Here is a 57,671-nt window from a genome sequence, read left to right as displayed (position 1 = left end):
CAAATTCCAGCTTTTTTATGCCGTCAAACTGATCTTGTTTACGGTGCTGCTAAAACTGGTAAATGCGTAAATGTTAAAAAAGGTCAATTCATGGCTCCTAAGGACATGGAAAATGTTCTTAATAAAATGAAAGAAACAGGTAATGAAAATCTTATGCTTACCGAACGTGGTTTTAGCTTTGGTTATAACAATCTCGTAGTTGACATGAGATCCTTCCCAATTATGCGTTCTTTCGACTATCCAGTAATTTTTGATGCTACTCATAGCGTTCAATTACCAGGTGGTGCAGGGACTAAATCTAGTGGTAACCGTGAATTTGTACCAAATTTGGCACGTGCGGCTGTGGCTAGTGGTGTAGATGGGCTATTCTTTGAAGTGCACGATAATCCTGAGGAAGCATTGTCTGATGGTCCTAATATGTTGTATTTAGATCAATTCGAAGATGTGCTTCGTGATTTAGTAGCTATTGATAAAATCGTAAAAGGTTAGGGGCGGTATTTGTGACTATTTTAGAACAAGCGGCACAGGTGCTTCATGAGGAAGCTCGTGCTATTGAAGAATTAAGTTCTCGTTTGGATCACAATTTTGTAAATGCTGTAAATATGATTTTGGCTTGTAAGGGCCGTGTAGTATGTACAGGAATGGGAAAATCTGGTCATATTGGTCGTAAAATTGCGGCTACTTTGGCTAGTACAGGGACACCGGCACTTTTTATGCATCCTGGTGAAGGCGTGCATGGTGATCTTGGTATGATTACTGAAGATGATGTAGTGTTAGCCTTTTCTAATAGTGGTGAAACAGGAGAAATCATTAGTATTTTGCCGTCTCTGCGCCGCATAGGGGCTAAATTAATCTGTGTTGTAGGGAAACCAGAGTCTACATTAGCAAAAAATTCTGATATCGTATTGTTGGCAGAGGTAGAACGAGAAGCTTGTCCATTGGGTTTAGCACCTACTACAAGTACTACTGTTGCCCTAGCACTAGGTGATGCGTTAGCAGTATGTTTATTGGAACGCCATCATTTTACTCCAGAAAACTTTGCTGTATTCCATCCAGGAGGTTCCTTAGGTCGCAAATTATTGTTGACTGTAGAAAATATCATGCATGGTGGCGAGGATAATCCAACAGTATTTAAAGGGGCTACCGTTCGTGATGCACTCTTTGTAATGACAGAAAAAGGGTTAGGTGCTACAAATGTTATTGATGAAGAAGGACATTTGTTAGGCCTAGTGACTGATGGTGATGTGCGTCGTGGACTTGATTCTGGCAGCAATTTTTTAGAATGGCCCGTAGAGGATATGATGACGTCTATGCCGCGTACGATTACAAAGGATAAATTGGCCGCAGAAGCGCTTCATTTGATGGAGAAAAATCAACCTCGCCCTATCACCGTATTACCTGTGGTTGATACTAATAATGTATGTCTTGGCATTGTTCACATTACGGATTTATTGCGTAGAGGCATTGTATAATGAATATTCAATGGATTGTTCTTGATGTTGATGGAGTTTTATCAGATGGAACTCTATTTTATACATCGACTGGAGAAGAGCTCAAAGCCTTTTCTGTAAAAGATGGTTTAGGCTTGACTGCGGCTCGTAAATCAGGGATAAAGTTAGCAATTATTACGGCTCGTGTATCTCCTATGGTAGAGCATCGTGCGAAAGAGTTACACTTTGATGAACTTCTTATGGGGTATGCTAATAAAACTGAAGCATTAAGAACTCTTTGTAAAAAATATCAAATCGACTTAGATTCGGTTGCTTACATGGGGGATGATCTTAATGATTTAGGAGCTCTTCAACTCGTAGGTTTGCCGATGGCACCAAATAATGCGGTATTAGAGGTTAAATCAATAGCTAAATTTATTTCTACCGTCAATGGTGGACATGGTGCTGTTAGAGAGGCTGTAGAATATATCCTGAAGAATCAAGGTTTATGGGATTCTGTTGTTGCAGATTATGCGCGAGAGGCCCATGCTCATGGACAATAAAGGAGGTGGGCAGAATGAATAACGAATGGCAATACCATTTAGTTAAAGGCATTAGTTGGCTTGTTTGTCGACTACCATACAAGCTCATTTTGCTCATAGGCGCTTGTTTAGGTCCTGTATATGGGCTAATAGCGAAGAAGCAAAAGCTTAGAGGCATAAATAATATTAAAATTGGCATGAACATGAACGATCAAGAGGCGGAACAATTAATCAATAAGTTGTTCAAAAATCTTGGTCGCAGTGTTATGGAAGTATTATACATGCCAAACCTGACGAAATCCTTTATCAATAAACACATAGAGATGCGTGGTGTTGAACATTTAGAAAAGGCCATTGCTGAAGATAAGGGAGTTATCGTTCTTACTGGCCATGTAGGCAACTGGGAATGGATGGGGGCTGCTATGGCGGCTCATGGATATCCTTCCACTACAATTGTTAAGAAACAACCTAATGCTCAATTCACACGCCTTATGAATGAATATCGTGAGATGGTGGGGCTTGACGTATTTGCTAGTGGTGGCAACGAAATCGTTTCTGCTGCTAAGGCTTTAAAAAAGAAAAAACTTCTTGGATTCTTAGCTGACCAAGATGGATATATAAATGGTTTACCAGTTCCGTTTTTGGGACAAGATTCATCAGCTGTTATGGGACCAGCAACATTTGCAAAGAAATTTGGCTCTCCTGTAGTACCTATTTTTGCATCTCGTAAGCCTGAAGGAGGACATATCGTTCATATCTTGCCGGCATTACATTATGAGGAAACTGGCGATGAAGATGTTGATATGTATCGTCTAACTGAAGCCTGTGTACGTGTTACGGAAGAATTTATTCGTGAACATCCAGATGAGTGGCTTTGGTTCCAACATCGTTGGATGACTAAGATGGATCAAATTATTGATTACGATAAGAAGATAGCTATACGGGAGAGAGCGCATGAAAAACAATAAAAAGTTAATTGCCATTGTGGTCGCTATAGTATTAGCTCTAATCGGTCTTATTGTATTTATTATGAAAGACTCTAATGAGGCTAATTCCACTCAAAATCAAAGTGGACAACTGGTTAATTTCCAAGGTGCGGACTTGCAAGAGGAAAAGGATGGCAAGTTAGTATGGGCATTATCGGCTGAGAAGATTGAATATGACCCGCGTACAAAAGCTATCGTTCTGACCAATTTGAAAGGTCTGTTCTATCAAGATGATGTGACTACTACGATTACAGCTCCTCATGCTGTACTGACGGGTGATCGAAACTCTCTTGATATTGATCAAGGCGTTACTGCTACCAATACGGAAGGTGCAGAATTTAAAACTGAGGCCCTTCACTTTGATAATAAAACGAAAACATTGACATCTAAAACGGCTTTCACTTATAACAGCAAGGATGTAACCCTCACAGGTGACAAACTTGAGGGCAATATGTCCTTAAAAATTATTAAAGCCATTGGACATGCGAAATTAACAAAGAAGTAATTGAGAGGAAATATGATGAATAAGAAAAAACAGATTGGTATGGCTATATTAGCTGTACTCATGACCGCATCTGTTACAGTTTGGGCAGCAAATGATCCGTTGACTATCAGCGCTGATACATTGTCTTATGATGGCAATTCAGGTCGTGCAGATGCAACAGGTAATGTTGTTATTACCCAAGCGGATAAAACTATGACTGGTGCCAAGGGTTGGTACAATACAAAAACTCAAGAAGCAAATCTTGATGGTGGTGTATCTATGATTGGTTCTGATATGGCCATGTCTGCTCAAACGGTTCACAGTTACAATAATAATAAATTCACTGCTAATGGTAGCGTTCATTTACAACGTGCTGATCGCCAAATCTTTGGCGACAGTGTTGAGTATAGTACTGACTCTGAATACGGTCTTGTTACAGGCAATGCCCGTTTGATTGCTGAAGGGACAACCTTAACCGGTGATAAGGTAGAAGGATGGATGAAGGAAGTTCGTGCTGTAGCGCAAGGTAATGTTACCTTCTCTAATCCTGAACGAAACGTGTCTGGTTCTGCTGACCGAGCTACATATACACAAACGCCAAACCAAAATGATGGAGTGGTACTCTTATCGGGTTCTGCGCATGCCGTTCAAAATGGTAATGTACTGAATGCACCGGAACTGAAAATTCGTTTAGCTGATGATTCTGCTGAAACATTGGGTGGTCGTAGTACACTCATCATTGTTCCAAATCAATAAGGATTAAATATGTATATAGAAACCAAAAACTTAGTCAAAACCTTTAGCGGTCGCAATGTTGTAGACGGGGTTAGTTTACGCGTTGATAAGGGGCAAGTCGTTGGGCTCCTAGGTCCTAATGGGGCAGGGAAAACTACATCATTCTATATGATTGTTGGCATTGAACGACCTAGTTCTGGTATCATTACCGTTGATGGCAAGGATATTACGAATATTCCAATGTATAAACGAGCTGCTGAAGGTATTGGGTATCTTCCACAAGAAGCATCAATTTTTCGCTCCATGACTGTTGAGGATAATATTCGTGCTATGTTACAAACAACATCAAAGAAATCTGATGAAATTGAAGCTATAGTGGAATCCCTCATTGAAGAATTTCATATTGGTCATGTTCGAGATCGTATGGGGATGCAGCTATCTGGTGGTGAACGCCGTCGCGTAGAAATCGCTCGTTGTCTTGCGTTAGAACCGAATTTTATTCTTCTCGATGAACCTTTTGCTGGCGTCGACCCTATCGCAGTTGCTGACATTCAACAAATCATTTTGCATGTAAAAAATCGCGGTATTGGTATCTTGATTACAGATCACAATGTGCGTGAAACATTGGGGATTGTAGATAAGGCTTATATTTTAAGTAGTGGTAAAATCCTCCTAGAAGGCACCCCTGAAGAAATTGCAAACGACCCAATCGCTCGTGAGCATTACTTAGGGGATAACTTTAGATTATAGGAGGGGACTATGAGATTATTAGATAAATATATATTAAAAGCTTTTGTAGGTCCGTTCCTATTTGGGGTATTTGCTTTTACCAGTATTTTTATTGGCACAGGTACATTATTTAGAATTGCTCAATATATTACTGAATATGGGGCACCGCTAGTTCTCGTTATGAAAGCTTTTGTGTTGGCATTACCAAGCATTGTTATCTTAACATTCCCAATGTCAGTACTATTGGCTTCACTTATGACCTTTAGTCGCTTGAGCAGTACTAGTGAGATTGTTGTTATGCGTGCCGGTGGTCTTAGTTTTTTACGCTTAGCGATGCCTGTATACATTATTGCCCTTATCATCTCAATTGGGGCTGTCGCATTTAATGAATTTGTTGTACCACGTACAAATAATATGTATCAAACGATTGTGCGTGAACAGATTATGAAAAATGCATCACCTCAAACACAAAATCATATCGTTTTAAAAACAATGAATGGTAATGATTTAGGCACATTAATGTATGCTAAAAGCTACAATGCGGAGACTAAAAAATTAAGCATGATTACGGTGCAACAGTTTGGTGAAGGTGGCAAGTTACAACAAGTTGAAAATGCAGATACTGCTGTTTGGAATGGTCAATATTGGGTGATGCAAAACGGCATTATTTATGATATTTCCGCTGGTGATGGTGTAGAACGTACAATGAAGTTCAAGGAGCAATCCTTGCCAATTAAGTCTGCACCAAAGGATATTCAACAAGATCAACGTAAACCAGAAGAATTAACAATCAAAGAATTACGTCATCAAATTAAAGCATATAAGGCGGCTTATACGAATGCCAATAAACTAGAAATGGAAATGTATCAACGTTTTACAATTCCATTAGCTAGCTTTGTATTTGCTCTTGTAGGTGCTCCATTAGGTCTTCAAAAGCAACGTTCTAGCTCATCTATTAGTTTTGGTATCAGTATCTTAATCATCTTTATTTATTATGGGGTGATGACATTTGCTGGTGCATTAGGTAAAGGTGGTGCATTGCCAACCGTATTTGCTGCATTAATTCCAGATACATTAGGCATCATTGCTGGCCTATATTTGAATTGGCGTGTATCTAAGTAACCTAGTATATAAAGAAATAAATTTGATTTACGAAATAGCATATTTTCGAATCCAATAATTGTGTAATCTTATGAAAGGAGGGACTCGATGTTAGTAGGTGTTAAAATATTAGTTATTATTGCCCTTATGGGGGGACTTATTGCCTACATGGGGGATAAGTTAGGCACTAAAGTTGGTAAGCGTCGCATGTCCCTCTTTGGATTACGGCCTAAACATACGTCCATAATTGTTACTATCGTAACGGGATTGTTAGTTGCTGCTGCTACAGTAGGTGTATTAACTATTACATCTCAAAGCGTACGAACAGCGCTCTTTGGGATGGATCAGTTACGAGCAGATATGAAGCAACTTAATGATGAGGTAGCTGCTAAGACGCAAGAGCTTATTCGAGGACAAGCATTGCTTGAGCAAAATAAGCAAGAATTAGCAGAACGAATGGCTGAAATAGAGCAAATTCGTAAAGAGGTTGATGCAACTAAGGCTGAGTTGGCTAGTGCACAAGCGGCTAAAGATGCGACTGAAGCTGAGTTAGCTACACTTCAAGCTTCATATGATGAAGTATCTAAAAAATTAGCTGATTTAGAGGCTACAAGAGCCAAGATGGAAGCTCATATTAAGGATTTACAGACAACGCAGGAACAGTTGCAAAATGGCATTATTCATTTGCGTGAAGGTACAATTCTTTTCCAAGTTGATCAATTATTGGCGCAAGCTGTTGTTCGACCTGGTTTAAGTGAAGAAGATAGCAATGCAGCCATCAAAAATATTATTGATGATACAAATAAATTGGTATTACGTCGTCTTGGTATAGAAGATCAAGGTCAGGCTGTTGTATATGTAGATCGTCAGAATATTGAGGTAGCTACACAAAAGCTTAATAGTGCAAAGACTCCAATGGTGGTTCAAGTGGTTGCTGCTGGAAATATTATTGCTGGTGAACCAGCGGTAGCAGTTATCCAAGTTTACCCACAACAATTTATTTATAAAAATGGGGAAGTAATTCATTCTGCTATAATGGATGGTGGACCTAACGCTCAATCTGCTATGCTTCAATTCTTAAAGCAAGTAAATGAAAAGGCAAGAGAGAAAGGTATTATTCCAGACTCCTTATCTGGTGATATCGGAACGATACCAGGGGATGATTTGTTTACGGCTATTCGTCGTATTGCTACAATACATGGCAAGGTTCATGTAGAAGCGTATGTTGATGGTGATACATATTCATCTGGTCCTGTACATCTTAAGTTACGTATTACTCAAATGCCTGTTTTTAATGATAAGGCTAAAATGCCAGCTTATTAAATTGAATAGTATTTTGGTTTATATACTTTAAACGAAGGTCTTATGTAAATTTTTACATAAGACCTTCGTTTTGTGTTAAAATATAAATGCTGTATTAGAAATGAGGATAATAATATGACTGATACTACGTACATTTTGGCTGTAGATCCAGGCAATGAAAAAACAGGTGTAGCAATTGTGACACCTTCTGGTACTATGGTATGTCGTAAAATTATTATGACAAAACAGTTCAATGGTGAAATTGAACGTATATTAACTGAATACTATGGAATTGTTCATATGGTATGTGGAAATGGTACAAATCATAAATATTTGTATCCATCGCTTCAACAAATTGGACGAAATCATAAAATTACGACTAGCTTAATTGATGAATCGCATAGTACGGAAGAGGCTCGAAAATTATATTGGAAGTATAATCCTCCTACAGGATGGCGTAAAATTATCCCTACGTCTATGCAATTTCCACCTGAACCTGTAGATGATTTGACAGCTTTTGTTATTGGTTTACGATATACAAAACAACTAAGCCAAGCTGTTAATGACATACAAGGTGATACGATGGATGCTAGTGAGTTAGAAGAAAAAAGATTACATGCTATGGAGCAGTTGTACGGTAAAGGAGAAGTGCATGAAAAATGAAACTTTAACGCATAACTGGTCGAACTTTATTATGCGTTGCTTAATGATGATCTTAGGGGCCTTAATTTATACTATAGGCTTAGATTTATTTTTAGTACCGAATAGTATCATCGATGGCGGTGTAGTTGGTATTTCCTTGATGGCTGCAGAGCTTTCAGGAATTTCCTTTAGTATTTTCGTCGTACTCTTTAACTTGCCTTTCTTATATATTGGCTATAGAGCTAATGGCAAAAACTTTACTTTCTCTACACTATTTTCTATCGTATGGATGGCAATTTTCTCTACCTTTGCTCATGATTTTACACCTATCACAACAGATCCATTCTTAGGTTCTATCTTTGGTGGTATCATTTTAGGTATTGGGGTAGGCCTCATAATACGTAATGGTGGTTCTTTAGATGGCTCTGAAATTGTGGCGATCATCTTTGATAGACGTTCCACTTTCTCCGTTGGTGAAATCGTAATGGCCATGAATCTCATTATTCTTGGTGCCGCAGGTTTTGTATATAGTTGGAATAGTGCTATGTATTCCTTAATCGCTTATTTCATTGCTTATAAGATGATCGATATTACAATTACAGGCCTTGATGAATCTAAAGGGGTAATGATTATTACAGATGCAGAGAACTCTAAGAATCTTGCAGATGCATTAAATGCGAACCTTAATCGTGGTGTTACAATTATGTATGGTGAAGGGGGCTATTTAAAGCAACCTAAGCATGTTTTATATTCTGTAGTAACAAGACTTGAAATTATGAGGTTAAAAAATACTGTTTATGAAGTAGATCCATCGGCATTTATTACGATTCAAGATGTACATGATGTATTTGGTGGTAGATTTACAAAGAACGGTCATTAAGGGGTTAATATGAGTAATAAAATAGTAAAAGAAATATTAGATTGGATTTATGCCATTGTATTGGCATTAATTATTGCCATGGTAATTCATATTTTCTTGATTCAACCAACACGTGTTTCTGGTGAATCAATGGAGGATACACTACATAATGGTCAATACTTAATTGTAACGAAGTGGCATCATATTATGAATGAAATGCCAAATTATGGACAAATTGTAATCATTGATAGTCGTGTTAATCGCGCTCGTACGTGGGTGGATGATGTAGAAGAACCATTGATGAACTATGCATCTGTCTTTAATAAAGCTGCTCAAACAAATGATGTATGGGTTAAGCGCGTTATTGGTCGTCCAGGTGATGTATTAGAATTTAAAGATGGTCATGTATGGCGTAATGGTGAACAATTACAAGAACCATATACTAAAGATACAATAATGAATTATACACGTTCTACACCGGTTACTGTTCCAGAAGGTCATGTATTTGTGATGGGGGATAACCGAAATCATTCTAGTGATAGTCGTTTCATTGGCCCTGTTCCAGTTGATCACGTCCTAGGTTTTGTATCCTATGCAATTTAATGCTTCTAAAAGCCTCTCTATAGTAGTAATTACTATAGAGAGGCTTTTTGTATTTAAATAATGGGGTATTTATAGCTTAATATTATTAATTACATATTTTAAGAGATAATATATGATGAATGGCATTGATAAGGTTATTACTAATAGAAATTAGAGAGACAAAATAAAGGTATTAATAATAGAAAAGAGGAATATAATTATATTTTAGGTCTATATATTAGTATTAAATATTAAATAATATGATATTCATTATTTTTAATAATTGAAAGTTGTAGGTTTATTATCTAAAATACATGAATTTTAGATAAATAAAATGAAATTGCGCAAAATTTAATTTTGAAAAATGCAGTAAAAATCTATGTTTATAGGTTTATTTTTATTCATGAAAGAAATTTCATCAAATTAAGTTGTATAAAATGCTTTACAAAAAAATTTGGACGGTGATATATTCTAATCACAGTAAGGCACCACTAATAAAGAGGTGACGCTGTGATAGATAATATAGTCGAGGAAACGTGGACACTCCTAATATATCTTTCATAGTTATACCACTTATACAGTGAATGTCTTCTGATACTATAAATTCTTATTTATAAGAAAGAAGGAATTCATTATGAAAAAACAATTCGCAACAATTTTTGCAGCAACAGCAGTATTAGGTGTAACAACAGCATTCGCTGCAAACCCATTCTCCGATGTAACTCCAGATAGCTGGGCATATCAAGCAGTATCTCAATTAGCACAATCTGGTATCGTTAATGGTTACCCAGATGGTACTTTCAAAGGCCAAAACAATATCACTCGTTATGAAATGGCTCAAATGGTAGCTAAAGCAATGGCTAACCAAGATCGTGCTAATGCAGAACAACAAGCAATGATTAACCGCTTAGCAGATGAATTCTCCAACGAGTTGAACAGCTTGGGCGTACGCGTATCTCGTTTGGAAGATCGCGTAGGTAATGTAAAAGTTACTGGTGATGCTCGTATCCGTTACCAAGGTTCTGAAGATAAAGGCGTTTATAAAACAAACAGCAAATCCTTAACAGATGGCCGTGCACGTGTTCAATTCAATGGTAAAGTAAATGATAAAACTGAAGCTGTTGTTCGTGTAAAAGGTAATTACGAATTCGGTGACTCCACAAAAGGTGCTGATGCGACAATCGATCGTGCTTATGTAGATCACAAATTTGGTAATAGCGTATCTGCTAAAGGTGGTCGTTTCCAACAAACAATTGGTGGCGGTTTAATGTACGATGATACATTTGATGGTGCTCAATTGAACGTAGGTAATGATAAAGTTCAAGTACAAGGTGCTTATGGTTACATGATGGCAGGTGCTGCTGATGGTAATTCCAAATCCGATAACCCTTCCGTAGCTTATGTAGGTGTTAAAGGTAAAGTTGGTCAAGAATCCACAGTTGGTGGTTTCTACTCTAAATTGTCTAGCGGCAACTTGAACCATAATGGTTCCACAGTAAACTCTGATAGCCAAGACGTATACGGCTTCAATGCAGATTTACGTAAAGATAAAGTTTGGGTTGGTGGTGAATGGTTAAAAGCTTCCAACGTAAATGACTCCCAAGCTTGGACAGCAGGTGTTGGTTATGGTAATTACGACATCGCTAAAAAAGGTACATGGGATGTAAAAGGTCAATACTTCAACCAAAAAGCTAACGCTCCAATCGTAAGTTCCACTTGGGATCAAGCGTATGACTTAACAAATACATCTAATGGTTATAAAGGTTATATGGCTAGCGTAAACTATGCAGTACAAGATAACGTAGGCTTATCTGCAGGTTATGGTTTCAACTCTAAAGACCAAAAAGGTAATGATCTTTCCGATTTCTACCGTGCAGAATTAAACTACAAATTCTAATTCCCTCACAAACAAAAAAGACTTCTTCGGAAGTCTTTTTTTGTTGTATATAAAGAGATAATATTTTCTTTTGTATATAATAGTATATATATAGTAAAATAAATCTATATATAGTAAAAGGTAAAAATTTATTTGCTTAGTATGTATATCGATCTATTCCACAATATATTGTATGAGGTATTTATGAACCAATTATGCATAAAATAGCTATCGATTAATTAATAGATATGTTATTAATTAGTATAACTTAATAATATATGTGATAATAAATCTCATTTAGTGTAAAAAAAGATAAATTTGATATTTTTAATAAAAAAATATATATCGCATAAAAGTAGATAATAAATGCATTTTAGGGCATTTTAAATTATAAAATTTTTTATAATGAGAATGAAATTGAGAAAAAAGGGTTTACACGAAAATTTGGTTATGCTAATATCACCCTACAAGAAGTAACAAACACATGAAACGAAGAACTTCGATGTAGAATGTGGCGAGGAAACGTGGACACTCCCAGTAATTCTTATTCTGAAGAACAGAGTAGAATGTGAATGTTATGACTTGTAACCTTTTATATTTCTATTTTTCAGAAAGAAGGAATTCAACTATGAAAAAACAATTCGCAGCAATCTTCGCAGCAACAGCAGTTTTGGGTGTAACTACTGCATTCGCAGCTAACCCATTCTCCGACGTAACTCCAGATTCTTGGGCATACCAAGCAGTTTCCCAATTGGCTAACGCTGGTATCGTTAACGGTTACCCAGATGGCACTTTCAAAGGCCAAAACAACATCACTCGTTACGAAATGGCTCAAATGGTAGCTAAAGCTATGGCTAACCAAGACCGCGCTAACGCTGAACAACAAGCTATGATCAACCGTTTGGCTGATGAATTCTCCAACGAATTGAACAACTTGGGAGTTCGTGTAGCTCGTTTGGAAGACCGCGTTGGTAACGTAAAAGTTACTGGCGATACGCGTATTAAATGGGAAGACCAAGAACATGCTTCCTCCAAAACTGATGCTCGTGCTCGTATCCAATTCAATGCAAAAGTAAACGATCGTACTGACGCTGTAGTTCGTGTTAAAGGTGCGTATGAATTTGGTGATGCATCCAAATCTTCTACAGTAACAATGGACCGTGCTTATGTAAACCACAAATTTGGCGAACGCGTATCTGCTAAAGCTGGTCGTTTCGGTCAAATATTCGGTGCTGGTTTAGCTTATGATGCACAATTCGATGGTGCTCAATTCAACGCTGGTAACGATAAAATCGGCTTCCAAGCTGCTTATGGTTACTTGACTTCTAGCAATCTTATGACTGCTTCCCATACACCAGCTGGTGCGACTGCAGCAACTACAACTGTAGAAAAAGATGCTAACGCTGAAGTAGTATACTTAGGCTTAAACGGTAAATTAGGTAAACATGCTGATTTAGGTGGTTTCTATGCTCGTTTCAACGGTAGCAAAGAATTAGGTGTTTCCGAAGATAATGGTGGTTCCGATAAACTTAATAAATTCAAAAACGTTTACGGTTTCAATGCTAACACTAACTTCGACAAAGTTTGGGTTGGTGGCGAATGGGTAAAAGCTTCTAATATTGAAGACTCCACAGCTTGGACTGCAGGCGTTGGTTTTGGCGACTACAGCATTGCTAAAAAAGGTTCTTGGGGCGTTAAAGGTCAATACTTCAACGCTAAAGAAAACGCACCTGTACTCGATTCCACTTGGAACCACAAATACATCCAAAACGCTAAAGGTTGGATGGCTTCCGTTGATTATGCATTACAATCCAATGTTGGTTTGTCCGCATACTATGGCTTCGACTGGAAAACAGCTGACAGCGCTAAAACTGACAAAGCTGACTTCTACCGTGCAGAACTTAACTACAAATTCTAATTTGATAGTTAATCATATAAAAGAGACTCCTTCGGGAGTCTCTTTTTTTATGATTGTACGCCGAATAGGCATGACTAAACCCCCAGTTAAACTGGGGGTCGGTAAAAAATTCTTAGAGAAAAGGAAAGAACCTCCTAGTGGTAAAATGAAGTTGGTCTGGCAACCACAACATTTCAACATAGGAGGTTCAATGTCAATGAATGACGTAAAAAGCTTATCACATAGTAAATGGAGATGTAAATATCATATTGTTTTTGCACCAAAGTATAGAAGGCAAATAATTTATGGACGGATAAAAGCTGATGTAGGTAAAATTTTAAGAGATTTATGTAATAGAAAAATGTAGAGATTATAGAGGCAGAATGCTGTCCGGATCATATTCATATGTTAGTAACTATTCCACCACATTTAAGTGTATCAAGTTTTATGGGATATTTAAAAAGCAAAAGTAGCCTCATGATATTCGATAAACACGCAAATTTAAAATATAAGTATGGAAATAGACATTTCTGGTGTAGAGGATATTATGTGGATACAGTGGGAAGATACGAAGGAGCGATAAAAGAGTATATTCGCAATCAATTACAAGAAGATATAGCACAAGATACATTAAACTTTAAAGAATATACCGACCCGTTTACGGGTGAGCCGGTAAAATAGGCAAAATAAAAGCCCCCGAGTAGGGGGCAGCCAGTGGTAATAGAGTGGTTGTCAGATCATTCAAAGCCCTCTTTAGAGGGCCACCACTAGAGAAAGACCCTTATAGGGTCAGAGCAAACCACCCGTTCTACGGGTGGTTATGATTAATATATAGATTCCTATAATTAATTGATATAGAATACCCTTTATTATGCTATTTTGATAATTTATTGACAGTTTTGTCGTTATATATAGCATAAATTGTATGATTTATAAATACTGTTATTGGGTTGTACAAATATTTTTATATTAGTGCATTACTGCATATTCTATCTATATAAGCACTATAAATGGTATAATAAAGAGTATTAGATTTTCTTGTGAAGGAGGTAAGAATGAATCCTTCTTTTTCTCATATAAAAATGGTAGCCATCGATTGTGATGAGACGTTAGTTCGAAGTGATAATACAGTTTCTGCGTATACAGTTGATGTATTGCATCGCTTGCAGCAGAAGGGAATTGGTATAATAATTGCAACTGGACGCATGTATCAAACGGCAAAACCAATTGGATTAGCATTACAACTTGGTAATGTTCCTATGATACTGTTCTCTGGTGGTTTAATCCAGGAGTTAGAAACGGGATATAAGCTATTTGAACAAACTGTTCCTATAGATGTAGTACATCGTGTTTTTCAACTCGGCCAACAATATAGTTGGCATATACAATCGTATGTAGATGATCATTTACTATGTCATCATAAAAATTGGCAATCCGATCATTATGAACAGCAAACAGGGGCTGTAGCTGAGTTTTTAGGTGATACAATTTATACACTTTCTTCAGAACCTAATAAGCTCATTGCTATCGATACAAAGGAAGGAATCGATATAATTATTGATATCTTGACCCCATTAGTTGGTAATCAAGTTACATTAGTGCGTAGTCAACGAGATTTTCTCGAAATCACTGCACCGAATGTATCAAAAGGGCGTGCATTAGCTCGATTAGCACTAGATAATAATCTTAGCTTTGAAAATATAGTTTCCTTTGGAAATGCAGAGAACGATATTTCTATGTTAAGTGAAACGGGATATTCGGTAGCCGTTTCAAATGCAACAGAACATGTAAAATCTGTGGCTAATGAAGTATGTGGTCATCATAATGAAGATGGTGTAGCTCACTGGATAGAAAAGAATCTTTTATAATGGAGTAAAACTATGGAAGCATTTCGTTTATTAATTGTTACAGGCATGTCTGGTGCCGGCAAAACTCAGGTTCTACAAGCATTAGAGGATATGGGCTATCTATGTATTGATAATATTCCTCCTATACTGATTCCTAAGCTAAGTGAAATTTGTCGACAAGGTGGAGAACGTACAAACCGTGTAGCTTTAGTTGTAGATATTCGCGGTGGTGAATTCTTTGAAGCCCTTTCATCATCTCTTGAAACATTAAGAGAAATGAAGGTAGATTATGAAATTGTCTTTATGGATGCTACAGATGAGACGTTAATTAGACGATATAAAGAAAGTCGTCGCAGCCATCCACTGGCTCCAGATGGGATGATCACTACAGGTTTGAAAGAAGAACGTCAGATATTAAATTCTGTACGACATAAAGCAGACTTCATTATTGATACAACGAATATGAAAACTGCGAGCCTCAAAGAGTATTTAAAAACTCGATTCACTCAAGTTGACGAAGGACATGGCATGTCTATTACAGTTGTAAGCTTTGGCTTTAAATATGGATTACCATTGGATGCGGATATGGTTTGGGATGTTCGATTTTTACCAAACCCATTCTACATTCCAGATTTTCGTCATAAAACAGGTCGTGTGAAAGCTGTAAATGAATATATTCATTCTTTTGAAGTTACAGAGGAATTTAAAAAGCGTTATTTTGATACTATTGATTTTCTTGTGCCTAATTATGAACAAGAAGGGAAGTCTCAATTTATCGTTGCTGTAGGCTGTACAGGTGGTATGCATCGATCTGTGGCTATGGCAGAAGCATTATATTCTCATCTATTAGAAAACGGCTATCGCGTTTCTGTAGAACATCGAGATATGATGAAAAATAATGTAGAAGAAGATTATAATCCTCATGAAATTAAAACACTTGGTAACTAGATAGGGGTTCATATGTTGCGAAAAAGATGGTTTCGGTGGCTTATTCCGGGCCTAAATATAAAACGTTGGCTTGCCCTTTTTAGTTGTGGTGTAGGTCTTTTAATCATTGGTATTTCATTGATGTTTAACTATCAATGGCTTGCCGTTCTTGAAGATATTGTATTAGCCTTTTCTTATAATATGACGGGCTTTTACAATTATAATGTGCTCATTGCTGTAGGCGTTGTTGTACTATCGATTGGCGCTGTTTTAATGTTAATCGGTACGAGTAAGGTTATTAAAACGATTATTCGTGCTGTATTACCTAATCCTGATAGTAAGGTGTCGGATATTATTTTCCAAAATATACGCCTCGATAAAGGTCCTAAGATCGTTGTTATCGGCGGTGGTACAGGGCTATCAAATTTATTACGTGGATTAAAAATACACACCTCTAATTTGTCTGCTATTGTAACCGTAGCTGACGATGGTGGTTCCTCGGGACGCTTGCGTAAAGATTTTAAAATGATTGCTCCTGGCGATTTACGAAACTGCTTGATTGCATTAGCTGAACAAGAAGGGGTTATGGAAAATCTTTTCCGTTATCGCTTTGAAGGAGAAAATGAACTATCTGGGCATAGTTTTGGTAACCTCTTTATCACAGCACTTGCTCAAGTATATGATGGCGATGTGGAGGAAGCGCTTGAAGCGGCTAGTAAATTGTTGCGTGTACGAGGTCGTGTAATTCCGTCGTCTACTGAGTTCATTAAATTAGTAGCGGAGATGACCGATGGTACTATCGTAGAAGGTGAAAGTAATATTCCTAATTCTGGTAAACGCATTCGCCATATGTATAGTGAGCCAGCACAGCCAAAACCAGAAGGTGCTGCGTTACGTGCTATCGATGAAGCAGATGTTATCATCTTTGGACCAGGTAGCTTATATACAAGTATCATTCCGAATTTGTTAACTGATAAAATTGCATCTCATGTACGCGCTAGCAAGGCAAATAAAATTTACATTGCTAATGTTATGACTCAACCTGGTGAAACATCGGGCTATACACTTAGTGATCATGTGGAGGCTCTCATTGCACATGGTGGTGAAGGCATTGTAGATACTGTACTTGCTAACGATGGACCACTACCAATTCAAATGGTAGAACAATATAGTGCTGTAGGTTCAGAGCCTGTAGTATTAGATACTAAGAAGCTACAAGCTAAAGGAATACGTACGATTCGGGCTACATTGATAAGCCCTAAAAAGCCGGCTGTTCATGATCCTGAACGGTTAGGTAAAGTAATTATGGATATTGTGCATGCTATGCAATCAGATACTGAACCACATATCCTAGAGTATTATCTCCAACGAGATGATCATTAATGAGAAGGGATACCTATGTCATTTGCTGAAGATGTAAAAAATGAATTATGCCAATATGAATCCTCTAGTGATGCAGATTTGGCCATGAAAATTGAAGCGTCTTGCTTATTGCGCATGGGTGGATCTATCATTCTGGGGATGAAGGGTGCTGTTGGTATTAGATTGGCTACTGCAAATAATGCAGTAGCTCGTCGCTTGTTAGGCATATTAAAAAAACAATATGAATTACCTACCAATGTATTAGTACGACAAGGACTAAACTTGCGTAAGAAAAATATGTATACTTTATCTGTAGAGCCATCTATAGAAGGGCGAAAGGCGTTAGAAGATCTTGCTTTATGGCCTGTAACTGAACAAATTCCTCGTAGTTGGCTTAAATCTATGGAGGCACGACGTGCTTTTTTACGGGGTGCTTTTTTAGGCGGTGGCTCTGTTAATAAGCCACAAAGTGACTATCATCTCGAGTTTATGACGGGGAATGAGAATTTTGCAAAGGAAATTATTCATGTATTGCGGCTCTTTCACATTCATGCAGGATTGACGGAGCGTAAAGAAGAATATGTGGTATACCTTAAAGAAGGCGACGCAGTCACGAATTGCTTGCAGATTATGGGGGCTCAATCAGCACTGATGGAATTTGAAAACGTGCGCATAATGAAAACTGTGCGAAATCAAATTAATCGACAAGTAAACTGTGAGACTGCAAATTTGCAAAAGGTTGTAGATGCTGCAGTACGCCAGGTGAAGGCTATTCGAATTATCGATAGAGAAATTGGTATTGATGAGTTGCCTGAAAAGTTGCGGATTGTAGCAAGATTGAGATGGGACAATCCAGAAGCGAGTCTGAAAGAACTTGAAGAATTGATGGATGGCGAATTATCTAAGTCGGGTATTGGACATCGTTTAAAGAAAATTGAAGCATTAGCACTTACGTATGACCCTATGGGGCTTGAAGAAATATAGAGGTATTAATATATGTTTTCTTATAAATCAAAATATTGTGTAGCCGCAGCGATGGCCGCCATGGCTGCTCTTACAGGCCATGTAGAGGCTCGTGATATAGATTTACAATCAATTGGATATTTTCAGTTTTCTCCGTTGCCACCAAGCTTGGTGTCTCAAACGGATACATTGCTATTATCAGATAGCCCTGAATATGTAGGACCAGTAGGCGGTACACTTAGTGCTGGTACTATTAATGGGAATGGCCGCATTTATTTTTATCACGTAAATGAAATGGATCAGCCCCATAAGATTGCTATCGTACTAGAAAATCAAACGGCATATCCTAATACTGTTCATGTAATGAGACAGTTAAAATCTGTGGCAACGCCAGACTATTTTGCTGCTGGTCGCGATTTATCCCGCAAGGATTTAGAGCATCCTTTAGATGAAAGTCCCAATGCGAGACCATTATACTCCCTAAGCATTCCTCCCCAAGGGCGCCAATTAATCTTTACTGATTTGGAAAATACACCGGTATATCAAGATGCGTTATTTACAGGCATTGTAGATATTAAAACAGAGGCGCCAATCTTTGCCCGCGTTATGATGCTACCTATGGGCATGGATGCCGTCGATGCATCACATTGGGCTAAGAACTTACCTATTGATGAAATTCAATTGCGCGGTACATATACTGGTTCAAAGCGTAATATGGAGGTTACTACACCTTTTGATACAGCCTTAGGCGGTGCTTTTGTTGAAGTTGGTAACGACCGTGAGGATGCCTTTATCAATGGTGTAGATGAAATGCAAAATAAAGCATTTGTTCGTGACCGTGGTAACTATGGTGTTTCATACACTTTAAAAATTCCTACAAAGGGTAATGAACCGTTTAGATTGTATTTTAACCCTCTTGGTGGGCCATATTCTGGCTCCTTTACGGTAAAAGCACTTCATCAACAAGGTGCCCGTAGAGGTCAAACCGATACGCGTACCTATCATATCGGTGGTGCTGATGGGATTACTGCACTAGGGGACGGTACTATATTAGATAGCCGTCTTATGGGTAATTATAATGCAGGCGATTTGTTAACATTAAACTTCATGCCGGCAGGTGCATCTAATTTGCCAATACGATTCTTATTGATTCCTGAATCTCTTGCAAATCCGCAAAAACATCAGACTATTGCGGTCAATGTACCAAAAGATGTAAAAGATAGTTTAGGTCATCCAACGCAAAGTGGTACACAAATTCCTGTAGGTCCTATCAATGGTAAAGATACTAATAAGGGAACTGTAGATACATCTAAATCTACTATGACTCCTGCAAAACAGGCAGAAACAATTGCTCACGAAGAAACAAAAAAATTGAGTGTTAAAGCTGCGGCAGATGCTAAAAAAGAGGCACAACTCAAAAAAGCAAAAGATGCAGAAGAAGCATTAGCGCGTAAGAAGGCTGAAGAAGCTCGTATAGCAGCAGAAAAGGCCGAATTGGCGCGTAAAGCAGCAGAAGCAAAACATGCTGAAGTGGAGCGCAAACTAGCAGAGAAAGCTGAGGCGAATCGCAAAGCTGCTGAATTGAAGGCGGCTCAAGAAGCACAAGCTGCAAAAGAAAAAGCTGCATTAGAAGCTAAAAAAGCTGAAGAAATGCGCCAAGCAGAAGAAGCTAAACGACTAGAAGCTGAAAGAAAAGCTGAGCTTGATCGAAAAGTAGCTGAAGCACGTAAGGCCGAAGAAGAACGTAAAGCTGAAATGGCTCGTATTGAAGCAGCACGAAAGGCTGAAGAAGCTAGACAAGCCGCAGAAGCCAAGGCTCGATTTGAAGCACAACGGGCAGCAGAAAAGGCAGCGTTAGAGGCAAAAAAAGCTGAAGAAGAACGCTTAGCAGCTGAAGCGAAAGCGCGTTTAGAAGCACAGCGAAAAGCAGAACAAGAAGCATTAGAGGCACGCCGCGCAGAAGAAGCACGTAAAGCTGCAGAAGCGAAAGCTGCTTTAGAAGCACAACGTGCTGCTGAGCAAGCCGCTCTTGAAGCGAAGCGTCAAGAAGATGCTCGTAGAGCGGCAGAGGCTAAGGCTGCTTTGGAAGCACAACAAATGGAAGCAGCAAGAAAAGCAGAAGAGGCTCGTCGTGCGGAGGAAGCGCGTAGAGCAGAAGAAGCTCGAATTGAAGCGGAACGTAAAGCTGAGGCCGCTCGCGTAGCAGCAGAAGCAAAACGAGCAGAGGAAGCACGCAAAGCTGAAGCTGCGAGAATTGAAGCGGCGCGTAAAGCTGAACAAGCTCGTTTAGAAGCAGAAGCACGTAGAGCAGAAGAAGCTCGGAAAGCAGAAGCAGCTAGACTTGAGGCACAACGTAGAGCTGAACAGGAACGACTCGAAGCAGCGCGCCGTGCTGAAGAAGCTCGCATTGCTGCAGAGGCTAAACGTGCCGAAGAAGTGCGTAGAGCCGAAGAAGCTCGTCGCATAGAAGAAGCAAGACGTGCCGAAGAGGCTCGTAAAGCAGAGGCGGCTCGTATAGCGGCGGAAGCTCGTAAGGCAGAGCAAGAGCGACTTGCTGCAGAACGAGCTGAAGCAGAACGTCAAGCAGCCGAGGCACGACGCCTTGCTGAGGAACGATATAAAGCGCAACTAGAGGCAGAACGTAAAGCTGAAGCTGCCCGTCAACAAGCGTTGGCTCAAGCTGAAATAGAGCGTAAAGCAAAAGAGCGTGCTGAAGCTATTCAACGTGTCCGAGATCAACAAGAGAGTGCTCGTCGTCGTGCAGAACTTGCACGTCAACAACTTGAAGCCGAACGTAAGGCTGCTCAAGCATCTAAGAGGACTCCTTCCTTCAGTGAACTTGATGATATTCATGGGGATACATCAAATGTAACTATTCCAAATGCTGTATCCATTGATGAGTTGACAAAACCTAGACCGACTGCATCTCAAAATACACGTCGTCGTGAGCAACGTCAACCTCAATTGTCGCCAAATCAGCAATATGTGCAGATAGATCCTGTAGCGAATGAGCCGCAACAAGATCAAATGCCATATACTCCACAAAATGAACAGCAAAATGATGAAGAAAACCCACCAAGATTATATCCATTAGGTTAAGACCCTTAATTTCTAAAAAAAATTTTAGATTAAAGTTTAAGATATAGAAGTGGATTAATAGCTGTTTAAATATAGAGAGGACAAGCAATTTTATATGCTTGTCCTCTTTTTAAAATCCATATGAATTTTGTGTTTTACATTGACTTTCAAAGGTGGATTCAGTACAATAAATAAAGAAATGCATATATGGTACGAGAGACCATTGCATAATACAATACCTTTTAATTTAGTCCAGAGAGGCTGAGAAAGGAATATAGTTGAAGTGCCCATAGGGGCTTCTTTGTGCAAACTATTTGACCTTTTGCCCTGGGCAAAAGGTCTTTTTTGTTACGTGAGTTAGGAGGAAATCATGGGACAAGTTAGCCTAAAAGGCAAAGATTTATTGGGTTTGCAAAATGTGTCACCTGAAGAAATCAAATTGATTTTAGATGTGGCAAAGAAAATGAAGAAGATTGTTCTTTCTGATGACAAGAAGGTTCCACTTTTAAAGGGGAAATCCATTATTAACCTTTTTATGGAGCCAAGTACTCGTACCCGTAGTTCCTTTGAGTTAGCCGGCAAATACTTAGGGGCTGACGTGATCAATCTTTCTCCTAGTGGATCTTCCATGGGTAAAGGTGAAAGTTTCCGCGATACATTGTTAACTATGTCCTACATGGGCACAGATGCTATCGTAATGCGACACAGCGCAGAAGGTGCACCTTTATATGCTACGAAAGCCGTAGATCCTATTATCATTAACGCAGGCGATGGCGCTCATGAGCATCCAACACAAGCATTACTAGATATGTATTCTATCTTAGAGAAAAAGAAATCTATTGAAGGCCTAAAGGTGGTTATCCTTGGGGATATAATGCATAGTCGCGTAGCACGCTCCAACATTTATGGCCTTACAAAAATGGGGGCTGATGTACATCTAGCTGGTCCTCGTACAATGGTATATCCAGAATTTGAAAAATTAGGTGTTACCGTACACCATGATATTCGTGAAGCAGTGGCTGATGCAGATGTAGTTAACGTACTTCGCATTCAATTAGAACGCATTCATTCTGCATTGTATCCTACAAATAGAGAATATGCTCGTATCTTTGGTATTAACAATGATGTATTAAAATTAGCTAAAGATGATGTAATGGTAATGCATCCAGGTCCTATGAACCGCGGCCTTGAAATTGCACCAGATGTAGCATATTCTGATCAATCCGTAATTCAAGAACAGGTACGTAATGGCGTAGCTGTACGTATGGCTGTATTGTACTTAACTATTATCGGAGGTGACGGTAGTGAGCTTGCTTATTAAAAATGGTACGGTAGTTAATCCGGCAAAAAAACAAAACGAAGTAGCAGATGTTCTCGTAAAAGATGGTAAAATTGCAGCCATCGGTCAAAACTTGAGTGCTGAAGGTGCTGAAGTTTATGATGCAACAGGGCTTATCGTAGCACCTGGTCTTATCGATATTCACACACATTTGCGCGAACCAGGCCAAGAAGCTAAAGAAGATTTCCACTCTGGTACACAAGCGGCTGCTGCAGGTGGTTTCACACGTGTTGTCACTATGGCTAATACTAACCCAGTTGTAGATAATGCTGCACTTGTAAGAGGTTTACAAAAACAGGCTGAACTCACTGGCGTTGTGAAAGTAGAATTTATTGGCGCTGTATCAAAAGGCCTAGAAGGTAAGGAACTTGCTGAAATGGGCGATATGGCAGAAGCTGGTGTAGTAGCATTCTCCGATGATGGTCACTATGTAGAAAATGCTGCATTTATGCGTCGTGCCTTAGAATACTCCTCCATGTTTAATAAAATGGTTATCGACCATGCAGAAGATATTACATTGACTAAAAATGGCCATATGCATGAAGGTATTGTTTCTTATGAATTAGGTGTTATTGGTCGTCCTGCAGTAGCTGAAGATTTGGCTGTTGCTCGTGATATCTTGTTATCTGAAATGACAGGTGGTCATATCCATATCGCCCACGTAAGTAGTAAAAATACTGTAGATATGGTGCGCCGTGCGAAGGCTAAAGGCCTTAATGTAACATGTGAAGTTACAAGCCAACATTTATCTTTCACAGATGAATACCTACGCGAATATAACCCAGCATTCAAAATGGCTCCTCCAATTCGCTCTGAAGATCATCGCCAAGCATTATTAGAAGGCTTGAAAGATGGTACAATCGATGCGATTATTACAGACCATGCACCACATGCATATGAAGAAAAAGACCATGAATTCTGCTGTGCACCAAATGGTTTCAGTGGCCTCGAAACATCTTTGGCGGCGGTTATTACCAATGCATATGGTCCTGATAAACTAAGCATCGATCAAGTTGTGTACTATATGAGTACTCGACCAGCTGAGTTGATGCACCTTGATGCAGGTGTTCTTGAAGTTGGCAAGCCAGCAGATATTACCGTATTCTCCACGACTGAAGAATGGACAGTAGATCGAAATAAATTCTATACAAAAGGTAAAGTTAGCCCATTTGATGGTATGACTGTTACAGGTAAAGCTAAACTCACAGTCGTTGATGGCAAAATTGTTATGAAGGAGGGCGTAGTCTTATAATGAAAGGCAAGTTAGTTCTTGAAGATGGTTCCGTGTTTGAAGGTTCCTTATTAGGTGGCGCCCCAACGGTAGGCGAAGTTGTATTTAACACAGGTATGACAGGGTATCAAGAAATCTTGACTGATCCATCCTATGCGGATCAAATTATTACATTAACCTATCCTTTAATTGGTAATTATGGTACTTTAAATTCTATTACTCAAGGTCCTAAACCATATTGTAAAGGTTTTATTGTAGGTGAACTGTGTGACTTTCCATCTAACTGGCAAAATGAGGGGTTATTTAGTGAGTATCTTCGTTTGCACGGCATCCCTTGCCTTTATGATGTAGATACACGTGCTATTACACGTGTTCTTCGTAACCATGGTGTAATGAAGGGCGTACTTGTACGCTCTGATTATCCTATGGAGGATATTCAAAAATTGTTTAAACAAGACTTGCCAACAGATCAAGTTATGCGTGTAACTACAAAATGGCAAGGTATGCGTGGCGATAAAAATGCTGAATTCCACGTAGCGGTAATGGATTATGGTGTAAAGGAAAATATCCTTCGCTCTCTAGAAGCTGCAGGCTGTCGTCTTACTGTATTTCCTGCAGATGCTAAGGCTGAAGATGTGTTGGCAGCAAATCCAGATGGTATTTTTTTATCTAATGGCCCTGGAGACCCTCAAGATCTTGGCTATGCAGTAGAAGAAGTAAAGAAAATGTTTGGTAAGAAACCAATCTTTGGCATCTGTATGGGGCATCAAGTATTGGCACAAGCTTATGGTGGTACCACATTCAAATTGAAATTTGGTCACCGTGGTTCTAACCATCCTGTACAAGATTTACGTACTGGTCGGGTATATATTACATCTCAAAACCATGGTTATGCGGTAGATGATACTTCTTTGCCAGATTTCGTAGAAATTACACATCGTAGTGTAAATGATGGTACCGTAGAAGGTATGCGTCATAAAGAATTGCCAATCTTCTCCGTACAATACCATCCAGAAGCATCCCCAGGACCTACTGATAACCTATATTTATTTGACGAATTTGAAGACTTAATGAGAAAGGGAAAATAATATGACCTCAGAAGCAAAAAAAGTACTTGTAATTGGTTCTGGTCCAATTATTATCGGTCAAGCTGCAGAGTTTGATTATGCTGGTACACAAGCATGCCGTTCCCTTCGAGAAGAGGGTTATAAAGTAGTATTGGTTAACTCCAACCCTGCTACTATTATGACTGATACAGATATTGCAGACCGCGTATATGTAGAACCGATTAGTCTTGAATTCGTAACAGAAGTTATAAAAAAAGAACGCCCTTGGGGCTTGTTGGCTACATTAGGTGGTCAAGTAGGTCTTAATATGGCGGTACAATTGTCTGAAGCTGGCGTATTAGAAGAATATGGTGTAAAACTTCTTGGTACAACTCTTGAAGCCATTAAACAAGCGGAAGACCGTGAGCTTTTCAAAGAAGCGATGAAGGAAATCAACCAACCGGTTCCTGAATCCGATATCTTTAACGATCTTGAAGAAGCAGTAGCCTTTGCTAATCGTATTGGGTATCCTATTATCATCCGTCCTGCATACACATTAGGCGGTACTGGTGGAGGTATTGCCCATAATGAAGATGAAATGTATGAAATCACACGTCGTGGTTTGAAACTTTCACCAATTCACCAAATTCTAGCAGAACGTTCCGTTGCAGGCTGGAAAGAGATTGAATACGAAGTAATGCGCGATAGTGCAGATAACTGCATCATCGTATGTAATATGGAAAATATTGACCCTGTTGGTGTGCATACTGGGGATTCTATCGTTGTGGCACCAAGCCAAACCTTGAACGATATTCAATACCAAATGCTGCGTACCGCATCTGTAGAGATTATCCGTTATTTAAAAATCGAAGGCGGTTGTAACGTACAATACGCTTTGAATCCAAATAGCAACGAATATATTGTTATCGAAGTAAACCCTCGCGTATCTCGTTCCTCTGCATTGGCATCTAAAGCAACTGGGTACCCAATTGCGAAGGTAGCAGCAAAAATTGCAGTAGGCATGACATTGGATCAAATTACAAATGCTGTAACCGGTGAAACTAAAGCATGCTTTGAGCCGACTCTTGACTATGTAGTAACTAAGTTCCCACGCTGGCCTTTTGAAAAATTCAATTTGGCGGACCGCACATTGGGCACACAAATGAAAGCCACTGGCGAAGTTATGGCTATTGACCGTTCTTTGGAAGGCTCCTTACTTAAAGCAATTCGTTCCTTGGAAATTGGTTTAGACCATATTGAGCTTAAGAAAATCGCTCATGAGTCTATGGAACAATTGATCGAACGTTTACATTTAGTAGATGATGAACGTATCTATGTTGTAGCAGAAGCACTTCGCAAGGGAATCAGTGTAGAAAAAATCCACTATATTACAAAAATTGATACATTCTTTATTGAAAAAATCAAAAACATTGTTACTGTGGAAAAAGCATTGGCTGAGCAAGGTTTAACAGAGGATGTATTGCGCAAAGCAAAACGTTATTCCTTCACTGATTCTGTTATCGCTCGTTATGCTAATACAACTGTAGAAGATGTTCGTGCAAAACGTAAAGAATGGAATATTCTTCCAACATATAAATACGTAGATACATGTGCGGCTGAATTTGAATCTAAAACACCGTACTATTACAGTGCTTATGCACAAGAAGACGAAGTTAGACCACTAGGCGAAAAATCCGTAGTGGTACTTGGTTCTGGCCCGATTCGTATTGGTCAAGGCGTAGAGTTCGATTACTGCTCCGTACATTCCTCATGGGCCCTTCGTAAAGCGGGTTATCAATCTATTATGATTAATAACAACCCAGAAACAGTGTCTACTGACTTTGATATTTCTGACTCTTTATACTTTGAGCCATTGACTGTGGACGATGTAATGGAAATTATCAATAAAGAACAGCCAGCTGGCGTCATTGCTCAATTTGGTGGTCAAACGGCTATCAATTTGGCAGGCCCATTGGCAGAACGTGGCGTCAAAATCCTCGGTACATCCGTAGATAGCATCGATATGGCGGAAGACCGTGAACGCTTTGATGAATTGTTGGCGAAGCTTGGTATCCCTCGCCCAGTAGGTGCTTTGGTAACCTCTGATGAAGAAGCACAAGAAGCAGCTAAAAAGTTGAAATACCCGTTAATCGTTCGCCCTTCTTATGTATTGGGCGGTCGTGCGATGGAAATCGTATACAACGATAAAGAGCTTGATGTATACATGAAGGAAGCCGTAGTAGCATCTAAGGAGCATCCTGTTCTTATCGACCGTTACATGGTTGGTATGGAGGTAGAGGTTGACGCTATTTCTGACGGTACCGATGTATGTATCCCTGGTATTATGGAACAAATCGAACGCGCCGGTGTTCACTCTGGTGACTCCATGGCTGTTTATCCAGCTCAACATTTGAGCCAAGAATTGATTGATCAAATCGTTGATTATACACGTCGTATTGCAGTAGGCCTTAATGTTAAAGGTGTACTTAATATTCAATATATCGTGGCTGATGGTGAACTTAACGTTATCGAAGTTAACCCTCGTTCTAGCCGTACTGTACCATTCATTTCTAAGGTTACAGGTATCAATATGGTAGAATGTGCAACACGCATTGCCCTTGGTGAAAGCTTAAAAGACTTAAGCTTACCACTTGGTCTTGTACCTAATAAACCATATGTAGCTGTAAAAGCACCTGTATTCTCCTTCTCTAAAATGGGCCTTGTAGAAATCGCTCTTGGACCTGAAATGAAGTCTACTGGTGAGGTTATGGGGATTGGTCGCACATATTCTGAAGCTTTATTCAAAGCTATCAATGGTGCCAACATGCGTATCCCAGAGGATGGTACAATCCTTATGACTGTTGCAGACCGCGATAAAGAGGAAGCTAGTCAATTAGCAAAAGGCTTTATTGATTTGGGTTATCACATTGAAGCAACTGGTGGTACTGGTAAATACTTCAAGGAACATGGCGTTGACTGCAAGGTAGTTAACAAAATCTCTGAAGGCGATGATAACTGTGCTGACCACATTCGTCAAGACAAAGTCGATCTTGTACTTAATACATTGACTGCAGGTAAACGACCTGAACGCGAAGGCTTCCAATTGCGTCGTCTTGCTGTAGAAATGGGTACACCATGCTTAACAAGTCTCGATACAGCACGGGAAGTATTGCGTGTTGTGGCGAATCGTAAAGATGATGCGAACTACACTGTAGAAGCATTACAAGATTTTGAATTGGAGTAAAATCATGAGTGGCTATGTAGAACAGGGCGAAGTCGTTCGCAATGAGCAAATAGGCTCTGATGTGTGGATTATGGATGTTCACGCACCAAAACAAGCAGCAGAAGCAAAGGTAGGACAGTTTTGTAATGTTCGCGTAGCGGATTCTACGGCACCATTGTTGCGCCGCCCTATTAGCTATGCTGGATTTGATGCCCGAAAGGGTACGATTACCCTTTTGTATCGCGTCGTAGGCAAGGGGACTGAAATTATGACACGTCTCGTGCCTGGTGATACATTAGATTGTTTAGGTCCTTTGGGCGAACCGTTTGTAACATCTAATAATATGCTTCTCGTTGGCGGTGGCGTTGGTATTGCACCGATGCTATGTATCGCATCCCATTTGCAAAAAGATGAAGAAGCACAAGTTATTCTTGGTTTTAGAAATGAAAGCGAAACCTTCTGGGCTGATTTATTTAAAGATACGCCTGTTCAAGTCCACATCACTACTGATGATGGTAGCGTAGGTACAAAAGGCTTCCCTACAGCAATCATGCCTGACCTAATTAATGCTAATTCGTTTACCTCTGTTATGACTTGTGGTCCTATGCCTATGATGAAAGGCGTAGCACAAGTGGCTAAAGAACTCAATGTGCCATGCCAAGTATCTTTAGAAGAGCGCATGGGATGTGGTACGGGCGGTTGCTTAGGTTGCGCTTGTGATGGTGCCGGTGGCAAACGTTATAAAGTTTGTAAAGATGGTCCTGTATTCCCAGCTGAGGAGGTGTTCTTTTAATGCGTGAACGCGATTTAAATAACACCGTTACGCCTAATCCAAAGCTCGCCATCGATTACTGCGGGATTAAGATGAAAAATCCTATTATCGCTGCATCTGGTACCTTTGGTAATGGCCCTGAGTATGCTGGTTATTTAGACCTTAGTAATGAAGTAGGTGCTATTTCTGTAAAAGGATTAACACCTAAAGGTCGTCATGGCAATCCTGGTACTCGCATTGCAGAAACACCATCTGGCGTATTGAACTGTATTGGCCTTGAAAATCCTGGGGCTGAACATTTTGTTAAAGAAATTCTGCCGGATATTAAGAAATATGATGTACCTTTATTAGCCAATATGTCTGCGGGCACAATTGATGAGTTTACTTGGATGGCAGAGACGTTATCTGTAGATGGTATTGCAGGATTAGAAGTAAACGTATCTTGCCCAAATGTAGAATGTGAAGGCATGGCCTTTGGTGTAGATCCAAAGGTCGTTGAATCAGTAACTAAAGCGGTTCGTAAGGTAACGGATAAACCTGTTATCGTTAAGCTTTCACCAAATGTAACAGACATTGTAGAAATCGCAAAAGCCGTTGAAGCAGGCGGTGGCAATGGGGTAAGTCTAATTAATACCTTGTTGGGCATGGCTATAGATATTCACCGTCGTAAGCCTGTATTGGGTAATACTTACGGTGGATTATCAGGCCCAGCCGTAAAGCCTGTGGCTCTTCGCATGGTTCATCAAGTTTATAAAGGGGTAACTATTCCTATTATTGGTCTTGGTGGTATCATGACTGGCACAGATGCTATCGAATTTATGATGGCAGGGGCGCAAGCCGTTCAAGTTGGTACAGCTACGATGGTAGATCCAACAGCAATTTCACGTATTACCCGTGAAATGAGCGAATATGTAGAACAATATAATCTTAACAGCATCACTGATATTGTAGGTGCTGTTCATCAAGCTTAATAAAATCATATCTACGGTGAACTTAAGCAACCATAAGCATTGCCGTAATGTAAGATCTGATACAAAAAGACCTAGTACAAATTGTACTAGGTCTTTTCTTATGTATTGTATTGGCATCTATAATCAAATAGGTACCAATCATATGAGCTGTTAATGTCATAGTATGGTAATAGTATGTACAAATATGATTATACATAGGCTTTGTAAAAGTCAATAAATTGCTGTGCTACTGGGGAAAGTGCATGGCCTTTAAGTGTGATAAAAGCTTTTTTGAAATCCCCCGAGAATTCTGGCAATTTGATGCGGGCCATTTTGCGATGATTAATGAGTTCCTTAGCGTCCATTGGGACTAAAGAAACTGTACGACCAGAAGAGGCCCACTCAATAGCTGAGCTTTTTGTTGTAGTTATAGCTACCGCATTAAGTTGCTCCATATCTGTTAAGCTAGATTGCATAATCATTCGAACAGAGCCACCAGAAAGGGATAGAGGACATTTTTTTATGTCTTCCCACGTGATGGTATCATGCTCACGATCTGTCCAGAATACATCACGACGGAAAATAGCGTATAAATGCTCTTCTTGGGTAAGCAGGATATCGAATTTATCGATATCTACCATTTGAATATTGGCGATACCTAATTCGGCGCTACCGTTGATGAGTTGGGTCACTACATTTGTCATAAGTCCTTCATAAATTTCAAAATGGACAGATGGATATTTCATGGAAAAAGCTGGTAAATATTGCTGTACGATTGGCGTTGAACGAGATGCAGACGTCGCAATACGTAAAGTACCTTCAATGCGTGAATTCAATTGTTGTACAGCATTATATGTAGATTCTTCAATAGAGCAGAGTTGTTGTGCTTTTTCGTAGAAGATTTTACCAGCATCTGTTAATTGCAAGTTTGATCCTCGTTGGCCGCGTTTAATGTTGATTAATTGAGCCCCAAATTCAGCCTCTAAATATTTCAACTGCTTACTTAACGCTGGTTGTGTAATATGAAGAATCTCTGCGGCCTGTGTCATATTGCCCGTTTGAACAAGGGTAATAAAATTGTGGTAGTAAGATGTATCCATAGAATCTCCCTATTATACACATAATATGATAAATAAAAATTATAACGAACTAAGTAACGGTCATTTCACATTTAATAAAATGCTATATATACTAAATTCAACAAAGTAATAGAAAGTAAATTGAGTTTTAAAATATCTTTCTATACTTATCACAAATTTTGATATACAACAAGAGTTAAGAAAGTAGGTACTACTATGGGCGTGGTAAAAAGAACCTTAGGTCAAGCAATTCGTAATTGGGAAGCACGTAGATTAATGACGGCTCGTAATAAAATTAGCCGGAAAAAACAATTAGAACGAGTATGGCCTTATCCTATGACTAAGGAAAAACGTCGTGAACTCGGTCAAGGCATAGCCGGTTTAGTTAATAACGGCAATTAAAAGTTTGGAATCTACTAACTAGATTAGTTATCTAGTGGTAGTACCACCTCAATAGAATCTAATACAGTACAAGTAGCAGCTCCATGACTTATGTCTTGGAGCGCTTTTTGTATGCGCTCTACATCAGTAGGTGGTATTAGAATTGTAATGTCTACATATTCACCAAAGCTTGCTTCATAATGTAAATTTTCGTCCTGTAAATATCTTTCTACTGCTCCATACAGCGAATAGTCAATCTTTGCTTGTACTCGGGTTCGTGTTGTATGTAGTTCTTTAGGGGCAAGACGTAAGGTTTCCGCAACAGAGTGTGAATAGGCCCGAATCAAGCCACCAGCGCCCAATTTAATACCTCCAAAATAACGCGTTACGACGACGGCTACATTGGTAATGCCAGTCTTTTTGAGTACTTCTAGCATTGGTTTACCTGCTGTACCTGATGGTTCTCCATTATCGGAAGATCGTTGTTGTTCTTGCCATAGGCTGTACAGTTATGGCGCGCATCCCAGAATTCTTTATTGATGCGGCTTATAAAGGTTTGGGCTTCCTCTTCAGTCTTGCAAGGATATACAGTTGTTATAAACCGTGATTTTTCAACAACATATTCATGGCGAAATTCTTTTGCTAGAGAAATAAATTCCACCGTAGGGCTTATTGATTCAGACATATATTCACCTCCTTTGGAATCAAAGTTTATGTTTATTCATCATCACTTTATTATAATCTATTTATGAAGGCTATGTATAGGTAAAAGAGGTTAATTCCCTTGTAAAAATGAAATAACCCTCTATATTTGGTAGGATATTGACGTAATGAGAATTTATGTTATTATTAAATATAGATATATGAGTAGTTACTCATGAAATATGTTCAATATTGAAGTTTTAGAGTATATTAAACATTCTTAGTGAACCTGTTTATGGCTATTTTATTTACAATAAGGTATATATCATTTTTATAGACCGATGTTTAGACGTATATTTAAGTATATAGATACAAAATATAGTACGGATTTGTAATAATATAGTAAGTTGTAAGATAAGATATATGTATCTACAGAGTAGAAAGGCCTGTGAATATGAGCGTAAAAAAACAAGAATTTGATATTACAGGTATGCACTGTGCAGCCTGTGTAAAACGTGTTGAAAATGTTGTTTCTAAACTTGATGGCGTAGAATCTGTTAAGGTTAACCTCTTAACTCGAAAGGGGAGCGTTGAATATAAAGACGGGGCTGCTGTAGATTCACAACAGATAATTGATGCCATTACGAATATCGGCTTTGGTGCTGCAGAAGCAGACGAAACAAAGCAAGAAATAGAAAAGGTTAACTTAAAACCTCATATTATACGACTTATTATTGCTGCTTGTATGGCGGTACCGATGATGATTAATATGACCTTACATCGATTTGGTATTCAGGCATTGCCTGTATGGGTAGAGTTTGTTCTTGCTACTATTGCTCAGTTTGGTCCTGGTCTCATGTTCTATAAGAGCGCCTGGAGTGCAGTGAAAAATGGGGCGCTTACGATGGATGTACTCGTAGTAATGGGCACGACGGTAGCTTATCTATTCAGTATCTATAACTGGCAATTTCACCCTGAATTAGGCCCTCATGGAATATATTTTGAAACCTCTGCGTGGCTCATTACCTTTATCCTTCTTGGTAAACTCTTAGAAGAGATTGCAAAAGGCCGTACCTCCGAAGCACTTCAAAAATTGATTGCCTTACAACCTGCAACGGCTCATGTGTTGCGTGATGGAGAATTTATTGATATCCCTACATCTAAGGTGGTAGCCGGTGATATTTTACAAGTTCGTGCAGGTGAAAAGATCCCCGTTGATGGCACGATTACTGAGGGATATTCCACAGTAGATGAGGCTATGCTGACCGGTGAAAGCTTACCGGTAGAAAAACAAGTTGGTTCTGAAGTTATTGGTGCTACTATAAACCTAAGTGGTGCTTTTACCATGGAAGCCAAGCGTATCGGTTCCGATACGATGTTGTCTCAAATTATCAAGGTTGTAGAAGAGGCACAAACCTCCAAGGCTAGTATTCAACGTATTGCAGATATCGTGGCTCAATATTTTGTACCGACCGTTATTGGCCTTGCTGTTTTGACAGGTCTTGTGTGGTACTTCATTATGGGAGATTCTATTAACGTTGCTCTCATTAATGCAACAGCGGTACTGGTTATCGCATGTCCTTGTGCGCTTGGCCTTGCTACACCAACATCTATCATGGTTGGGTCTGGCCTTGGTGCGGAACACGGTGTGCTCATCAAGAGTGCAGAATATCTTGAAAAAGCGGGTAAACTCGATGCCATTGTTATGGATAAAACCGGTACCCTTACACAGGGTGTATTGGATGTGACGGCTTTCAAAAATTATAATGGTGATGAAAGTACTAATATGTCTATTATGATGGCTCTTGAAAGTGGTACATCTCATCCGATTGCAAAGGCCATGGTTTACTATGGTGAAGATCATGGCTATAAAGGTAAAGCTGTTGAACTTGAAAGTTTTGCTGATGTACCAGGTAAAGGGTTACAAGGTGCATACCAAGGCGTATCCGTACAACTTGGGCACAGTCGTTGGATGAATGAACTAGGTTATGATTTAACGGCGGTTCAAGAAGATATTTTACAATTTGAAGAACAAGGTGCTTCCGTATCTGTTCTAGCTGTAGATGGCGTTGTTAGTGCTTTGTGGGCTGTAGAAGACGAATTACGTCCAGAAACTATTGAGGTTGTAAAAGAGTTACATGCTCAAGGTATTGATGTATGGATGCTTACAGGTGATAATCGTCGAACTGCTCAATATATTGCTAAGCAAGCAGGTATTACTCATGTTATAGCTGAAGTATTGCCTCAAGACAAGGCTAGTAAGGTAAAAGAATTACAAGATAAAGGTCTTGTAGTGGGGATGGTTGGTGACGGTATCAATGATGCTCCTGCTCTCGTTACGGCAGATATTGGTTTTGCTATTGGCAGTGGTACAGATATTGCGGTAGAAGCAGCCGACATCGTCCTTGTACGAAATGATTTACATACCTTGGTACAAGCAGTACGACTCAGCCGTAAGACAATGACCAATATTAAACAAAACCTATTCTGGGCATTGATCTTTAACTGTATCGGTATTCCGTTGGCCGCAATAGGTGCACTAAATCCAATGATTGCGGGTACAGCGATGGCATTTAGCTCTGTAACAGTCGTAGGTAACTCGCTTCGTTTGAAACGAGCTAAAATTTAAGATTATATATAATTGAATACTATAAAGCACCTATACGGGAGGTATAGGTGCTTTATTATATCTACTGATAAATCTACAGACATATAGCTAAGTATATATCTTTTATATTTTGTATTAAGACGTGGAATGGATATTTAATTCCTATGATAATGGTGTTTTTAGAATGCTTATGATTTGTTATACTGAATATAGTGATTGATTTAAAAGAGAGGCTCATGATTATGAAATTAAGTACTCGAGACATTGTCTATATTGGTTTTATTGCCGCGTTATGTGCAGTGGCTACTACAATTCGCATTGAAATACCAGGTGGCGCTATGGTTCATTTAGGATCTGCTGCACTCTTTACAACATCTATACTTTTTGGTGGATTATATGGAGGCTTGGGTGCGGCAATTGGATCTGCACTATTTGATCTCTTTGGTGGTCATACACAGTACATCGTATTCTCTTTCTTTATTAAAGGAATTGCAGGACTTATCGTAGGTGGTATGACTGCAGGCTATTTGCCACCCTCTATTACAAAACCAACTGCATCCTTTGGTCGTATTTTAGTAGCCCTTATTATTGGTGCTGTTTGGACAGCTTTAGGCTACTTCCTTGCGTGGTGGTTCGTTCTTGAAAGTGCGGTCGTGGCGGCTAGTAAAATTCAATACTCTTTGATTACAAGTGCCGCAGGAATTGTGGTTGCTATTGTATTAACCCCTAAATTACAAACGATAGTGCGCAGATTGTTTACTAAAAATTAATTGCTACAATGTCTTAGCATGTTTTAGTTAGGCACTGCTAAAAAAGCTATAATAATCTGATACATTGATAAATAAACTATCATATCGATAAATACAAAAGCCTTTAGTTGCTAAATTAGTTTAGCGTCTAAAGGCTTTTTGGTTAGGTTATTATTTTATAATTAGTGATTGTATTAGCTATTAAACTATTAGAAATTACAAAGGTCGTTTAAGTTTTCTGCCATTGTAGGGTGTGTGAAGATTTGATTTTTGAAATATGTATATGGAATGTTATTATCCATAGCCATTTTAATTAAGTTGATCAATTCTTCTGCGCCTTGAGAATAGAGTGTAGCGCCTAGGATTAAGTCGTTATCCGCATCCACAACAATTTTAAAGGCGCCTTTTAAATAGTCGTTTACGTGTGCTCTAGGCATGGTAGCTACGAGCATTTCTTTCGTTTTAACCGTATATCCTTGGTTGATTGCATCTTCTTCTGTAAGACCTACACGAGAAAGTGGAGGTGTTAAGAAGGTAGTATAAGGAATATTTTTACGATCTTTTAAGGTATACTGGCTGTTACCAGTAAGTGTGCCAAATACGATACGGAAGTCATCAAGAGATATATATGTGAATTGAGGACCACCGTTTACATCACCGACTGCGTATACACCAGGGACGGAGCTTTCACAAGTATCATTAACTACAATAGCACCGCGTTCGTTAGTAGCGATGTCCGTATGTTCTAAACCGATATTAGCTGTATTGGCTTTGCGACCTGTAGCGTATAGAACAGCATCAAAAGTGTAGTTTTGATTATTAGCGGTGATAACTGGTTTGTCTCCATCATTGGATACAGATTCTAATGTTACATTATTAAGAATGGTAATGCCTTGTTCAGTTAAGTACTCAGTAGCTAGCTCTTGAACGATAGGTTCTTCGCGTTTTAAGATGCTAGATTCGATGTTGAATACAGTTACCTTAGCACCAAGTTTTGCATATAGACTTGCAAATTCAAGACCGATAGGACCGGCGCCGATAACACCTAATGTACTAGGTTGAGTAGGTAATTGTTGAATTTCTGTACTATTATAGAAACCTGTAGCCGTATCAATGCCAGAAATATTAGGTTTAATCGCTACAGCACCGGTGTTTATAACGATAGTGTCAGCAGATAATATAATCTTATCCTCGCCAGCGGTAACGGCGATTTCTTTATTGCTAATAAATGCACCATGCCCAGTATAGACATCGACATGTTCATTTGTATCTAACATACCGAAGTTTTTATTGCGTAAGCGAGATGTAACAACTTCACGTTGGTTTAATACTTGATCGTATGATAAGCCTTTTGATGCGGCAATGATCATCGTCTTAGTAGGGATACATGCGATATTAATACATGTACCACCGTACATTAGAGGATTTTCTTCAATCATGGCTACAGATTTGCCCATAGAGCCAAATTTTGCGGCTAAGGTTTTACCAGCTTTGCCGAAACCTAAGACGATAATGTCATATTGTTTGGTATTCATACAATACCTCCTATCTTTTATATTGAAAATATTAGATATTGATATTATAGCATATTATTATAGATATAAAAGTAGAAATTAGAATTAATTATCATTGATTATGAATTAAATTTGTCTAGAATGATTATGTTAAGGTAGTCAATTAGTTTATTGGTTTTTTGTTCAAGGGGATGAGATAGCTTGTATATCTGTGATTATATCAATAAATTAAGTGTGTTAAGTATTTCTACTTGACACATTTCTTTATGTACGGTAGTATATGTAAAGTAATATGACTTGACAGTGATGGAGGTGGCGAAATGGAAGAACGAGTGCTCATAAGTTTGCTCTTAGATTTCTATGGGCCATTGTTGACGGACAAGCAACGCATGTCCTTACAACTTCACCACGAAGATGATATGTCCCTTGGCGAGATTGCTGAGGAATTAGGCGTATCACGACAGGCTGTACACGATAATTTACAGCGTGCTCGACACATTTTAAATGATTACGAATCAAAATTGCACTTGGTGGCACAATATGAACAACGGGAAGGCTTGCTTTCACAGTTGAAAGCAACATTGCCTAAAGAGGTATTGGCCGAAACTAAGGTGCAACAAGTATTGGCGCAAATGGAGGGATATTATGGCATTTGATAGCTTGTCAGAAAAACTGCAAGAAGCCTTTCAATCCTTAAAGGGGAAGGGCAAAATTACAGAAGATGATGTCAATCTTGCGTTGCGTCAGGTACGTACGGCTCTATTAGAAGCGGACGTTAATTTTATGGTAGCGAAGGACTTTGTTAAGTCCATTAAGGAAAAGGCCCTCGGTGAAGAGGTGTTCGGTTCCTTGAATCCAGCTCAAACGGTTATTAAAATCGTAAATGATGAGTTAACGGCTCTCTTAGGTGGTACACAAAGTCGTATCATGATTTCTAGCAAGCCACCAACAATTATTATGCTCGTTGGTTTGCAAGGTGCTGGTAAAACCACGACAGCTGGTAAACTAGCTGTATACTTACGCAAACAAGGTAAACGTCCGATGCTTGTCGCTGCCGACGTATATCGTCCAGCTGCGATTACTCAGTTGCAAGTTGTAGGTAAGCAAATTGATATTCCAGTATTTTCGGATGAAACACCTGGTGCAAATCCAGTAGATATTGCGCGTCGTGCCGTAGAGCAAAGCACGCATATGTTGAAAGATGTTGTTATTATCGATACAGCAGGTCGTTTGGCAATTGATGAAGTCCTCATGGATGAGTTGTCCAATATCAAAGCTGCTGTTCGACCTCATGAAATTCTACTCGTTGTAGATTCTATGATCGGTCAAGATGCGGTAACAACAGCGCAAACATTTAATGAAAAATTAGGTGTTGATGGTGTTATCCTTACTAAACTCGATGGTGATGCGCGTGGTGGTGCCGCATTGTCTATCAAAGCCGTAACAGGGTTGCCAATCAAGTTCACTGGTGTGAGCGAAAAAATGGATGGTTTTGATGTATTCTATCCAGACCGCATGGCTTCTCGTATCCTAGATTTGGGCGACTTTAAAACATTGATTGAAAATGTTCAAGGTGCCATCGATGAAGAAGAAGCTCGTGAAATGGCTAAGAAAATGGCGAAAAATAATTTCACCTTGGATGATTTCTTAAAACAGATGAACCAGGTGAGAAAGTTAGGGCCATTACAAAATATTATTGGCATGTTGCCAGGCATGGGGCAAGTTAAGGATCAATTAAAAGACCTTGATTTGAATAGTAAAGAGGTGCGTCGTATTGAGGCTATCATTACATCCATGACGGCGGCAGAGCGAGAAAATCCAAGTATTCTTAATGGTTCTCGCCGCAAGCGTATTGCATTAGGTTCTGGTACACAGGTACAAGATGTAAATCGCTTGTTGAAACAATTTGAAGAAGCGCGGAAGATGATGAAGCGCATGCAAGGTTTACGTGGCGGTAAGGGCGGCTTCCCTGGAATGCCTAAATTGCCGTTTATGTAATACATGGGCAGGGGCGCTGAACTTGTCCATCCACATCAGTATAAGGAGGTGAATTTCACAATGTTAAAAATTCGTTTGACTCGTTTAGGTGCTAAAAAAGCTCCTTTCTACCGTATCGTAGTTGCTGACGCACGTGCTCCACGTGAAGGTCGTCCTGTTGACACAATTGGTCAATATGATGCTACTAAACAACCAGCTATCGTTAATGTAGACGAAGAAAAAGCTTTGGCTTGGTTAGCTAAAGGTGCTCAGCCTACTGACACTGTTCGCTCCTTGTTCAAAAAACAAGGCGTTATGCAAAAATTTGCAGACGCTAAAAAGTAATTAATAGAGAGGCATACTGTGATGATAGAATTAATTTCATTAATTGCGAAATCATTAGTGAAGCAGCCTGATGCCGTTTCTGTTACCATGGTCCAAAAGGGGAATGTGGAAGTTTATGAACTTCATGTAGCTCCAGAGGATATGGGTAAAGTCATCGGAAAGCAAGGTAGAATTGCTAAAGCGATTCGCTCTGTGGTGAAAGCGGCGGCTATTAAAGAGAACAAAAAGATATCTGTTGATATTGTTTAAAAGGGAGTATTCCAATGGAAGAAATGACATTACGTGTCCCTGTAGCAGTAAAAGCAAAAGTAACAGATGACTTGAAAGCGAAAATTGTTTCTGATCTTGAAACTCGCCTTGATATGGTGAATAAAGATTTGGAAGCAATTGAGTTTCAAGCTCAACGTATTTTGGCTGATGCAGCTAAAGTTGATGCTACAAGTCTCACTGCTATTCGTCAACAAATCGACGAAGAAAAAAATAAACGCTTGGCTTTCAAAGAAGAAGTAACAGCTAAATTGAAGGATGCTAAGGAGTTGTCTTTAGGAACTGAAATTCCTCAAGGTACATTAGAGCAAACAGTTACCGTTAAAATCGGGGATAATTTGGATGCCTTGATGGGCGCTGAAATCCTATTAGAAGACGGTAAGATCGTTGCGTTTCGTCAATAATGAAGCATAACGATTTGATCACAATAGGTGTTATCATCGCCCCGCACGGCGTGCGGGGTGATCTTCGTATTATGCCTCAAACCGATTTTCCAGAACGGTTTATGCATATGGATGCCTGTTACATCGATGGTAAAGAATACCACGTTGCATCCGCACGATTTCACAAACAATTTGTATTAGCATCTTTTAAAGAAATTCCTGATCGTAATACGGCTGAATTATTCGGTAAGAAAGAAATTCAAGTGCGCCGTGAAGATTTAGTAGAATTGCCAGAAGGTCGTTATTACATTTTTGATATCATTGGTCTCGAAGTGCAAGATACAAATGGCAATGTGCTTGGTACAGTTACTGATGTATTACAGCCTGGTGCTAATGATGTATATGTGGTCTCCAAAGATGGGGAACCAGATCAATTATTCGCAGCCATTGAAGAGGTCGTTAAAGACATCGATGTGGAAAATAAATTGATGATCGTAGATCCGCCTGAATGGATATAATCCTTTGGGCGGTTTTGTTTTATCTACATATAGGTATATTAGCGTAAAAGTTATATAATATAGCTATATATAGATAATACTAATGGGTTAATGTGAGTTAATAAGTACAGGGGACGGTTTATGCGTATTGATATTGTATCTTTATTTCCAGATTTTTTTGATGCGTTTTTTAATCATTCCATCATAAAACGAGCTATCGAGGCAAAACGTCTATCTGTAGATGTAACGAATCCTCGAGATTTTAGCCATAATAAGCATGGTCAAGTAGATGATACACCATATGGTGGTGGGGCTGGTATGCTCATGATGGCACCTCCTATTTTTGAAGCTGTAGAATCCGTTATTGCTCAATATGATAGTGATATTAATGATACTTATACCACAGATGAGATGTGTGATGAAATGAGTCTTATTGGTAATCCTAATGAAAGTATACGACGTCGTATTATCTTTATGGGACCTACAGGACAGCCTTTCACACAGGAGAAGGCTCGTGAATTGGCTAGCTATGATCAAGTGGTCCTTATTTGTGGTCACTATGAAGGTGTAGATTATCGCGTAGAGAAACATCTTGTAGATGAAACGATTTCTATTGGTGATTATGTATTGACCGGTGGTGAGTTGCCAGCTATGGTAGTTACTGATGCAGTGGCTCGCATGATACCTGGTGTATTAGGTGCGGCTAGTGGGGCACAAGAGGATTCTTTTTATGAGTCACTTTTAGAATGCCCACAATATACAAAACCACCAGAATTTAGAGGTTGGACTGTTCCAGATGTATTGCGTAGTGGTCATCATAAAAACATTGCCACTTGGCGTCAAAAAGAAGCACTTAAAAGAACTCGGTTGTTACGTCCAGATTTATTAGAGCGTCCATTAACAAAAGAAGAAATTAAGCTTTTAAAAGAGATAGTTGAGGAAGAGTCTGTAAGACATAAAGGTGAAGAATGAAACTATTCATGAACGGATAGGTTACTTTAAAGCTTAATTTCATTAAATTCCGTTTTTGAGAGGGAATAGAGCAAGACACGTATGATTTTGCCTATTCGAGCGAGGTTATTTATGGAGTTTAATTGTTATGATGTCCTTGAGGTTCAGGGCAGTCGTTATGTAATAACTGAAAAAATTAAATATAACGAGATTATTCCAAAAGCAGATCAAGAACAGGCCTATAAAGCTAAGCCGTCAATGCAAAAGTCGCCTGGTGATTATTGGCATGAATATGGCCTCGAGGATGTTGAGGGGTCTGATAATATATGGGTCACCATTGAATACAATGATAATGAATGGTGCACTGTATCTAGAACATCCTATCGCAAACGAGCACCGAAGGGCTTTACGTTACATCAAATTGGCTTAGAAAAGGTTGTGGCTGTAGATGGTGATAGTGGTGCTTCCGTAGGTGACAGGGCTGGCTATAAGGAATATCAATTGCCTTGTGAAGGCGGTGCTAGTGTATTCTTTGAAGAAAACTGGTTTAAAGGTGAGAAGATGTTCGCCGAAGGGGCACGTGTTCCTTTGAGGAATATTCGTCTCTGTAATGATACGGCAGCTAACGCTATTAGTAAAAAGAAACGGAATCAACGTTTGAAAAAACGCTTTGAAGGAGTTGCTAGTGCCATAGGGGTCGGTGCATTATTTTTTATGTGCCTTATTAGCTGGGAGGGCGATATGTCTTGGCATGACGTACGTGCTACATTCGGATTCCCATACACTGCAAAGGAGCATATGCACGATACATCCGTGTATTATACTAAGACGGATTCGGAGAATGAATATATATATACTTCCAGTTTAGATCCTGTAAGTACAGCCTTAGATTTAATCGAATCTTTAGACGGAGAGATTAGAAATGAAGGTGATGACCTACAAGAGGGGCGTGAAGTCATTGTATTCTATGATGCTAAGTCCGCCTATATTATTACAAATACGGACGGTCAAACCCGAGTTAAGGTGTGTGAGCCAGGAAAGTTGACACAAGAGGATCTAGATATTATTAATGGCACAATGCGAAAGTCCCATGTACTTGATTCCTATGCCTATATGGTTCGCCAAAAGGATAGTGGGGGACGCGATAAATTCTATAACGGATATAATCATAATGCGGCTAGTCCATATAACCGTTAACTATGAAAATAAAGGAACAATCTTAGGAGGTTTATCATGATTTATATTCCTGATGTATTATTGACGATTTTTTATGCTTGCTTTGGAATTTTCCTAATGTTAACAGCTAATACTGTTATTGATTTCTTTGTACCTGGCAAATTCAGTGAAGAAATTAAACGTGGTAACTGTGCTGTAGCATGGCTCTCAGCAGGTTCATTTATCGGAATTGGTGAGATTTTGCGAGCTGTTATTATGTCTCCTGTAGTGACTACAGCTGATACATCTTTATTGCACGGTGTTGTGGCCAGTATCGTATATGCTATTTTAGGTATTATATTGTTTGTAACCGGCTATATGTTTATTAATTTATGGCATCGAAAATATAATTTATCTGAAGAGATTATGCGTGGTAATACGGCAGCGGGTATCCTCGTATTTGGTATCTTTGTAGGTCTTGCTCTCGTTGTTAGTGGTGCTGTGCACTAAGGGAGTGTCCTATGTATAAGCCAAGTAAGAAAACTATATACATAACGAGTGCCTTTGCCGCTGTGGCGGGACTTGTTGGTGTGTCCTCATACTGGAATGACATTGCTTATGTTGTATGTGATAAAATCTATCCCAAAGCAAATGATGGGGAAGTCCGATTAAAGGATAATCAAGGTAATCGTTATTCTCTATTAAACCATGGAGATGGTAAAGAGACGGCTTTATATGACGACAATCGGTCTGTTACCTTTCACCGCGATACCAGTGGAAATTTAGTATGGGATGCTGGTTTAGCAGGGCTTTTACCTAGTATTGCAGCAGGCTACTATATGTTTTATGGATTTAATCCACCTACAGCGCGTATGGATGGACGAACCATGACATATCGTGTGGCAGCCCCATTAAAACCGTATGAAGAAACGACACCATATACGGCATCTGGTTCAAATGTGCATAGTTCTTTGGGCCGAAGGACTTATTTAGATTATGAAAAGCGTAGAAGTAGTAAAGCGTCCTCCATAGGTCAAAAGTCTGGATTTGGTAGTGCTGGAGTGCGTTCTAGTAGTTCCTAATGGAGGCCGATATTATGAAATCGTATATAGATGAACTTGATACGAATATATTGCCTTTTGTGGATTATGAGGGCTATGCTGATAGGTATCCTGCGCTTTCTGCACAATCTTTTTCAGCTGATTTTTATGATGAAATACGACATGCGTCGCGCATGTTGTTTCAGATATTTTGTAAAGCCGCCAAGGTATTTCAACAGGCACCTAATGAGTTTGCACTCAATATGGATATGCCAGAAAATTTGATTCCTTATTTACATCGTGGGAATCCATTGGGCTTACCTACATGGTTATCTCGATTTGACTTTGTCCTTGATGATAGAAGGCAATTGCGCATGGTAGAGATTAATGCGGATACACCCTGCTTTCTGATTGAAAGCTATTATGCTAATGGTGTAGCGGCACGATATTTCGATAAAGTAGATCCTAATATAGATGCTTATAATGAACTTGAGCGTTTTTTGAAACGCGTATATGAAGGAACGTCTCGTAAAAAATATAGTGTGACTAATAAACATCATAATATGATGACTGATAATGAAATAGAACCCTTTGTTTTCGGGTGCTTTCATGATTATTTAGAGGACTATGGAACTACACAGTTTCTCTTACATGCTATGAAATCAGCATGTCCAGAAGCAGATATTCGATTCTTATCCTTTTATGATATGGTCATTGATGATGATGGTATTCTGTTATCTGATGGTAGTCATGCAGCAAACCTGTATCGTTTACATCCTATGGAACTATTGATTGATGAAACTACAGCAGATGGTGAACCATTAGGTGAAATGTTTTTAGATTTATATAATGAATACCGCTTTAATCTATTTAATCCACCAGAGGCGATTATTCTGCAGAATAAATCGTTTATGTCCTTGGTATATGCCTTATACTTAACAAACCAGTTCTTTACAGGACCTGAGCGAGATATTATTAAACGCTATTTGACGCCTTCTTATTTTGAAAGTGATTTCCCAAACCTTGATGATGGGCTATATATTCAAAAAGAAATTTGGGGACGTGAAGGGCGAAATATTCAGGTTGTTCAAAAACGTGGAAATCAAGGTGAACTATACATGGAGAAATTTGTAGATAACTATGATGATATAGTTTGTCGGGACAGCCAAAAGGTTATGTATCAGGAGTTCATCAAGCAGAAACACTTTACTCATACCGTAGATAGCGGTACTAAAGAAGGCTGTTTGACATTATCTTGTTTTATGCTTGGAGATCAAGCTTCTGCAGTCGGTTGTCGTTTTTCTCCAGAAGAAATTGCCGGTACTGAAGCTTATTTTGTGCCACTCTTAGTGGAATAATTTTACGTTGTTATTTTAATTTTAGTTTTAGTATCTTAATCTGAAAGATTACTAGTCGTTTATACTGATTATCTTATCAGTTAAGTATCATTTATTTTTTTGGAGATTTTAGGCTTTGGCTAATTTATATATTGGACTTGTTCATTATCCTATTATGAATAAACATAAAGAGGTCATTACGACGGCTATTACAAATTATGATATACATGATATTGCACGAGCATCTATTACCTATGATGTGTCTAAATATTTTGTCATTCATAATATTCCAGCTCAACGTGAGTTGGTAAGTACGATTATGGAACATTGGAAATCTGGATTTGGCTCTACTTACAATCCAGATCGCAAGGATGCTTTCACCGGCGTGGAATTGGTAAACTCAATTGCGGTAGCGGTGCGAACAATTGAAGACATAGAAGGTATAAAACCTATAGTAGCTACAACAGATGCTCGCACCTATGATAATACGATTTCCTATGCACGGATGCGTGAACATCTTGAAAATGAGGGGCGCCCTGTGTTAGTATTATTTGGTACCGGTTATGGTATGACAAAAGAAACGATGGAAAGCTTTGACTATATTTTAGAACCTATATATGGCCATGGTGAATACAATCATTTATCCGTGCGTAGTGCCGTATCAATCATCTTAGATCGGCTGCGGGGCGAAGCATGGTGGGATAAATAGGAGGCGTCTATGTCAGGACATTCTAAATGGGCAAATATTAAACATAAAAAAGGTAAAACCGATGCATTAAAAGCTAAATTGGCTACAAAAATCGGTCGTGAAATTACCGTTGCAGCACGCATGGGTGGTGCAGATCCAACTGGTAATATGCGTTTGAAATTGGCTTTGCAAAAAGCTCGTGAAAATAATATCCCTAAGGATAACATTCAACGTGCTATCGACAAAGGTATCGGTGCTACGGACATGAATGCATATGAAGAAATCGTATACGAAGGTTATGGTCCTGCCGGTGTTGCCGTTACTGTTGAGGTGATGACCGATAATCGTAATCGTGCTGCTGCAGACGTGCGCCATGCATTCTCTAAACAAGGTGGTAACCTTGGTGAAAGCGGCTGTGTAGGCTGGATGTTCAAATCTAAAGGCGTTTTCGTTATCGATAAAGAAGGTCATGACGAAGATGAATTGACTTTGCTTGCTCTTGATGCGGGTGCAGAAGATCTTAAGTCTGAAGATGATGTATTTGAAATTTATACAACACCAGAGGATTTTGATGCTGTAGAAGCAGCTCTTGCTGATGCGGGTATTGAAACAGAAGTCGCTAAAATTACAATGATTCCAGATACAACGATTGAGTTGTCTGGCGATGATGCTGTAAAAATGCAGAAAATGCTTGACGTATTGGATGATCTTGATGATGTACAAAACGTATATCATAATGGTATTTTTCCGGACGATGAAGAAGAATAATAATAAAGGGGGCACTCTATGGGGTGCTCCTTTTCTATTGAAATTAAACTCGGATATTTATTAAAGTTAAGAAAATTAATATGTCTCATATATAATTCATAGGGGAATTCATGAACTTCGATGTGAAATTATGCTATAATAAAATAGATTATGTAATGGAGGTAGGCGGCAGCTTATCTCATTTTTAAACTAAGGGGGTTGGGGTGCGAATTATAGGAATTGACCCAGGCACGGCTATATGCGGATACGGCATTATTGACGTGAAGGGTAGCAAACTAACACCAGTAGCCTATGGGGCTATTACAACTCCTAAGGAATTGACTGATTCACAGCGACTGGAAATTCTATTTAATGATCTTAGTGATTTATTGGAGGAATATAGGCCTGATAAGTTCGGTGTGGAGGAATTATTTTTTAACCGTAATGTAACAACAGCCATTAAGGTAGGGCAAGCACGTGGTGTTATTTTATTGGCTGCTGAACAACAACGGATTCCTATTTATGAATATACACCATTACAAATTAAACAAGCTGTCACAGGTTATGGTAAAGCTGATAAGAATCAGGTCATTTATATGACGATGAATATTTTGGGGATTCGTGAGAAAATTAAGCCTGATGATACGGCAGATGCATTAGCTGTTGCTATCTGTACGGCTCATAGTTCTCACAATGATAGATTAAAGAGGTTGGTATAATGATAGGGTATGTGCGAGGTATCGTAACACATCTTTTTAAAGAATCGTGCTATGTTGATGTACATGGCGTAGGGTATCGCGTATATGTGCCGACCACTACGCGTCAACAGCTGACAGAGGACCATGAGGCGACGCTATTCACGTATCTTAATGTACGAGAAGATGCAATGCAACTCTACGGCTTTTGGACGGAAGAAGAATATGAGTTGTTTATACTCCTCATTTCTGTTTCTGGTATCGGGCCCAAGGTGGGGCTTGGCATCTTGTCAGGCATGACACCTGAGGCTTTCAAATTAGCGATTATCAATGGACAGGTACAGCAATTAACTAAGTTACCTGGCATTGGTAAGAAGTCTGCGGAGCGACTTGTTTTAGAGTTAAAGGATAAAATCGCTAAGATGACACATATTTCTGCGGAATCACCTGCGACTATTCAGCCTGTTGGCGTTGCTGCAAACGGTGCTGCAGGAGAAGCCATTGAAGCCCTCGTATCCTTAGGATACTTGGAACGGGATGTAGCAGATATTGTAGAGTCTTTAGATGATGGTAAGCGCGATGTATCTGAGTTGATAAAAGTCAGCTTGATTGAGCTTGGGAAAGGACGATAAGGATGAATGAAGAAGTACGCCTTGTCGGCAATGGCGAGCACGAAGAGGATATATGGCAATATAGCCTTCGACCTAAGTTCTTTAATGAGTATGTAGGGCAAGAAGAGGCTAAAGGCAATCTAAATGTGTATATTCAGGCTGCAAAGCAACGTGGTGAAGCATTGGATCACGTTTTGCTCTATGGGCCTCCAGGTCTTGGTAAGACTACATTAGCAGGGATTATTGCGAATGAATTGGGTGTTAATTTTCGCATAACTTCTGGTCCTGCTATTGAAAAGTCTGGTGATTTGGCTGCGATTTTAACAAATTTAGATGATCATGATGTATTATTTATCGATGAGATTCACCGCTTGTCCCGTAGCGTAGAGGAAGTGTTGTACTCTGCCATGGAGGACTATGCTATTGATATTATCATCGGTAAGGGGCCAAGTGCTCGAACTGTACGCATTGACTTGCCAAAATTTACTTTGGTAGGTGCCACTACTCGAGCGGGTGCTTTGGCGGCACCGTTACGGGACCGATTTGGTATTATTAATCGGTTGGAATATTATAAACAACCAGAGTTAGAATTTATTGTGACTCGAGCCGCAGAAATACTTAATATTGGTATTGTGTCGACTGGGGCAAGCGAAATTGCACGTCGTTCACGAGGAACACCGCGTATCGCAAACCGTCTGCTTAAACGGGTACGCGATTTTGCACAAGTCATTGGTGATGGGGTTATCACTCAAGAAATTGCAGATGAAGCATTACAACGTTTATATGTAGACAAAATGGGACTTGATCGAATTGATCGACGTGTGTTGGAATGTATTATTGAAAAATATGATGGCGGTCCTGTAGGGATTGATACCATTGCGGCGGCCATCAGCGAAGAGAGAGATACCATCGAAGATGTGTATGAACCATATTTGATGCAATTAGGATTTTTAGGACGCACACCGCGTGGGAGGGTGGCTACTAAATTGGCCTATGAGCATTTAGGTATTTCACAGACAGGGAAATAACAATGAAAACGAAACGATTACAATTGATGATAATGGCCACTTTGTTTTTAGGTGTAAACATTGGCGGTGCTTCTATAGCACATGGAGCGACTCTGCAAAATAAAAGTGCAGTGGTAACGAAAAAGCCAACGCCAAAATCAACAGTATCTAATACAACTGTATCGAAAGTAAATACGACGAAGAAATCTAGTTTTCGTCCACTTGCTACTAAACCAGTTGCAAAGCCGGTCGCAACAACTAAAACGGTTTTTAAGTCAACTGCTACATCTACGGTGGTTAAACCTAGTGCAAAACCGGTTAATGTAGCAAAGCCTGCTACAGCTACAAAGCCGGTAACGCCGGCTAAACCAGTTAGTGCAACAAAATCAACTAGTACTGCGAAATCTAGTACTAATGCAACAGCTGCGAAATCAGCTGCTACGGGTAAAGCTACAATGGCTACAAAACCTGCGGCTTCTGCTACTGCAAAGCCAGCTACTAAACCTGCAGTTACTGGTGATAAACCTGTAGAACAAAAAAGAGCTACTGAAAAAACTGCTACTAAAAAGGTAGTAAAAACAACGGATGTGAATAGCATTCAAGCCAATACAGCAGTTATTACTCGCAACAAAGTGGGCTCCGTAGTGACGCCTGCTACAGAACGTAAAGAAAACATGCCAAATGTACGTGTTCTACTAGGTAGTCGTAGCTCCGATGCTACTGTTACATCTACAGCTAGTATGGTTGTATTGAACAGCGGCAATGGTCAAGTTAGCACAATCAGTGCTAATCGTGGTACATCTATTGGCATTCGCGGCGGCAAGATTGCTGTAAATGGAAAGGCTATTGATAGTGTGGTTACATTGAAGCCTGCAAATAGTGATGCACCATTCTTGTTCGAAGGTAAAGGTTATCGTGGCGGTTTAACATTACGTGCCAATAATGGAACCATGATGGTCATTAATTCTGTGCCCCTTGAGGATTACCTGTATGGTGTTGTCCCACAAGAGGTAGTACCGTCTTGGCCGGCTGCTGCATTAGAGGCACAAGCTGTAGCAGCTCGCACCTATGCTCTTCATACGATGGAAGAAAATAAAGGTAAATTCTACGATGTGAGTAATTCCACGGATCATCAAGTATATAGTGGTGTGAGTGGTGAATCTCAAGCTACCACAAATGCTGTAAATAAAACTAAAGGCATAGTTATGCTTTATGATCAACGTCCTATTAATGCCTTATTCCATTCTGATGGCGGTGGCTATACAGAGGATAGTGTAAATGTTTGGGGAAGTGATGTGCCATACTTGAAAGGGGTAAAAGACTTTAGTACTGGTACATCTACATCGAATTGGACTGTTACTACCTCTCGTCAAGCTCTTGAAAGTAAACTTAATGCGGCAAGTAAAGGGGTAGGTAAATTGAAGAGCATTCAGTTGACTCCTCTTGGTAAGCCTGGGCAACAAACATCGGACCGCGGTGTATCAGGTCGTATAAAGAGTGCTACTTTCATAGGTACCTCTGGAAAAACTACTGTAGATGGCGATGCATTGCGTAGTATTTTAGGTTTAAAATCTACACTATTTGATTTCTATGTAAATCACAACCCTGCTAAAGGCACGGGAAAGGCATATCATAGCTTTACTGGCAAGAATGATACTGTTTATATTAAAGGCCACGGTTGGGGTCATGGCCTTGGTATGTCTCAATGGGGCGCTGCGGAAATGGCAAAGCGTGCTAATCCTGGAGATATAAATTATTACCAAACTATTTTGCGTCACTACTATAGTGGCATTACATTGAAGAAAATGTACTAATAAGGATTACGATGAAAGTTACAGATTTTGATTATGAATTGCCAGAGGAACTGATTGCTCAGCATCCTGTAGAACCTCGTGATACAGCACGGCTTTTAACCTTAGATAAGGTAAGTGGTGAAGTTAAACATAAAGGGCATTTTTATGATTTGCTAGAAGAACTCCATGAAGGAGATGTGCTTGTATTTAATAATACGAAGGTTATCCCTGCGAGATTATATGGACATCGTCAAGGTTCTGGTGGCAAGGTGGAGGTACTTCTACTCACACCATGTGGTGAAAATCGATGGGAATGCCTTGTTAAACCGGGGAAAAAATGTCCTATCGGGCAAGTTATAGAGTTTGATGACCGCCTAAGTGGAGTTATTATAGATAAAACAAATTTTGGAGGCCGTATCATTCAGTTCACATGCAACGGTGTGTTTGATGATGTGATTCAAGAAATTGGTGAAATGCCATTACCTCCATACATTCATGAAAAGTTAGAAGATAAAGACCGTTATCAAACGGTATATGCTAAGGAGAAAGGCTCTGCTGCGGCACCAACTGCAGGACTTCACTTTACACCTGACCTCTTAGAAAAGATTAAAGCTAAAGGTGTAGAGCTTGAGTTTGTAACCTTACATGTTGGACTTGGCACCTTTAGACCTGTATCGGCAGAGACTATTGAAGACCACGAAATGCATAGTGAGTTCTTTGTTGTACCTCAAGATACGGCGAATCGAATCAATGCAGCCAAACAAAAAGGGTCTCGTATCATTGCCGTAGGTACTACATCGGTGCGTACTCTTGAGTCTGCTACGAATGATGATGGTGTATTACAAGGTATGAGTGGTTGGACTCAAATTTTTATCTATCCTGGCTATAAATTTAAGATGATTGATGCGTTGGTAACGAATTTTCACTTGCCTCAATCTACATTGTTAATGTTGATTAGTGCACTAGCTGGTCGTGAACACTGTTTGGCGGCCTACGAAGAAGCTGTACGTGAACGTTATCGTTTCTTTAGCTTCGGCGATGCTATGTTTATACGTTAGGAGGGACTATGCCGAGTATTATTTATGAATTACAAAAGACATGTCCTCATACGGGGGCACGGGCAGGTTTATTGCATACGCCACATGGTACCTTCCAAACACCGATGTTTATGCCTGTAGGCACGCAAGCGACAGTTAAAACTATGACACCAGAAGAACTAAAGGCTATGGGTTCTCAAGTTATTTTGAGTAATACCTATCATTTATTTCTTCGCCCAGGGCCGGAGCTTGTAGAAGAGGCTGGGGGCTTACATAAATTTATGAATTGGGATCAAGCGATTCTTACTGATAGTGGTGGATTCCAAGTATTTAGTTTAGGCGATATGCGCAAAATTACTGAGGATGGTGTTACATTTAGATCCCACATTGATGGATCAAAACAGTTTCTATCTCCTGAAGTGGCTACAAAGGTACAAGAGCAATTAGGTTCTGATATTGCGATGGCTTTTGACGAATGTATTCCGTATCCCGCGGATCATGATTATGCGAAACGCTCTACGGCGCGTACAACACGTTGGGCGCATCGTTGCCAAGAGGCTCGTAAAGCTCATGACCGCCAAGGCATGTTTGGTATCGTTCAAGGTGGCATGTACAAAGACTTGCGCAAGCAAAGTGCGGAAGAACTTGTAGCTATGGATTTTGAAGGTTATAGCATCGGCGGTTTATCCGTTGGGGAACCTCATGATTTAATGAATGAAATCTTAGAATATACTACGCCATTATTGCCAACTAACAAGGCTCGTTATTTGATGGGCGTTGGCACCGCAGATTGTCTGGTAGAAGGTGTAGCACGTGGAGTTGATATGTTTGATTGTGTATATCCAACTCGTGTTGCTCGAAATGGGATGGCCATGACCTGGAATGGTCGTCTTAATATTCGAAATGCTCAATTTGCTCATGATTGGGGTCCTTTAGAAGAAGGTTGCCAATGTTATACATGTAAAAATTATTCCCGTGCATATATTCGTCACTTATATAAGGCAGAAGAGATTTTGGCATTACGCCTTGTAACGTATCATAATCTCTATTTCTTATTAGAGTTTATGCGTCAAATGAGACAAGCTATCTTAGAAGATCGGTTCCCGCAATTTAGAATGCAATTTTGGGATAGCTTTAAAAAATAGTAATTAAGTCTAGTCAAATTTATATTAGGTGGCTATACTAGAAAAGAAATACATATTTATTAACCTAGGAGGATAACATGGGAGATATTCAACAAATCTTGCAAACTAGCTGGCCTATTTTGTTAATGGTAGTAATTTTTTACTTTCTATTGTGGCGTCCACAAAAGAAACAACAAAAAGAGCGTGCTAGCTTGTTAGGTAGTTTAAAAAAAGGCCAAAAAATCGTTACTATTGGTGGTATTTATGGCGAAATTGTTGAACTTGATGATGAAAAAGTCAAGGTACAGGTATCTGAAAAAGTTGAATTAACATTTGCTCGTACAGCAGTTGCTAATGTACTGTCTAAGAAAAACAAGGAAGAAAAATAATGAATACAAAGGAAGCAGTGCGCCAGGCGTGTAAGTCTCAGCGCGCTGCTTTATCCGTTGCTGATTGTAGGTCGTGGACGCCGATGTTGACGAATCAAATCGTTAATAGTCCTGAGTATATATCGGCAAAAAACATTATGGCCTATTTGGCGATGCCTAAAGAGGCCAATTTAGACGATGTGATTCGTCATGCTTTAGAACATGGTAAATCTGTATACGTTCCAGTATGTACTGATAAGACGACTATGATTGCAGTTCGCCTTAAGTCTCTAGAATCTATCACTCGGGGTGTGTTAAATATACGTATTCCCGCTGAGCCATACGATATTATTGATCCGTGTGACTTGGATTTGATTTTAGTGCCTGGTGCTGGCTTTGACCGTCAAGGTGGTCGCATGGGAATGGGGAATGGGTATTATGATCGATTTCTCAAGGAACTTTCACCGAGTACATTTATGGGCGTATGTTGGACTGTACAATTATGGGAGACACCAATCCCAATGGAAGCATTAGACCAACGAATGAGTAAAATTGTGACAGAGCAAGGCATTATACATTGTGTATAGCAGAAGGGAGCAACTATTTTGAACGGTAAAGCTATTATCAAGTTTTTAGTAGTCATTGCTGCCATCATTGGATTATTTGCGTATTTTATTCAACCATTAGCAGGCTCTTTGAAACAAGGCCTAGACTTGCAAGGTGGTACGCATATCGTATTGGAAGCAGAGGACTCTGCGACTGGTACAGCTGACAATGATGCAGTGGAACGGGCGAAGCAAATCTTAGAACGTCGTATTAATGAAATGGGTTTATCTGAACCATTGGTACAACGTGAAGGTGCTCGTCGTATTATCATTGAATTGCCAGGTGTAAAAGATCCTGACGAAGCAATTAAACGTATCGGTAAAACAGCGGTCTTGGAATTTAAAAACGACCAAGGTCAAACCGTTATGACTGGTGATGACTTAAAAGATGCTAAAGAAGAGTTAGGTCAAAATAAACAACCACTCGTTGCTATTGAATTAAGTGATGAAGGGGCTAAGAAGTTTGCTGATTTAACATCTAAAAATATTGGTCGTCGTATTGCCATTACATTGGATGGTAAAGAATTGACTAATCCTGTAGTACAACAAGCAATTACAGGTGGTAAAGCCACTATTTCTGGTAGTCAAAGTTTAGAAGAAGCTAAAGACTTAGCTATTTTATTACGTTCCGGTGCATTGCCTGTTAAAATTAATGTATTGGAAGTGCGTACAGTAGGTCCTTCTTTGGGGCAAGACTCCAAGGATAAATCTGTTGTAGCCTTCAGTGCTGGTATTGCAATGATCATGATTTTCTTGGTTATCTTATATCGTTTTTCTGGCATCGTAGCTAATATAGCGTTACTTGTATATGTTATGCTCTTATTACTCGTGTTGGGCAAGGGCTTTAATGCGACTATGACATTGCCAGGTATTGCTGGTATTATCTTATCCATGGGTGTTGCGGTAGATGCGAATATTCTTATCTTTGAACGTTTTAAGGAAGAGGTATTTTCCGGCAAATCTATGCGTGTTGCTATGGAAGCAGGCTTTAGCCGTGCGTTAGCCACAATTACTGATGCAAACGTATCCGTTATCATTACAGCTGGTATCTTAACTATTTTAGGCTCTGGTCCTGTAAAAGGCTTCGCTATCAGCTTAGGCGTAGGTGTTGTGGTAAGTATGTTCACTGCGATTACTGTGAGCCATTTCTTATTGCGCTTATTAATCGATTGTAACTTTACAAACCATCCATTCTGGTTTGGTGCGAATATTTCTCCGAGCACAAGTGCTGACGCATTTGCACCTAAATCTTTGAAAGGAGGTAAACGCAAATGACATTAGACGTAATTAAACATCATCGTTGGTGGTTTGCTATTTCCTCCACACTTGTTATAATCAGCTTAATTTCCATATTTACTAAAGGGTTTAACTTTGGTATTGATTATACTGGTGGTACGATTGTTGAAGTTGTATTTGATCAACCTGTAGAGGTTAGTCAAGTTCGTGACGTTCTAAAAGAATATAATCTTGAAAATGCACAAATTCAGCTTTCCGGTGATACTACTGGTGATACAGCGGGCGAAGACGTAATGATTCGTACACGTAATCTCGAGTCTAGTGAAAGTGCCGCTGTTGTTGATTCTTTGACTAAATCTATTGGTAACAATACAGTTAAACGTATTGAAACTGTAGGTGCTGTAATTGGTTCTGAAGTTACAGAACATGCGTTATTGAATCTTGTTATAGCATTCGCAGCATTAGCTCTATATATTTCTTATCGTTTTGAATATAAGGTTGCCATTTCTGCGTTAGTTGCCATTTTCCATGACTTGATTATGGTTCTTGGTGTTTTCTCTTATTTCCAACTAGAAATTGATGCATCCTTCTTGGCTGCCATTCTTACGGTTGTAGGTTACTCCATGAATGAATCTGTAGTTATTTTTGACCGTGTTCGTGAAAATACGCATACACATAAACGTTCTGATACATTTGCAGATTTGGCGAATGCGTCTATTACACAAAGTATTCACCGTAGTTTCTATACATTGGCTACCGTTATGTTTGCTTGTGTATCCCTTTATCTATTCGGTGGGGACACTACAAAGAACTTTGCCCTTTGCATGATCATCGGTTTTGCTAGTGGTGCGTACTCCTCTATCTGTGTAGCTACATCCTTGTGGGTTATGTGGAAGAGCCGTAATAAAAATGACGTACGTAATCAATAATAAGTTATAAATTATTATTATTGTGTTAATGATTAAAGTATAAGAACCTCTCTGGATTTATTTTTTAGAGAGGTTCTTTTATTTTGCTATCTTTTATTATGTAAAACGGTATAGGTATTTTACAGATAACAGTCATTTTTAACTATATAAAATTTAAAAAGGCTTGTTCTTGAATTCTATAAGATAGAGGCGTAAAATGGCTAGGTGACACGATACAAAAGGAGATACAAATATGGATTCAAATAGATTGTGGAGCCCTGCTTTTACTAATTATGGTATTAGTAGTGGTATTTTATATATGACTCAATATGTTCTCGTAGCGGCATTGCCAATTGTAATCACGTCTGAGCTGGCTGGCAGTGATCTTGATGCGGGCTTAGCGATGACATATTTCCAAATTGGTACAATTTTATGTAGGATTTTTGCAGGACGATTAATAGATGGTTTTAATAAGCGTATTGTTCTATTAATATCAACAGCCTTGTTTTTCATTATTATGGGATTATTTAATTTTACTACATCCTTAGAGGCTGTTTTCGTACTACGTGGGTTACATGGTGTTGTGTTTGCCCTTGGAACAACTGTAATGGCTACTCTAGCAGTATTAGTATTACCTCCTAGTCGAAAAGGTGAGGGAGTTAATATGTTTGCTATCTTTTCAAATATAGCAATGGTATTAGGGCCTGCTATCGGCCTATATGCTTTATCGTCATACGGTAGTATGGCATTGTACATATTTTTAACGGTTATGACTGGATTGGCTATGGTCTTAAGTAATATTATTCCCCTATCAAAGGAGTTAGCATTACCTAAACAATCAAAATATAAAGGTTGGCATATTTCCCAGTTTATAGAAAATAAAAGTTTACCTTGGGCTTTAATGGGCTTATTTATTGGTTTTACTTACTCTGGTGTTTTAGTTTTTATACCTATAGAACTTAATAGCATGGGGGCAGGAATATGGGGAAGTGCTTTCTTTGCTATTTTTGCGTTGATGATTATTATTAGTCGGCCTATAGTAGGAAAAATATATGCTCGATATGGTTCAAAAATTATTATCTATACAGGATTAGGATTATTTATATTAGGCTTATTTGGATTGGGATTAGCTATAACACCATTAGCTATTCTATTCACCGCTCCATTGTTGGGGTTAGGTTATGGTGCAGCACAACCTGCATTCCAAGCGCTGGCTATACAATCAGCTCCTATTGAGCGTGCGGGTGTATCAACAGCAACTTATTTTCTAGCCTTAGATATAAGTGTCGGTGCTGGATCGGTTATACTTGCAGTATTAGCTAGTGCGTGGGGCTATCAATATTTATATATGTTCACTGCATTGGTTATGGTGATAGCGCTTGCTTTGTATCATATATGGGTAAAAAGATATACTCCTTTAGAACTATAGTTGTTTAAGGTAAAAATTGGGTAAATAAATATTAAACAAGTTAAAATGGCTTCTAATGAGATATTATGTATAGGATGCAATAAAAATAATGAAAGAAAGATGAATTTTTTAGGATAACAATTTTATATATTGACGTTTATTATATTTATGCTATACTTATACAAGTCATTAGGACACAGCTCAAATGATAAGTATGAAAAACTTCTTAGAAGTTAAAAAAAGCACTTGACGGAATGAGCTGGACTTGATACAATAATCAAGTCGCCAGTTGATGAAACACTTTGAAGAAAGAGTGTGTAGACTGGTACAGATCTTTGAAAACTGAACAATGATAGGTAATCAATCATAACGATTGAACATATGCCAGAGTGCGGGTTTTGACATAGTCAAAACCAACCATAATTCAAAGTTACTTCAATGTAACGACAACAAATAATGAGCTATTCAAATAGCTTCAAGATATCTTGGAGAGTTTGATCCTGGCTCAGGACGAACGCTGGCGGCGTGCTTAACACATGCGAGTCGAACGAAGAGCGATGGAAGCTTGCTTCTATCAATCTTAGTGGCGAACGGGTGAGTAACGCGTAATCAACCT

54 protein-coding genes, 1 rRNA gene and 2 pseudogenes (1 of these 57 running past the window's edge) are annotated in these 57,671 nt (G+C 39.2%); 54 read left to right on the top strand and 3 right to left on the bottom strand.

Annotation, left to right across the window (positions count from 1 at the left end):
* The 26 genes and pseudogenes from kdsA to HMPREF0873_RS09220 all read left to right on the top strand — a co-directional run.
* Positions 1 to 489: the 3' portion of a 3-deoxy-8-phosphooctulonate synthase gene (kdsA, locus tag HMPREF0873_RS09345; RefSeq protein ID WP_008715784.1), read on the top strand. Its footprint begins 330 nt before the window's first position; the window shows 489 of its 819 coding nt (coding positions 331–819); the start codon falls outside the window, past its left edge; it ends in the stop codon at positions 487 to 489.
* 11 nt (positions 490 to 500) lie between these two features.
* Positions 501 to 1,472, top strand: a complete 972-nt coding sequence (locus tag HMPREF0873_RS09340) for an SIS domain-containing protein (RefSeq protein WP_004695498.1) — start codon at positions 501 to 503, stop codon at positions 1,470 to 1,472.
* Complete coding sequence (locus tag HMPREF0873_RS09335; protein WP_008715782.1) at positions 1,472 to 1,993, top strand: HAD family hydrolase; 522 nt, start codon at positions 1,472 to 1,474, stop codon at positions 1,991 to 1,993. The genes HMPREF0873_RS09340 and HMPREF0873_RS09335 overlap by 1 nt, the downstream gene beginning before the upstream one ends.
* 14 nt (positions 1,994 to 2,007) lie before the next feature.
* Positions 2,008 to 2,940 carry a lysophospholipid acyltransferase family protein gene (locus HMPREF0873_RS09330; RefSeq protein WP_004698446.1) on the top strand — a complete coding sequence of 311 codons (933 nt, stop codon included), beginning with the start codon at positions 2,008 to 2,010 and terminating at the stop codon, positions 2,938 to 2,940.
* Positions 2,927 to 3,463: an LPS export ABC transporter periplasmic protein LptC gene (gene lptC, locus HMPREF0873_RS09325; RefSeq protein ID WP_004698432.1), complete on the top strand. Its 537-nt coding sequence runs from the start codon at positions 2,927 to 2,929 to the stop codon at positions 3,461 to 3,463. The genes HMPREF0873_RS09330 and lptC overlap by 14 nt, the downstream gene beginning before the upstream one ends.
* A gap of 12 nt (positions 3,464 to 3,475) precedes the next feature.
* Positions 3,476 to 4,198, top strand: a complete 723-nt coding sequence (locus tag HMPREF0873_RS09320; protein WP_008715780.1) for an LptA/OstA family protein — start codon at positions 3,476 to 3,478, stop codon at positions 4,196 to 4,198.
* Between the two features lie 9 nt (positions 4,199 to 4,207).
* The gene (gene lptB, locus HMPREF0873_RS09315; protein WP_008715778.1) at positions 4,208 to 4,927 is read left to right on the top strand and encodes an LPS export ABC transporter ATP-binding protein; all 720 of its coding nucleotides are present in this window, start codon (positions 4,208 to 4,210) and stop codon (positions 4,925 to 4,927) included.
* A gap of 9 nt (positions 4,928 to 4,936) precedes the next feature.
* Positions 4,937 to 6,028, top strand: a complete 1,092-nt coding sequence (locus HMPREF0873_RS09310) for an LptF/LptG family permease (protein WP_008715777.1) — start codon at positions 4,937 to 4,939, stop codon at positions 6,026 to 6,028.
* 87 nt (positions 6,029 to 6,115) lie between these two features.
* Complete coding sequence (locus tag HMPREF0873_RS09305; protein WP_008715775.1) at positions 6,116 to 7,330, top strand: DUF3084 domain-containing protein; 1,215 nt, start codon at positions 6,116 to 6,118, stop codon at positions 7,328 to 7,330.
* A gap of 114 nt (positions 7,331 to 7,444) precedes the next feature.
* Complete coding sequence (locus HMPREF0873_RS09300; protein ID WP_008715774.1) at positions 7,445 to 7,972, top strand: hypothetical protein; 528 nt, start codon at positions 7,445 to 7,447, stop codon at positions 7,970 to 7,972.
* On the top strand, positions 7,962 to 8,831 hold the full coding sequence (locus tag HMPREF0873_RS09295) for a YitT family protein (RefSeq protein ID WP_038125901.1): 870 nt from the start codon (positions 7,962 to 7,964) through the stop codon (positions 8,829 to 8,831). Before HMPREF0873_RS09300 ends, HMPREF0873_RS09295 begins: the two co-directional genes overlap by 11 nt.
* 9 nt (positions 8,832 to 8,840) lie before the next feature.
* Positions 8,841 to 9,413: a signal peptidase I gene (gene lepB / locus HMPREF0873_RS09290; protein WP_008715769.1), complete on the top strand. Its 573-nt coding sequence runs from the start codon at positions 8,841 to 8,843 to the stop codon at positions 9,411 to 9,413.
* 613 nt (positions 9,414 to 10,026) lie between these two features.
* A complete protein-coding gene (locus HMPREF0873_RS09285) occupies positions 10,027 to 11,289 on the top strand; it encodes an S-layer homology domain-containing protein (RefSeq protein WP_008715767.1) in 1,263 nt (420 codons plus the stop codon).
* Positions 11,290 to 11,896: 607 nt separating this feature from the next.
* Positions 11,897 to 13,186, top strand: a complete 1,290-nt coding sequence (locus HMPREF0873_RS09280) for an S-layer homology domain-containing protein (RefSeq protein ID WP_008715765.1) — start codon at positions 11,897 to 11,899, stop codon at positions 13,184 to 13,186.
* A 196-nt stretch (positions 13,187 to 13,382) separates the two neighbouring features.
* A pseudogene (gene tnpA / locus HMPREF0873_RS09275) lies at positions 13,383 to 13,846 on the top strand (IS200/IS605 family transposase).
* 374 nt (positions 13,847 to 14,220) lie between these two features.
* A complete protein-coding gene (locus HMPREF0873_RS09270; protein ID WP_038125899.1) occupies positions 14,221 to 15,033 on the top strand; it encodes a Cof-type HAD-IIB family hydrolase in 813 nt (270 codons plus the stop codon).
* Positions 15,034 to 15,045: 12 nt separating this feature from the next.
* Positions 15,046 to 15,960 carry an RNase adapter RapZ gene (rapZ, locus tag HMPREF0873_RS09265; RefSeq protein WP_008715762.1) on the top strand — a complete coding sequence of 305 codons (915 nt, stop codon included), beginning with the start codon at positions 15,046 to 15,048 and terminating at the stop codon, positions 15,958 to 15,960.
* Between the two features lie 12 nt (positions 15,961 to 15,972).
* On the top strand, positions 15,973 to 17,322 hold the full coding sequence (gene yvcK / locus HMPREF0873_RS09260) for a gluconeogenesis factor YvcK family protein (RefSeq protein ID WP_038125898.1): 1,350 nt from the start codon (positions 15,973 to 15,975) through the stop codon (positions 17,320 to 17,322).
* A 15-nt stretch (positions 17,323 to 17,337) separates the two neighbouring features.
* Positions 17,338 to 18,285: a DNA-binding protein WhiA gene (whiA, locus tag HMPREF0873_RS09255; protein ID WP_008715758.1), complete on the top strand. Its 948-nt coding sequence runs from the start codon at positions 17,338 to 17,340 to the stop codon at positions 18,283 to 18,285.
* 12 nt (positions 18,286 to 18,297) lie between these two features.
* Entirely contained in the window at positions 18,298 to 21,363 is a 3,066-nt protein-coding gene (locus tag HMPREF0873_RS09250; protein ID WP_008715757.1) for an ATPase, read from the top strand.
* A 349-nt stretch (positions 21,364 to 21,712) separates the two neighbouring features.
* Positions 21,713 to 22,663, top strand: a complete 951-nt coding sequence (locus tag HMPREF0873_RS09245; RefSeq protein ID WP_004695535.1) for an aspartate carbamoyltransferase catalytic subunit — start codon at positions 21,713 to 21,715, stop codon at positions 22,661 to 22,663.
* Positions 22,647 to 23,933: a dihydroorotase gene (locus HMPREF0873_RS09240; RefSeq protein WP_004695537.1), complete on the top strand. Its 1,287-nt coding sequence runs from the start codon at positions 22,647 to 22,649 to the stop codon at positions 23,931 to 23,933. Before HMPREF0873_RS09245 ends, HMPREF0873_RS09240 begins: the two co-directional genes overlap by 17 nt.
* The gene (carA, locus tag HMPREF0873_RS09235) at positions 23,933 to 25,000 is read left to right on the top strand and encodes a glutamine-hydrolyzing carbamoyl-phosphate synthase small subunit (protein WP_008715755.1); all 1,068 of its coding nucleotides are present in this window, start codon (positions 23,933 to 23,935) and stop codon (positions 24,998 to 25,000) included. The genes HMPREF0873_RS09240 and carA overlap by 1 nt, the downstream gene beginning before the upstream one ends.
* A gap of 1 nt (position 25,001) precedes the next feature.
* Positions 25,002 to 28,202, top strand: a complete 3,201-nt coding sequence (carB, locus tag HMPREF0873_RS09230; protein ID WP_008715753.1) for a carbamoyl-phosphate synthase large subunit — start codon at positions 25,002 to 25,004, stop codon at positions 28,200 to 28,202.
* A gap of 4 nt (positions 28,203 to 28,206) precedes the next feature.
* The gene (locus tag HMPREF0873_RS09225; protein WP_008715751.1) at positions 28,207 to 28,974 is read left to right on the top strand and encodes a dihydroorotate dehydrogenase electron transfer subunit; all 768 of its coding nucleotides are present in this window, start codon (positions 28,207 to 28,209) and stop codon (positions 28,972 to 28,974) included.
* Positions 28,974 to 29,924, top strand: coding sequence for a dihydroorotate dehydrogenase (locus HMPREF0873_RS09220; protein WP_008715749.1), 951 nt, complete (start codon positions 28,974 to 28,976; stop codon positions 29,922 to 29,924). Before HMPREF0873_RS09225 ends, HMPREF0873_RS09220 begins: the two co-directional genes overlap by 1 nt.
* Positions 29,925 to 30,112: 188 nt before the next feature.
* Here the strand turns inward: HMPREF0873_RS09220 and HMPREF0873_RS09215 are convergent, their stop codons facing one another.
* Positions 30,113 to 31,003, bottom strand: a complete 891-nt coding sequence (locus HMPREF0873_RS09215) for a LysR family transcriptional regulator (protein WP_004695545.1) — start codon at positions 31,001 to 31,003, stop codon at positions 30,113 to 30,115.
* A 195-nt stretch (positions 31,004 to 31,198) separates the two neighbouring features.
* On the opposite strand from HMPREF0873_RS09215, the gene HMPREF0873_RS09210 reads away from it, so the two are divergent.
* Positions 31,199 to 31,384 (top strand): hypothetical protein, encoded by a 186-nt coding sequence (locus tag HMPREF0873_RS09210; protein ID WP_004695548.1) that lies wholly within the window; start codon positions 31,199 to 31,201, stop codon positions 31,382 to 31,384.
* 23 nt (positions 31,385 to 31,407) lie between these two features.
* On the opposite strand, the pseudogene HMPREF0873_RS09205 reads toward HMPREF0873_RS09210, so the two are convergent.
* Positions 31,408 to 32,048, bottom strand: a pseudogene (locus tag HMPREF0873_RS09205) (YigZ family protein).
* Positions 32,049 to 32,459: 411 nt separating this feature from the next.
* On the opposite strand from HMPREF0873_RS09205, the gene HMPREF0873_RS09200 reads away from it, so the two are divergent.
* Both HMPREF0873_RS09200 and HMPREF0873_RS09195 read left to right on the top strand, forming a co-directional pair.
* Positions 32,460 to 34,634 carry a cation-translocating P-type ATPase gene (locus HMPREF0873_RS09200; RefSeq protein ID WP_038125896.1) on the top strand — a complete coding sequence of 725 codons (2,175 nt, stop codon included), beginning with the start codon at positions 32,460 to 32,462 and terminating at the stop codon, positions 34,632 to 34,634.
* A gap of 221 nt (positions 34,635 to 34,855) precedes the next feature.
* Positions 34,856 to 35,383 (top strand): ECF transporter S component, encoded by a 528-nt coding sequence (locus HMPREF0873_RS09195; RefSeq protein ID WP_008715744.1) that lies wholly within the window; start codon positions 34,856 to 34,858, stop codon positions 35,381 to 35,383.
* 188 nt (positions 35,384 to 35,571) lie between these two features.
* On the opposite strand, the gene HMPREF0873_RS09190 is transcribed toward HMPREF0873_RS09195, so the two are convergent.
* Positions 35,572 to 36,897, bottom strand: a complete 1,326-nt coding sequence (locus HMPREF0873_RS09190) for an FAD-containing oxidoreductase (protein WP_004695558.1) — start codon at positions 36,895 to 36,897, stop codon at positions 35,572 to 35,574.
* Between the two features lie 299 nt (positions 36,898 to 37,196).
* Here HMPREF0873_RS09190 and ylxM point away from each other — a divergent pair, with 299 nt between their 5' ends.
* The 25 genes from ylxM to HMPREF0873_RS09065 all read left to right on the top strand — a co-directional run.
* Complete coding sequence (gene ylxM, locus HMPREF0873_RS09185; RefSeq protein WP_004695559.1) at positions 37,197 to 37,532, top strand: YlxM family DNA-binding protein; 336 nt, start codon at positions 37,197 to 37,199, stop codon at positions 37,530 to 37,532.
* On the top strand, positions 37,522 to 38,874 hold the full coding sequence (ffh, locus tag HMPREF0873_RS09180) for a signal recognition particle protein (RefSeq protein WP_004695561.1): 1,353 nt from the start codon (positions 37,522 to 37,524) through the stop codon (positions 38,872 to 38,874). The genes ylxM and ffh overlap by 11 nt, the downstream gene beginning before the upstream one ends.
* 60 nt (positions 38,875 to 38,934) lie before the next feature.
* Positions 38,935 to 39,198 (top strand): 30S ribosomal protein S16, encoded by a 264-nt coding sequence (rpsP, locus tag HMPREF0873_RS09175; RefSeq protein ID WP_004695565.1) that lies wholly within the window; start codon positions 38,935 to 38,937, stop codon positions 39,196 to 39,198.
* Positions 39,199 to 39,219: 21 nt separating this feature from the next.
* Entirely contained in the window at positions 39,220 to 39,447 is a 228-nt protein-coding gene (locus HMPREF0873_RS09170; protein ID WP_004695567.1) for a KH domain-containing protein, read from the top strand.
* Positions 39,448 to 39,461: 14 nt separating this feature from the next.
* Positions 39,462 to 39,869 (top strand): YlqD family protein, encoded by a 408-nt coding sequence (locus HMPREF0873_RS09165; protein WP_004695569.1) that lies wholly within the window; start codon positions 39,462 to 39,464, stop codon positions 39,867 to 39,869.
* Positions 39,869 to 40,366 carry a ribosome maturation factor RimM gene (gene rimM / locus HMPREF0873_RS09160; protein WP_004695570.1) on the top strand — a complete coding sequence of 166 codons (498 nt, stop codon included), beginning with the start codon at positions 39,869 to 39,871 and terminating at the stop codon, positions 40,364 to 40,366. Before HMPREF0873_RS09165 ends, rimM begins: the two co-directional genes overlap by 1 nt.
* Positions 40,367 to 40,486: 120 nt before the next feature.
* On the top strand, positions 40,487 to 41,317 hold the full coding sequence (trmD, locus tag HMPREF0873_RS09155) for a tRNA (guanosine(37)-N1)-methyltransferase TrmD (RefSeq protein WP_004695573.1): 831 nt from the start codon (positions 40,487 to 40,489) through the stop codon (positions 41,315 to 41,317).
* A gap of 111 nt (positions 41,318 to 41,428) precedes the next feature.
* Positions 41,429 to 42,493, top strand: coding sequence for a hypothetical protein (locus HMPREF0873_RS09150; RefSeq protein ID WP_004695575.1), 1,065 nt, complete (start codon positions 41,429 to 41,431; stop codon positions 42,491 to 42,493).
* 36 nt (positions 42,494 to 42,529) lie between these two features.
* Positions 42,530 to 42,961 carry a DUF350 domain-containing protein gene (locus HMPREF0873_RS09145; RefSeq protein WP_004695577.1) on the top strand — a complete coding sequence of 144 codons (432 nt, stop codon included), beginning with the start codon at positions 42,530 to 42,532 and terminating at the stop codon, positions 42,959 to 42,961.
* 11 nt (positions 42,962 to 42,972) lie between these two features.
* The gene (locus HMPREF0873_RS09140) at positions 42,973 to 43,533 is read left to right on the top strand and encodes a hypothetical protein (RefSeq protein ID WP_004695579.1); all 561 of its coding nucleotides are present in this window, start codon (positions 42,973 to 42,975) and stop codon (positions 43,531 to 43,533) included.
* Between the two features lie 14 nt (positions 43,534 to 43,547).
* A complete protein-coding gene (locus HMPREF0873_RS09135; protein WP_004695580.1) occupies positions 43,548 to 44,849 on the top strand; it encodes a glutathionylspermidine synthase family protein in 1,302 nt (433 codons plus the stop codon).
* A gap of 115 nt (positions 44,850 to 44,964) precedes the next feature.
* The gene (locus HMPREF0873_RS09130) at positions 44,965 to 45,537 is read left to right on the top strand and encodes an RNA methyltransferase (RefSeq protein WP_008715733.1); all 573 of its coding nucleotides are present in this window, start codon (positions 44,965 to 44,967) and stop codon (positions 45,535 to 45,537) included.
* Between the two features lie 9 nt (positions 45,538 to 45,546).
* Positions 45,547 to 46,284: a YebC/PmpR family DNA-binding transcriptional regulator gene (locus tag HMPREF0873_RS09125; protein WP_008715731.1), complete on the top strand. Its 738-nt coding sequence runs from the start codon at positions 45,547 to 45,549 to the stop codon at positions 46,282 to 46,284.
* 203 nt (positions 46,285 to 46,487) lie between these two features.
* Entirely contained in the window at positions 46,488 to 46,982 is a 495-nt protein-coding gene (gene ruvC, locus HMPREF0873_RS09120) for a crossover junction endodeoxyribonuclease RuvC (protein ID WP_004695586.1), read from the top strand.
* Positions 46,982 to 47,590: a Holliday junction branch migration protein RuvA gene (gene ruvA, locus HMPREF0873_RS09115; RefSeq protein WP_038125895.1), complete on the top strand. Its 609-nt coding sequence runs from the start codon at positions 46,982 to 46,984 to the stop codon at positions 47,588 to 47,590. Before ruvC ends, ruvA begins: the two co-directional genes overlap by 1 nt.
* Positions 47,591 to 47,592: 2 nt before the next feature.
* Positions 47,593 to 48,597, top strand: coding sequence for a Holliday junction branch migration DNA helicase RuvB (gene ruvB, locus HMPREF0873_RS09110; RefSeq protein ID WP_038125893.1), 1,005 nt, complete (start codon positions 47,593 to 47,595; stop codon positions 48,595 to 48,597).
* 2 nt (positions 48,598 to 48,599) lie between these two features.
* Positions 48,600 to 50,390: a SpoIID/LytB domain-containing protein gene (locus tag HMPREF0873_RS09105; protein WP_038125891.1), complete on the top strand. Its 1,791-nt coding sequence runs from the start codon at positions 48,600 to 48,602 to the stop codon at positions 50,388 to 50,390.
* Between the two features lie 11 nt (positions 50,391 to 50,401).
* Positions 50,402 to 51,427, top strand: coding sequence for a tRNA preQ1(34) S-adenosylmethionine ribosyltransferase-isomerase QueA (queA, locus tag HMPREF0873_RS09100; protein ID WP_008715727.1), 1,026 nt, complete (start codon positions 50,402 to 50,404; stop codon positions 51,425 to 51,427).
* An 8-nt stretch (positions 51,428 to 51,435) separates the two neighbouring features.
* Positions 51,436 to 52,551 carry a tRNA guanosine(34) transglycosylase Tgt gene (gene tgt / locus HMPREF0873_RS09095; protein WP_004695595.1) on the top strand — a complete coding sequence of 372 codons (1,116 nt, stop codon included), beginning with the start codon at positions 51,436 to 51,438 and terminating at the stop codon, positions 52,549 to 52,551.
* A 77-nt stretch (positions 52,552 to 52,628) separates the two neighbouring features.
* Positions 52,629 to 52,919: a preprotein translocase subunit YajC gene (yajC, locus tag HMPREF0873_RS09090; protein WP_004695596.1), complete on the top strand. Its 291-nt coding sequence runs from the start codon at positions 52,629 to 52,631 to the stop codon at positions 52,917 to 52,919.
* Positions 52,919 to 53,485: a 5-formyltetrahydrofolate cyclo-ligase gene (locus HMPREF0873_RS09085; protein ID WP_008715724.1), complete on the top strand. Its 567-nt coding sequence runs from the start codon at positions 52,919 to 52,921 to the stop codon at positions 53,483 to 53,485. Before yajC ends, HMPREF0873_RS09085 begins: the two co-directional genes overlap by 1 nt.
* 18 nt (positions 53,486 to 53,503) lie before the next feature.
* Positions 53,504 to 54,778 carry a protein translocase subunit SecD gene (gene secD / locus HMPREF0873_RS09080; protein WP_004695600.1) on the top strand — a complete coding sequence of 425 codons (1,275 nt, stop codon included), beginning with the start codon at positions 53,504 to 53,506 and terminating at the stop codon, positions 54,776 to 54,778.
* A complete protein-coding gene (gene secF, locus HMPREF0873_RS09075) occupies positions 54,775 to 55,668 on the top strand; it encodes a protein translocase subunit SecF (RefSeq protein ID WP_004695602.1) in 894 nt (297 codons plus the stop codon). The genes secD and secF overlap by 4 nt, the downstream gene beginning before the upstream one ends.
* A 232-nt stretch (positions 55,669 to 55,900) precedes the next feature.
* Positions 55,901 to 57,076, top strand: a complete 1,176-nt coding sequence (locus HMPREF0873_RS09070; protein WP_004695607.1) for an MFS transporter — start codon at positions 55,901 to 55,903, stop codon at positions 57,074 to 57,076.
* A gap of 461 nt (positions 57,077 to 57,537) precedes the next feature.
* A 16S ribosomal RNA gene (locus tag HMPREF0873_RS09065) occupies positions 57,538 to 57,671 on the top strand; the annotation flags it as partial.

It is taken from the genome of Veillonella sp. 3_1_44 (assembly GCF_000163715.1).
GTDB classification, from domain to species: Bacteria; Bacillota; Negativicutes; order Veillonellales; family Veillonellaceae; genus Veillonella; species Veillonella parvula_A.
This window is presented reverse-complemented; position numbering and strand designations above follow the sequence as displayed.

What these genes read in the sequence shown, in the direction of transcription:
- HMPREF0873_RS09335 (WP_008715782.1), top strand. Translation starts at nt 1,472, where the DNA reads ATGAATATTCAATGGATTGTTCTTGATGTTGATGGAGTTTTATCAGAT.
- HMPREF0873_RS09330 (WP_004698446.1), top strand. Translation starts at nt 2,008, where the DNA reads ATGAATAACGAATGGCAATACCATTTAGTTAAAGGCATTAGTTGGCTT.
- lptC (WP_004698432.1), top strand. Translation starts at nt 2,927, where the DNA reads ATGAAAAACAATAAAAAGTTAATTGCCATTGTGGTCGCTATAGTATTA.
- HMPREF0873_RS09320 (WP_008715780.1), top strand. Translation starts at nt 3,476, where the DNA reads ATGATGAATAAGAAAAAACAGATTGGTATGGCTATATTAGCTGTACTC.
- lptB (WP_008715778.1), top strand. Translation starts at nt 4,208, where the DNA reads ATGTATATAGAAACCAAAAACTTAGTCAAAACCTTTAGCGGTCGCAAT.
- HMPREF0873_RS09310 (WP_008715777.1), top strand. Translation starts at nt 4,937, where the DNA reads ATGAGATTATTAGATAAATATATATTAAAAGCTTTTGTAGGTCCGTTC.
- HMPREF0873_RS09305 (WP_008715775.1), top strand. Translation starts at nt 6,116, where the DNA reads ATGTTAGTAGGTGTTAAAATATTAGTTATTATTGCCCTTATGGGGGGA.
- HMPREF0873_RS09300 (WP_008715774.1), top strand. Translation starts at nt 7,445, where the DNA reads ATGACTGATACTACGTACATTTTGGCTGTAGATCCAGGCAATGAAAAA.
- HMPREF0873_RS09295 (WP_038125901.1), top strand. Translation starts at nt 7,962, where the DNA reads ATGAAAAATGAAACTTTAACGCATAACTGGTCGAACTTTATTATGCGT.
- lepB (WP_008715769.1), top strand. Translation starts at nt 8,841, where the DNA reads ATGAGTAATAAAATAGTAAAAGAAATATTAGATTGGATTTATGCCATT.
- HMPREF0873_RS09285 (WP_008715767.1), top strand. Translation starts at nt 10,027, where the DNA reads ATGAAAAAACAATTCGCAACAATTTTTGCAGCAACAGCAGTATTAGGT.
- HMPREF0873_RS09280 (WP_008715765.1), top strand. Translation starts at nt 11,897, where the DNA reads ATGAAAAAACAATTCGCAGCAATCTTCGCAGCAACAGCAGTTTTGGGT.
- HMPREF0873_RS09270 (WP_038125899.1), top strand. Translation starts at nt 14,221, where the DNA reads ATGAATCCTTCTTTTTCTCATATAAAAATGGTAGCCATCGATTGTGAT.
- rapZ (WP_008715762.1), top strand. Translation starts at nt 15,046, where the DNA reads ATGGAAGCATTTCGTTTATTAATTGTTACAGGCATGTCTGGTGCCGGC.
- yvcK (WP_038125898.1), top strand. Translation starts at nt 15,973, where the DNA reads ATGTTGCGAAAAAGATGGTTTCGGTGGCTTATTCCGGGCCTAAATATA.
- whiA (WP_008715758.1), top strand. Translation starts at nt 17,338, where the DNA reads ATGTCATTTGCTGAAGATGTAAAAAATGAATTATGCCAATATGAATCC.
- HMPREF0873_RS09250 (WP_008715757.1), top strand. Translation starts at nt 18,298, where the DNA reads ATGTTTTCTTATAAATCAAAATATTGTGTAGCCGCAGCGATGGCCGCC.
- HMPREF0873_RS09245 (WP_004695535.1), top strand. Translation starts at nt 21,713, where the DNA reads ATGGGACAAGTTAGCCTAAAAGGCAAAGATTTATTGGGTTTGCAAAAT.
- carA (WP_008715755.1), top strand. Translation starts at nt 23,933, where the DNA reads ATGAAAGGCAAGTTAGTTCTTGAAGATGGTTCCGTGTTTGAAGGTTCC.
- carB (WP_008715753.1), top strand. Translation starts at nt 25,002, where the DNA reads ATGACCTCAGAAGCAAAAAAAGTACTTGTAATTGGTTCTGGTCCAATT.
- HMPREF0873_RS09225 (WP_008715751.1), top strand. Translation starts at nt 28,207, where the DNA reads ATGAGTGGCTATGTAGAACAGGGCGAAGTCGTTCGCAATGAGCAAATA.
- HMPREF0873_RS09220 (WP_008715749.1), top strand. Translation starts at nt 28,974, where the DNA reads ATGCGTGAACGCGATTTAAATAACACCGTTACGCCTAATCCAAAGCTC.
- HMPREF0873_RS09215 (WP_004695545.1), bottom strand. Translation starts at nt 31,003, where the DNA reads ATGGATACATCTTACTACCACAATTTTATTACCCTTGTTCAAACGGGC.
- HMPREF0873_RS09210 (WP_004695548.1), top strand. Translation starts at nt 31,199, where the DNA reads ATGGGCGTGGTAAAAAGAACCTTAGGTCAAGCAATTCGTAATTGGGAA.
- HMPREF0873_RS09200 (WP_038125896.1), top strand. Translation starts at nt 32,460, where the DNA reads ATGAGCGTAAAAAAACAAGAATTTGATATTACAGGTATGCACTGTGCA.
- HMPREF0873_RS09195 (WP_008715744.1), top strand. Translation starts at nt 34,856, where the DNA reads ATGAAATTAAGTACTCGAGACATTGTCTATATTGGTTTTATTGCCGCG.
- HMPREF0873_RS09190 (WP_004695558.1), bottom strand. Translation starts at nt 36,897, where the DNA reads ATGAATACCAAACAATATGACATTATCGTCTTAGGTTTCGGCAAAGCT.
- ylxM (WP_004695559.1), top strand. Translation starts at nt 37,197, where the DNA reads ATGGAAGAACGAGTGCTCATAAGTTTGCTCTTAGATTTCTATGGGCCA.
- ffh (WP_004695561.1), top strand. Translation starts at nt 37,522, where the DNA reads ATGGCATTTGATAGCTTGTCAGAAAAACTGCAAGAAGCCTTTCAATCC.
- rpsP (WP_004695565.1), top strand. Translation starts at nt 38,935, where the DNA reads ATGTTAAAAATTCGTTTGACTCGTTTAGGTGCTAAAAAAGCTCCTTTC.
- HMPREF0873_RS09170 (WP_004695567.1), top strand. Translation starts at nt 39,220, where the DNA reads ATGATAGAATTAATTTCATTAATTGCGAAATCATTAGTGAAGCAGCCT.
- HMPREF0873_RS09165 (WP_004695569.1), top strand. Translation starts at nt 39,462, where the DNA reads ATGGAAGAAATGACATTACGTGTCCCTGTAGCAGTAAAAGCAAAAGTA.
- rimM (WP_004695570.1), top strand. Translation starts at nt 39,869, where the DNA reads ATGAAGCATAACGATTTGATCACAATAGGTGTTATCATCGCCCCGCAC.
- trmD (WP_004695573.1), top strand. Translation starts at nt 40,487, where the DNA reads ATGCGTATTGATATTGTATCTTTATTTCCAGATTTTTTTGATGCGTTT.
- HMPREF0873_RS09150 (WP_004695575.1), top strand. Translation starts at nt 41,429, where the DNA reads ATGGAGTTTAATTGTTATGATGTCCTTGAGGTTCAGGGCAGTCGTTAT.
- HMPREF0873_RS09145 (WP_004695577.1), top strand. Translation starts at nt 42,530, where the DNA reads ATGATTTATATTCCTGATGTATTATTGACGATTTTTTATGCTTGCTTT.
- HMPREF0873_RS09140 (WP_004695579.1), top strand. Translation starts at nt 42,973, where the DNA reads ATGTATAAGCCAAGTAAGAAAACTATATACATAACGAGTGCCTTTGCC.
- HMPREF0873_RS09135 (WP_004695580.1), top strand. Translation starts at nt 43,548, where the DNA reads ATGAAATCGTATATAGATGAACTTGATACGAATATATTGCCTTTTGTG.
- HMPREF0873_RS09125 (WP_008715731.1), top strand. Translation starts at nt 45,547, where the DNA reads ATGTCAGGACATTCTAAATGGGCAAATATTAAACATAAAAAAGGTAAA.
- ruvA (WP_038125895.1), top strand. Translation starts at nt 46,982, where the DNA reads ATGATAGGGTATGTGCGAGGTATCGTAACACATCTTTTTAAAGAATCG.
- ruvB (WP_038125893.1), top strand. Translation starts at nt 47,593, where the DNA reads ATGAATGAAGAAGTACGCCTTGTCGGCAATGGCGAGCACGAAGAGGAT.
- HMPREF0873_RS09105 (WP_038125891.1), top strand. Translation starts at nt 48,600, where the DNA reads ATGAAAACGAAACGATTACAATTGATGATAATGGCCACTTTGTTTTTA.
- queA (WP_008715727.1), top strand. Translation starts at nt 50,402, where the DNA reads ATGAAAGTTACAGATTTTGATTATGAATTGCCAGAGGAACTGATTGCT.
- tgt (WP_004695595.1), top strand. Translation starts at nt 51,436, where the DNA reads ATGCCGAGTATTATTTATGAATTACAAAAGACATGTCCTCATACGGGG.
- yajC (WP_004695596.1), top strand. Translation starts at nt 52,629, where the DNA reads ATGGGAGATATTCAACAAATCTTGCAAACTAGCTGGCCTATTTTGTTA.
- HMPREF0873_RS09085 (WP_008715724.1), top strand. Translation starts at nt 52,919, where the DNA reads ATGAATACAAAGGAAGCAGTGCGCCAGGCGTGTAAGTCTCAGCGCGCT.
- secF (WP_004695602.1), top strand. Translation starts at nt 54,775, where the DNA reads ATGACATTAGACGTAATTAAACATCATCGTTGGTGGTTTGCTATTTCC.
- HMPREF0873_RS09070 (WP_004695607.1), top strand. Translation starts at nt 55,901, where the DNA reads ATGGATTCAAATAGATTGTGGAGCCCTGCTTTTACTAATTATGGTATT.